Below are 52,845 nucleotides of genomic sequence, written 5' to 3'. Positions count from 1 at the left end.
CGCGCAAGTTCACCGCGAACTTGGGCCAGCTCGCGCTCCAAGTCTGCCGCTTGCTGGGAGAGTCGGGCCACGTCCGCGCGCTGGGTGGAAAGCTCGGCTTCCACCGTCCGGCGCGCAGCCTCCGCTTCATCACGCCGCGCACGCTCGGCCTTCAGGTCGTCATGCACCTCATTGGCCCGCTTCTCCAGCTCTGCCGCCCGTGCTTCACCAGCCGCAGCCCGTTCGGTTTGCGCAGCCACGTCGACTTGAAGGCTGGCGAGTTGGTCGGTCAGCTCGGCGGCTTGCCGGCGTGCTTCATCGCGCTCGTCCTCTCGCTTCTCGGCCAGGGCCAGCGCCTCCGCTGTCTCGGCTTCGAGTTCCTGACGCACCCGCTCCAGGGATTCACGCTCGGAGGCCAAGCGGCCATTGGCAAGCTCTAGGGCCACGCCCCACATGTCCGAAGCCCAGCCCTGCACCTTGTCGAGCACAACCTGGGGCGCGGCCTCGCGTACCGGCTCGGCCGACTCGGCAGCCTTGCGGCGGGCCTTCCAGGCGCGCAGCACCGGGCCGATGGTGGCGTAGCTGCCGCCCTTCGTGCTCGTCCACTTCGCCAGCAGTTCGCGCACCGTCTCGTTCGTCGGGCGCATCCCCTCTGCCGCCAGTTGTTCGGCGGCTTTACAGATCAGTTCTTCCGTGATGATCGCTTCGCTTGCCATGACAGGCTCCTTTCGGTTGATTGTGTTGTTTGTTGTTGTATGTTGTATTTTACAGCAAACAACAACAAACGCAACAGGCGAAGTGCCGGTCGGGATCGGCCGCCGTCGCCCTTGCCTTCGGCGTGCCGGCGTCGAGCTGGTGGTGGAAGCAGGTCGGTGGCCACCTCGGCGGCCGTCCTTCTGGAAAAGCCCCCGATAGACGAATCGGGCGCGTCGGCCCGAGCCTCGAATGGCTCCAGGCCGGGAAAAATGGGCAAGTTAGCCAGGATCAGGCCGATTTCATGCGTGCTGGCACTCGAATTCGACCGCCAAGCCCCGGAAACAGAGCCTTCGCGGGCAGTGATTCGTCTATCGTGTTCACTTTCGCCGGCAGGCATCCGGCTCGCATCGAGGCGGCCGCCGTAGGGCAGTGGCTGGCCAGCGGTTCGCATGAGCTGTTCAGCAAAAAAATCGACCGCACAGAACGCGCTACAAGCGATTTTTCCGGGTGTCCGAGGGGTCAGGGCTGGCCAATGGTCAGAAAACGCCGTAGCGGGCCTCCTGCGCGGCCATTTCAGCCCTTTTAAGCCGTCATGCCCATCGCGGAAGGCTTCGCCCCTCCCTTTTGAAGACTTTTTGACGGTTGTGTAGCAGGGACGGTCTTCCACGGCGCGCAGCGCGCCCGGTTGAGCGGCCGGCGCGGCCGTAGGACGCGGCGGGCGTGATTTATCCGGTGTCTTAGCGCCCGTAGGGTGCCCCGCTTGCGGGGCAGGTCAGGACGGCCGCTTGCGGACGGCCTGAGCCGCTTAGACCGTGGTTGCAGGGCGGTGGAGCACCCCCGCCCGGCGCAGCCGGGCTTTGTAAGCACTCGCGCCAAGGGCGCGCACGACTTGGGGTGAGGCCGAAGGCCGAGGGGCAAAGCCCCTGGGGGGATGGGAGGACGGCGAAGCCGGCCGGGAGGGTTCGAGAAGGGGGGGCACCCCCCCTTCGGCGGCGTTAAAACGTTAAATAAGAAGGCGTTAAAACGCGCGCGCGTGTTACGCTGTGGATAAGCTGTCGTAAGTCCTTGTCGCGTAAGACTTTTTCTAAGTGGCATGTACGCCGATAGACGAGAAAGCTGTACGCCGATAGACGAGAAAAACGTACCGCGATAGACGAGTGTTTGTACGTCGATAGACGAAACGGCCGGTTTTTCTGTGGATAAGTAGCCAAATGTACGCCGATAGACGAGTGTTTTTGGCAGTATCGGATGCTTTCAGCGTGGCAGCAAAAAAGGCGTTTTCGGATGCTTCCGGGCTAAAAATCCAATGCTGACGCGGGTTTTTCGGTAGTTTTGTCGCACAGGGGTGTGCGGTGATAGACGAGTAAACCGTACCGCGATAGACGAATTCGCGCAGTTTGGCAAGAAGGCGAAATGTACGCCGATAGACGAGTCCGGGCCGGCGCTGGCCAGGGGGCCACGATGGGCGGTTGAGGCTCTGCCGGTGGTCAAGCTGGGGCAGTGCGGCGAGCCTCTGCATGGGCGTCAGGTCAGCTTTTTTTGCAAGAAGTAGGACACCCAGGACAGCTTGCCGGCCTTGTTGGCCTCGCATACCAGTTTGGCGTTATCGCGGGTCATGATGACCAGTTTGTTGGGCTTCACGGACTCGTCGAGGAACATCCGGTAGTCGGGCAATGGGTCGCGCTCCACGATTTCCTTGATCTCCTGCTTGAAGCGGCGCAAGGTCTGCGAGCTGCCCGTTTTCTCCAGCAGCAACGGCAAGCTGATTTCCCACCATGCCTTATCGCCGCAGTGCTTGCGGGCCAGCTCGTACAAGCGGCGTTCCAGGGCTTGGCCAAGGCTGAAGTAGTCTGGGTGTAGCGTGAGGATGTCGAAGTCCATTGCGGCCCGGTAGAGCCATTCAGAAATTGTCAGTTCCAACTCCAGCGCGCCCTTGCCGTTCTTCGTCCAGGTCGTCACGCGGTAGTCTTCGATCAAGCCGAAGCCTTCGAGCTGTTCCTTCTCGTTCGTCTTGACGTTCGTTTCAATGGTGGTGCCCTTCAAGCGCCGGCACATGTCCACCACGCGCTCGTAGGCCGCGCCTCCGGTGCTGCGGCGCGTTCCCAGCAGAAACGGGTACACGTCCACGCGGACACGGCGCGAAACCTTGATGCCAGCATCGTGCCCTCGCACGATCTGGCTGATGCAGTAGATCAGGATGTCTTTGTCGAAGACTGTAGCCGCGCCCACAGCGGACGGGATGATGCGAATGCTCCGGCCTGCACGCGAATAGACGCGGATGCGCGTGTCGCGGTTCTTTGACAGGGAGAAGATGGGGTACTCCATTGAGGACACATCATCTTTAACGGGCCAATCATGGATCGCCTCAAGCACCACAAACAGGTCAGGTTGCACGGCGCTGGCCAGGATGTTCCCACTTGCCGGCTCATCGCCTCGCCCAAGTGGAAAAAGTGTTGCGCTTTCGCTGTCTGTGTTATGATGGGACATTCATTGCTCCTTATGTGTCTCTTGCTGCCAAGCGGGTTGATCCGTTAGGGGTTGATGATGGTCTTTGAAGTGCCCGGCCTGCTCGCCGGGCATTTTCTTTTGTGCGTTCCGATTCATGCCGTGGCATGGTGCTGGCCGACTGGCTGCACCGCCAAGCGCAGGCCCAGCGCCTTGAGCACGGCAGACAGGCTGCGCAGCTCCGGGTTGCCCTGGGGCGACAGCGTGCGGTAGAGCTGGTTGGCATTCAGCTCGGTTTCTTTGGCGATAGCGCGCACGCCACCGCGCGCTTGAGCCATCTGGCGCAGCGCCACCAGTAGATCGGCCGGTTCTCCATCCAGGAGAAGCTGGTTTAGGTACTCGGCCGCAAAAGCCGGGTCTTCCTTGAACAGTTCGGCCATTGCTTCGTCGTGGCTTCGATCCTTCATGCTGACCTCCGTTGCCAGTCTTTCCAAAACCCAATCGCGCGCTCGATGTCGGCGTCCTGGGTGCCTTTGTCACCGCCGCATAGCAGTAGAACTACCACCGCGCCCGCCATCGCGTAATAGACGCGGTAGCCGGGGCCTTGGTCGATTCGCAGCTCCCACACACCTTCGCGGCAGGGCTTGTGATCGCCAAAGTTCCCCGCCTCAATGCGGCCCACGCGCCTGACCACCTGGCCTTTTGCAATCGGGTCGCGCAGCTTCTTCAGCCACTCTTGAAACGGGTCGTGCTCGTCCTCGGTGATGTAGTGCCGAACGGTGAACATGTCCATATTATCGTTTATAAACGACAAAGGCGCAAGGGAGCACCCTGCGCCTCGTCTTGGTTGATCGCGTAGGTCATGGCGCGGCCACCAATAACTTGGCGGCCTTGCGCACGGCGTTCGTGGCCTTATCCAGCGCCTCGGCGCATCTGGCCGCGTCGTCGCACCCTTTCATTGCCTCGGCCAAGGCGGCCAGCTCCAAGGCCAAGGTTTCAGGAAGATCCAGCTCCACGCGAATGGAACTCACGCCCGGCGTCGTAGTTTTCTTGTATGCCCGCTCGATAGTGGCCACGGCTCCGCTGACACGTTGCTTGCTCATACCGTACTCGGTGGCCACGTCCACTTGGGCGCGTCCATCCACCAACACGGCGCGCGCCATTTCACGGGCTTGGTCGCCCATGCGGGTGTCGGCGGCAGCGCGGTCAAAGGCTTGCGGGGTAAGGCGTTTCAGTCTCATTGGGGCCGTCCGGTGCATCAGCGCGGTTTCGCGCGCGAAAGTTGAAAGAGAGGCGGCCAGCGGCCGCCCTCATGGAGAGGTCAGAAACGCCAGCCTTCCGGCATGTCGGGAGAGGCATTCCGGCCAGCGCCCTCGATGTCGGGATGCAGTTCTTCCCACAACTGCGCCGGCGTCTTGTCCTTCAGCTCGCCCTGGAGCTTCTTCAGGTACATGACAGCCCGCTCCGGGCCGATGCCTTCCAGCATCGGCAAGGTCATGGACAGGAACCCTTGCCACAGCACCCACTCGGTTTCGTGCATGTTGTGGCCCAGCGTGGTCATGTGGGTTTTCATGCTGAAGAACTGCGCCTGATTGGCTTCGCCCCACTCGAAGGTTTCTTCCCGCAGCGACAGCAGCTTTTCGTTGGCTCGCTCCTTCTCGGCGGCGGCCTTCTGCTCCGGGGTCAGCTCCATCGTCGGGAGGGCTTGCTGGCCGCGTCCCGAGGCGACGGCCGGGGCCGGTGCGGGGTCTTGGCCGCCGTCCTCGTCCTGGTCGCCGGCATCAGCTCCAGCAGCCGCACGCTCGGCATCCCGCTTGCGCTGTTCTTCCAGCCATGCAGGCGTCTTCTCCGGGGCCTTGTCGCCGGCCTTCTTGGCGTTGTCCAGCTCGATGCGGCGCTGGGCCAGATCGTCTTGCTGCTGCTTCCATGCCTTCATTCTGGCCAGCGTGTTGCGGGCTTCGTCGCGCGACAAGGGCAAGCCCTCGTTCATGCGGTGAGAGAGGCGCGAAAACTCGGTGTGCGTGTCCTCGATGTCGTAAATCTGGTTGAGGCAGTGAAGCACCTCGAAGTCGCCGCACAGATCGTTCTCCAGCAGCTCGCGCACCGGGTCTGCATAGCGGCGCACAGCCATGCGCTTGCTAACCCATGCCTCGCCACGGTTCCAGATCGTCATGGCTTCCTTGGTGCCGTACAGCTCCACGTCTTCGATCACGCCCATTGCTTCCTCGTAGGCGGTCAGGTCGTCGCGGTCGTTGTTCTCCGTGACTTGCAAACGGCGGATTTGCAGCTCGGTCAACCCCTTCTTGATGATGACGGGCACCTTGACCAGCCCAGCCAGCGGCGCGGCGCGGTAGCGGCGCTCCCCGACGATGATGCGGTAGCGGCCGTCCGCTTCTTCATGCACCACCAGCGGCTCGATGATGCCGTTCAGCTTGAAGCTCTCGGCCAGTTCCTCCAGGTTGCGGAACGTCTTGCGAACCTGCTTGACGCTGTAGATGCGCGCCAGTTCGATTTCGGCGTCGGCCGGCTGCACCGGCTTGACGGCGATCTGAGCCACGGCGGACAGCTTGCCCAGGTTGAGGCCGGGCTTTTTGTTGGTTGTGGTTGCGGTCATGTCCTTGTCCTTTTAGATCGCGGCTTTGTCGAAAATCTGGTTGCACACCGCTTTCATTTCGCGGGCGGCCAGGATTTGGCTTTCGCCGCTTTGCACGCGCCACACCGGCCGATCCTTGGCGTACTGCGTGGCTGCGCGGTCGTAAAGCACCCCTTCCATCACCACCTCGCCCAGCTCGTCGCGCAATTGCTCCAGGGCGTTGCGGTCGAAGGCGCGGCGGGTATTGACGCGGTTGGCCAGCAGGCCCAGCGTCACAAGGTCGGCGTTCCATTCCAGTTGCTGCACGCGCGCAATGTCTTCAAACAGGTCGCCCAGGCCGTCGATGGCGTCTTGATCCATCGTGCAGGGGCACACCACGAAGTCAGCGGCGATCAGCGCGGCATACAGCGGATTCCCCAGCGTCGGGGCCGTGTCGATGATGCACACGTCGAAGTCTTTGGCCAGCTTGGCAAGCGCAGCGCGCGGGGCGTGCAGGTCTTCCAGCGGGCGGCTGGCCACGTCCACCAGCTCGCGGTCAGCAGCCACCAGCGCAGCGGACTCCCCGCACGGAAGCGGTTGCAGTTCGATGGCCTCTCCGTCGAACAAGGCGCTACCCGTCAGCGATTGCAGCTCGTCGCCCTGGTCGCCCACGGTACGCTCGCGCAGTGCCCGGAGGGTCTTGCTGAAGTTCTTTTGCGGATCGAGGTCAACGCACAGGACGCGCAAGCCGCGCTCGATGGCGAAGAAAGCCAGGTTGCGGGCAACAGTGGTCTTGCCGACTCCGCCCTTCTGGTTGGCGATAGCGATGGTTTTCATGATCGTTCGTCCTTTCCCTGGTTGTCGATCAGGCCGCCACCGACACGTCGGCAGGCTGGAAGCACAGCTCAAAATTCACCATGACTTGCAGCCAGTTCATAGCGAACATGTTGATTTGGGCGCGGCGCGGATTCACCGCACTGCCGCCCGTGTAGATCACCTGATAACCGAAGGTGTCTTCCATCTCCAGCACCTCGGCCAGCTTGTTGGCCATATCCACACGCAGCTTGAGCCACGGCGCAGGCATTACCGTGCCCTTCTTCTGGTTGTCGTCGGCCAGCTCGATCAGGCGCATGTCACCCTCGGCGGCCGCAATGTGGCAATACACGGCCATGTCGTCAGGGATTCGCGGAGGGGCGCAGAAAACCGCACCAGCGCGGGCGGATTGCAGGCTGGGGATCAGGTCGGCCAGTCGGTCAAAGAGGCGGGCATAAACGGTAGTACGCATGGTCAAAGCTCCTAAGTCATGTTGATGATGGTCTTCGGTGGATCGTCCCTTTCGCGTGCGAAAGATCGGTTCAGCGCCCCACTGTCTGCTCACAGTTGTTTCCGGGGTTCATCGGCCGTCCATCCGCTGCCGATGAGTTGAATTCTACCATAAAACTATTGACGGTCAATAGTTAAAAGCATGTTTTTTTCCAAGCCGCATAAGTCGATCAGCTCGCCCACGGAAAACTTGGACGGCCCAGCAATGGCGGTCAGAATCCGGCACAGCATTGCCGGTGCATTGATCTGCTGGAGACGCGGCGCAGCCATGGCAACCAGCCGCGCCCGGCCCTCGGCGTACTCCAACTGGCAACCCTGCATCGCGCTGGCCAAGAAGAAGCCTTCGAGGCTCGAAGCCTCCAAGGCCAAGTCGTTGAAGGCATCCCCACCCTTGGCGCGCACGTAGCTGTCCGGGTCGTGGTCGCGCGGAAGGAAAAGGAAACTCACGTCGGCCGCGTCGGTGACATGAGGCAGGCACACGTCCAGGGCGCGCGCAGCCGCCCGTCTGCCGGCGTCGTCCCCGTCAAAGCAGAAGATCACGCGCTTGGCCAAGCCCAGCAGCCGCTCCACATGCTGGCCTGTTGTAGCCGTGCCCAGCGTGGCCACAGCGTTCTGCACACCATGTTGGGCCAGACTGACGACATCCAGGTATCCCTCCACCACATAGGCGGTGCCGGTCGCGGCAATGGCCTCGGCCGCCTGGGTCAGACCGAACAGCACGCGCCCCTTCTGGAAAACTTCGGTTTCCGGTGAGTTGAGATACTTCGGCCCGTCGCCTTCGAGCACGCGGCCACCGAAGCCGATCACGCTGCCGGCGTCATCGAGGATGGGGAACATGATTCGGTCGCGGAAGCGGTCATAGCGGCGGCCGCCGTCATTGACCGCAACCAGCCCGGCCTTCTCCAAGGCCCGGTCGTTGTAGTTCGGGAATGCCTCGCGCAGCGCCTGGAAGCCGGCCGGGGCATAGCCCAAGCCATAACGGGCCGCGATGTCGCCGCGCAGGCCGCGCGCCTTCAGGTATGCAACCGCACGATGAGAGGCGCGGAGCTGGCCACGGTAAAACGATGCGGCTTGTGTCAGGTGGTCGATCAAGATGTGGGACATAGTTCAAGCCTTCGGGATGTTGAGAGAGAGGCGGCCGGTGTCGTACATGTGCAGCATGGAGAGGAAGTAGCTCGGATCGGCAGGCCACTTGCATCCCTGCCAGTACGCCAGCAAGGCCCCGCGCACCGGCTCTTGGTAGCCATTGAGGCGCCGCCGTGCCTCGCGCCACTTGTCGGCTCGGCGCTTGCGGTCAGTGGCTTGCTGACGCTCCCATTGCAGCCGGCGAGCCGTCATTTCCTCGTCCACGTCGATCTGCTCGGCCGCCACTTGGTCAGCGAACAGAGGAAGGGCCTCGCGCTCGGCCTTCTGCTTGCGCGCGAAAGCGGCACGCTTGCGCTCGGTGTCGCGGAACTCGTATTTGCCGAAGCGATGGAAACGCATGGCAGGCCCTCAATGGTTCCAGTGCTTCCGGCCGTACTTTCGGCCGGCGATGGTGATGCGATCTTCGGCGTCGATGGGCACGCACTCGCGGCCGCCATCGGCCCGCAACACGGTGCATTGGCCAGCCTCGCCGGTCACGGTAGAGTCGAAGCCGCACACGTAGAACACCCAAGGGCTGTGCTCATCCTCGCGGAACTGAGCGAACCCGTGGAAGTCCCGCTTCAGAGCCACGCCGCTCCGAGGAACATCCGGGCCAAAGTCGAAAGCGCCTTGATCTGCCATGCTGAAACTCCTACTCAACCAATGCCTACATTCTACCCGTCAAACTATTGACCGTCAATAGTTTGTGAGAGAAAAAAGCCTGATTTTTCGCGGGTTCCCGGCTTGTGTTTCTTCGGGGTTCAGGCAAGCTACCTTGGAGCCTCGGGGCGGGGTTTGGGGGCCGGAACAGGCCCCCAAGGTGTTGCAGTTGCTCTTGCCCCGCAGGGGCACAAGCTCCCCTGCTCCCCGTCGATTACCCACATGGCCAGCGGAGCGCGGGGCCGGCTTTTGCATCCCACCATCTACCTCGTCGCCTCGGCGTCCAGGGGCACGCAGGACGGGCGCGGTCAAGGGAGAAACCGGAGGCCGCACGCGGAGCGCAGCCCCGAAGGGCGAGCACCGAACGGGTGAGGATTTCAGGGCGCAGCCCGGCCCTTGACCGGAGAAGCCCGGCCGGAGGGCACCATGACGACGAATAAAGGCGCGAGGTAGTGGTGGGGTGCGGCCCCGCGCGTAGCGGATTCAGCGCACCAGCGCCGGCACACCACGGATCAGATCCACAGCCTGAACTTTCGCGCGCGAAAGTTCCTCGATGCGGCCTTCAGGCCGGGCAAGCGGAGCGCGCAGCGCCGGCACGGCGCGGAGGCGTCAGGGATTGACGCCCGAAGGGGCGAGACGCCGCAGGCGGCTCGATGCGCAGCACGAAAGCCCGGCCCCGCAGGGGAGACGCCCAGGGGTCACGCTTGCGCCTCGATCTGCCCATGCACAGCAGCACGCAACGACTCCAGCGCAGCCAGGAACCGCTCGGCCGCAACGTCAGCCGCCCACGGCTCCCACGGCCGACAACCGTAGATTTCAGCCAGCGGATCGACATCAAGCACCGGATGCACGATGCCCAGGACATCACGCACTTCATGAGCTGGCCAGCCAATGCAATGCACAGCCTCGGAAGCGGCCGCCACCGAGTCGGCCCGCTTGTGGACGGCGTGCGCTGCCGGCGACCAAGCGCGCAGCTCGTACCGTTCCGAAACCGCAGCCATCAGGCGAGACGAAACAGCACGGAAGGAAAGGCCCAGCACGTCCTTCAGCGGAGAAATGCAATCGAACCCAAGGAAACCTTCCTCGGCGTCGTGTAGAAGCTCCAGGAGCGCGTCAGAGGCCGGCAAAGGGGTGTCGCTCCACTGCCGGCGCAAAGCGAGCACCAGGAGCGAATGCTGGGCCACAGAGAGGGGCAGGGGCCATGATGATTCCCCACCCCAGCGGTACGTCCTCGCCAAACGCAAGGCAAGGTCACTGTCGAGCCACACGCCGGGATCGGGATTGATGAGGTCGAGGCGACGGCCAGAAGGAAGCCGAACCCACGCGCGCGCCTTTGCCTGCGTCATCGGCCGCCTCGCAAGATCATGAAGCCGCCCGAATAGGCGATCTGGAAGCGGTTGAGCACGTCCATCCCCAGCAGCGGAGCGGAAAGGCGCTCCAGGACGGCGATAGCCGCACCCTCAACGGCGAAGGGGCCGACGATCACCGTGTTGGCCGCAGTGATGCCACCACGTTCACGGCCTGCGGCCGTGTCAAAGGATGTTGCGCGGCCAGCGCGGATGCCAGCATTGCGGGCGAGCTTGACCGGCAGCGTCGTGAAGCGCGCTCCGGTGTCCACCATGAAGACCACGGGAAAGCCGTTGACGGCCCCGGCGATATAGTAGTGGCCGTCCGCAGCGCGCGGGATGGAGTAGTCCCCATTGCCCAGGCGCTGCGCCGGCTTGACCATCACGGGAGAGGCGGCCGCAACGTCTAGCTGGTCGCCGGGGTAGCTCTGGCCGTCATAGATGATGTATTCGCGCTGCTGCGCGTGCGATGTTCCAATGGCAAGGCAGGCCATCAGTGCCACAAGGGCGCGAGTAGCGTTCATTGCCAACTCCAGCGATAGAAGCCAGTCAAGTGCGCGAAAATAGCGGCGTTCGCGGCGCTGGCCAGCCAGGTGAAAAACAGAAAGGAAGCCTTCCGCGACTTGTGGCGGAAGGCATGTTGACCAATCAAGGCACCGGGCCAGCCGCATAGCAGCGCGATCCAGTGCAAAGACTTTTCAGACCAGCGCCAACGGTCAGCGACGGCCGCTGATTTGTCGAGGCCGTAGGCCAGAAAGGCCAAGTTGCTCATGAGCGCATAGGCCCAAGCGTAGTGAGGCCGGATACGCCCGGCGATGCTGGCGACAATTACGCCCACAAGGAACACCGTGCCCAGCGCAAAAGCGGCCCAGCGATGGGCGATCCAAAAGCGATCCGCCAGTGACAGGCCCGGCGCGTTCATTTCGCCAAAGCAGGATCAGCGGAGAGGCCCAGGGCCACAATCAAGCCGGCAGCCTCCTGCAAGCCCGCAAGGGACGACTGGATGAGTCGCGCCGGCACCAGCTCGGCATCCTCGGCCGTGGCCAGCACGGAGCACTTCTGTTCCGTGCTGCCTTCCTTGCGCGTCAGGTTGACGACATTGCGCTGACGGTAGCGCCACGTCTCGCAGCGCGACAGGCATTTGCCGTCCGGGTCGCCGGCCGTGGCCGCGTTCACCGAGTCCTGCGCGCCGGTTGCATTCCCGACATTGGATGCAATCGTGCCGATCAGCATGGCCAGCGGGTTCAGCGACAGCATCACGGAGCCGCCCCGGCCGCTTTTGGTGGCCAAGGGTGCGGGGTTCTCGGCATAGTCGCCCACGCGAACCTCGGCGGTACGCCGGGTCGCGGGGCGCAGCGCCTGGAAGGCACCGTCCAGCTCGTACACCACGTCAGCCTGTTCGCGGGTGTCCACCAGCTCGAAGCCGCTGGAGGCCAGCGAAGCCCGCGCGGCGGCCGTCAGCTTTGGGCTGGCCAGGAATTCGATGAAGACTTTGCGCCCTCGATCAGCAGTCAGGTCGATGCGCCCGGTGATGGCCACCTTGACCTCGGCGGCCGTGGCGGCCGTGGCGGCCGCTACAGCAGCCGGAGCATCGTCGGGCACCGCTTCAGAACTGGCCAGCGCAGGTAGGGCGCAGCCGGCCGCAGCGGTCAGAAGCAGGTAAAGCGGAAGGTGACGCATGTTTTCCTCCTTGTTGTTCTTGATGTTCAATCGTCTTCTCGGAAATGGGTGGTGGAGAACAGCAGCGCCGATCCGCGTTGCTCGATCTGCACCATCCCCAGGATGTTCATGCCCAGCAATGCAGGGCCGTTCATGGTGGGCATGACGGCAACCTGGACGTTATGGGCACGGAAGGAACCGAAAACCACTTCTGCTACCGTGGCGACGCATCCGAAGACCTCGCCGGCCGCCGTGCTGAACTGGCGAGGTTCGCATGATGTGATGCCCAAGGGCTTGGCCAGCGAGCCAGGAACGGATGTCACGCCCGCGCCGGTATCCACAATGAAGGTGACAGGCTGGCCGTTGATGCTGCCCGGCGTCTCATAGTGCCCGCGCTGATTCTTTGGCACGCTCATGGTGGCCACGCGCGGCGGCTCGCCCGCTCGTTGTGCGGCCGTGGCGGCAGGCTTTTTGCCGAAGTAGTCGAAGGCAACAAAGCACAGGAACCCGATCCCGATCCAGACATAGGCGATGCCGGCGAGGCGCGGCCTTGCCATGTAGAAGGCCGCACCGGCTACCATCAGGAGGCACAAGACCGGATGGCTCAACACGAAACCTTTGAGCCATTGGGTCGTCATCAAGAGGGCGTCGTGTGGAGTCGCCCCATGCGCTATTTGCCAGATCGCGCCCGCGACAATCAGAAAGGCGTAGGGCAGCGCATTGGCGATGACGAACTGCAAAAAGGTGATACGGGGTTGGTCTGCGCGAACCTCGCGCGAACCGCGAAACACCTTCGGGTCATAGTAATGATCCTGCATGGTTTTCGCGGCCCGCTCTCGGTACCAATCCCGGTCATCTGCGCTCATGGCCAGCTTTCACTTGCTGAAGGCCACGGCCGGCGCTGGCATCACCAGCTCAACCTCTACGCGCCGGTTTGCGCTGCGCCCAGCCTCGGTGTCATTCGAGGCGACAAAGCAGGTCACGCAGTAGGAGACTTTCAGCTTTCGGGGGTCAACGCCACCACGGGCAAACGCGGCGCGCACAGTCGCAGCTCTTGCGATGGCCAAGGCGCGATTGCCGGCCACGGTGCCGGTCGAATCAGTGCGGCCACGGATCAAGACGCGCTCGGCCGTCATGGCCAGTGGCAGCAGCTCGGACAAATTACGCTTGGCCTCATCGTTCAGATTTGCCACGGAGCTAGAAAACGGGAGCGAGCGCAAGGAACTGGAGGCAGTAGCCGCGACTGGCGCGGCCGTGGCCGGGCCGACTGCAACTACCGTCACGGGGCGCACGTCGTCGGTGAGCTGGGCGGAGCCGGCCGGGATGGCATCCGCTTCGGCCCGGATGGCGAGTGTGGCGACAGTATGGGCGTCTAGCTTGGCCAAGACCGAAGGCTGCGGCCGTGCAGCCGCCTTGCCGGTCGCCTCTGGTGCAGCATCGGTGCTGCCCAGCATCGGAGTCTTGGGCGTTGGTGCCGCACACGGATTGCATGGCACAAAGTAGTCGGTGCCGGTTTGTGGATCGCGCACTTGGGCCAGCCCGGTGAGCACGGGCGCGCCCATCAGGAGCACACGGGGTTGCTCGGGAGGCATCGGCGCGCATCCGGTTACGCCAGCGGCAAGCATGGACGCCCCTAGCGCCCAAGTCACAGGCGCTGGCCAGAACGGCGTGCCAGGATGGAGTGCGCGCCGGCCCTTGCGCGTCAGAGACAGTCGGATGGATGTGCCGGCAGGCTTGCGCGACAGATAGCCGCGGTCGATAAGGTGGCGGGTTTCACCCAGGTACTCGCGCATCACGGCCAGATCGACAGCACCGCACAATGGGCGGCCCGCCGCGCGTTCCGAAAGCACCCGAATGCCCCGCACTTCGCCACGGTCGAGCGCACGCAGCAGCGCAAGCGCGGTTCCGTTCAAGTCGGGATGTTTGCTCATGGTTCAGTCCTTCACCAAGTCCTTGAACGTGGCCCCAGGCGTGAACTTCGGCTTGTGGGTCGAGGGAATCTTGATCGGCGCGCCGGTCTTCGGGTTGCGCCCGGTGCGCGCCGCAACGGCTGCTTTCTCGAAAGTGCCAAAGCCGGTGAGCTTCACCGCGCCGCCCTTGGCCACCTCGTTTTGTACGATGGTGATGAGGCTATCGAGAAAGCGCGTGGTGGCCGCCTTGGATGCTTCGGTGTCTTCAGCAATGGCGTCGATCAGGTCTTGTCGGTTCATGGAAATCTCCGTGTGTCAGTTGAGAATATGACCCAGCACCTTGCCGCAACGGGCGCAGCGCCGTTCATGTACTTGGGTTCCGTCCCAGCTCGAATAGATGGGCGTGGACAGCGGCGAATGGATGCCAAACAGGCAAAGCAGGGCGTTCCACACCTTCACGGTGCGGCCCACATCACGCGGGTGAGCTGAAGCAGCGACTCCCCGGTAAGTCCGTCCAGATACTCGGTGGCCACCAGCCGGCGTGTATCTGGAAATTCCTGCACGCGGTCATCGAGGGCAGCCCACTGGGTGACGCCGTACTCGCGGACAACGCAAAGGATCTCGTCCAGCCTGGTGCAATCAGGCAAAACGGGCGTGCAGCCGATAACGCGCTCGCGCAGCTCGATGGAGAAGAAGTTGCGCAGCTCATCCAGCGTATGCGTCTCGCGCCAGTTGGACGAAATCACCACATCAACATCGGGATGCGTTCGCAGCCATGTTTCCAGCAGGGGCAGGTAAATCAGCGTGCCAGACTGGCCAGGGTGTAGAACCCCGTCGATGTCCAGCATCAGGACGGGGCCACGGGGAGCACGCTGAAGCGCCCATCGTGTTGCGCGTTGAGTCGCCGGCAGACTTTCGCGCGCGAAAGTCGGGGCGACGGTCGGGCGAATGCCGACGAAGCGGAGTAGGGCGCTCATCATCGGCCGTGCTCCGGCAGCGCCGGCAGCGCCGGCATAGGAGCCTCGCCAGCCACCCACTTCCATGAAGGGAGCTTGCTTTCCGCAATCAATTCATCGACGGCGGCCGCATAGTCTTCACTGGCCCCAGGCGGAACCACGTACATGGCGGTCGGCTCCGGCTCGGTATCCGAAGCCACCGCGCAGGCCAGCGGCCGCGTGGAAGGCAGGTTGTACCGCATCCCTTTCATGAAGCGCCGGTTCTGCTGCGTCAGAGCATCGAGCGCCATCTTCTCGAAGGTGCTTTCAAACGGAATCCAGTTCTCGGTCACGCACATCAGCGCGACTTCCTCCAGCGAGGCCACGCCGGTAGCGCCGATGCTGAAAGTGCCGATCATCATCAGGTGGGTGCCCTCCAAGGCATCCCACAGGCCCAGCTCCACCTCGAATCTCTTGAGCAGCCTCTTGTAGATGTCGTCGTTCATCATGAAGTGGCAATCGGGCAGGTGCTTGAGGACGATCTTGTGCCCGTAGCGCGACTGAGCCAGTTCCTTCACCTCCCCCACCACCAGCATCAAGCGCCGGGTGCCCTTCTCGGGCGTGGCGATTCGCATCATCTGCGCGAGTCGCCGCTGGGTGATTTCGTTCTTCTTCTCGGCGTTGAACGATTCGGGCATGTAGAGCATTCCGGCCAAGCTCGCGCCTTTTGCAGTCTTGTCCTCGGCTGCTTGCAGCAGATACTTGCGGATCACGTACCAACTGCGCTTGCCGGCCATCGTCGGTGCCCATCGGTTGAAGCCCGCTTCTTCCCACAGGTAATGCAGGGTGCCGCGCAGGGTCAGTTTGTTGCCATCGGTCTTGACGCTATCCGTCTCCTTTCCGCTCGGTGCCGGCGCGGATCGGCTGGCCCCCTTGGACAGCGCGAAGTCGAACTTCAGCGCCGTGGTGCCTTCGTCGGGGTTCTCCTGGATCGCGGAGCCAATGACTTGGCCAAGCCCGGACAGCTCGGGCGGCGGCTCGTAGGAATCGCAGGCCGGGGCGTGGCCGCTACCAGAATTGGGCATCCGTTTGATGAGGTACTTGTCATCGACCTTGGCCACGTACATTTCAATGCCAGGGGTACGGCACAGGCACAGCGGCCGCTCCCGCGAGCTGTAGATATTGGCCAGCAGCTCGGACAAGGCTGGGTCGTCTGAATGAATGGATTGCCCGCCAATCTGGTAGATCGCCATGTTTTTCTCCCTTGCTTACCGGCCCATGTCCCGGCCCACGTCCCGCGCGTTCTCCCGCGCAGGCTCTTTGCCCTGCTCGTACACCTGACTCTTTTCGTTGCCGTGCTGGATCGTCACTTTCTCGCCTACCCGGACATCCCGATCCAGCCCTTCCTTCTCGTAGCGCACAGCCACCATGTCGGACATCTTCACCAGGGCGTGATGCGATGAGGTGGCCACCACTTCGCCCTTCACGTCCTGCTTGAGTTCTTGCGCATCCCGCACCACCAAGCCCCGATGACTGGCGGCCATGTCGATCACGCGCCGCGATTCATCCACGGTGACACTTCCCTCCGGGACGCGGCCCCGATGAAGCTGCCCGGACAGCTCGGCACGCGCATTGAAGTAGCTGGTTTCCCGCTGGTCTTGACTGGTCTGAGGTGTCCAGCTCTGCTTGATGTCGTGAAGCTGCTTGTAGGCCCCGTCCAGCTCCGGGTGGCGCTCCAGCGCCTCCCGCTTGGTGAGCTGGTCGAATGCCTGGGCGCGCTGATAGGCCGGGGTCTGCTCGAAACGGGCCAAGTCGTTTCGAGCCGCTTCGAGCTTGGCCGCCAGCTCGTCACGGTCGGCCAGCACCGGCCGCGCGGTGCGCTCCTGTTCCGGCCGCAAGGCATCAGCGTAGGCCCGCTTCAGGGCCTCGTCGTTGCCCCCGATGTACTTGCCATACTCCCGCACACCCTCCTTCTCGGTGTACGTGGTCTGCCCCGGCGTCGAGGCCGATTCCCGGCCATTGGGAAGGCGCTCGGTGCGGATCACATAGGGCAGGTCTTCAGCCTTGGCATCCCGGAAGGCCCTGGCGGCGTCATTGACGTTGCTGTAGTCCTTCGCATCGTTCTTGGCCACGGTGCCCACGGTGTAGGTCACGTTGTCGCGCACACCTTCCCGCTGCTTGGCCAGCGTATTGATGTCGTCCAGGGCGGACACGTAATCGCGCCGCTCGGCGTGCGTCCAGGCGCGCCCGCGCTCCTGCTCCAACACATCAACCGCTGCTGCTCGCCGTTTCCACTCTCCGCGCTCTTGGCTGTTCTCGTAGATTTGCCGTTGGTTGGCGTCATAGACGCGCACCGAGTCGGTGAGCTTGTCCCGCTCCAAGGCGCGCACGGACTCCACCATGCCGTTGTAGGCGTTGTCGTGCTGTTCCTTGTTGACGAACCGCCCGGTGCCGCGCTCGGCCACCTGTTCCTCGAAGCGCAGCCGTGCGCGGGTCACTGAGGTTTCCGGGTTGACGGCCAACACTCTGGCCTCCACCTCGTAACCCTGTTCCTTCAGGCGAGTGGTCAAGTCCCGGATGTTCTCCGGGCTGCGCATCGTGCCGTCCACCACCAGATTGCGGCGGTTCTCCACGGCGGCCAGCGTGAGGCGGGTAGCCCATTCGCCGGCCTCTTTCTGCGTTCGGTCGGCGGCGTGCTGGGGGTCTTCGCGCGAAAGCTGCTTGTAGCGCGGGTTTTCCTCGCGCATCCGGTCGGCGTCGATCACCACAGCGCCACCGTTGGCGCGCAGCTCGCGGATCGCTTCGGCCGCCAGCGCCGATTTACCCGATCCCGGTTGGCCACCCAACAGGATCGCCTTCGGATTCTCCTGCGCCGTCGTTCTTGCCAGTGCATCGCGCTCTACGTCTTTGTAGGCGCTCTCCATTGCGTACTTGGAAACCTCCCCAGCCATTTGTCTGCCCTCCTGCCTTATTGGTAAAGGTCGCGGGCCTGCTGGCCGTACTGAGTGATGACGCGCTCGATGGCCTCGTCAGCATTCGGATCGAGGTCTTCGCGGATCGTGCGCAGCTCGTCCTTCGCTTTCTGAGCGGCCGCAATCACGGCCTCGTCAGGGGTAGCTTTTTCGCGCTCGGCGGCAATGGCTTCGGAGTGGTGGGCGATGATGGCCCCCAGGACATCCAGCGCCACCTCGTAGCGGACGCCGGCACGGCTGAAAAGTTGATTGGTCATGGTCTGGATTCCTCACTGATTACCGGATTGGTTCTTGGCTTGGTTTGCATGGAGCGGCCACAGGGCCGCGTGCAGCAGGCGGTAGGTGATGCGGTCGCGCTTCAGCAGGCGCGCATACACGTCGTTGGCCGTCAGCCCAAGGCTGCGGGTGGCGTACAACCCCCAAGCCAGATAGACGGCCAGCAGCACGGCAGCAGCCGGGACAAAAGCCAGAAACCACACCCCAGCTATGACAAGCCCCACCACAAGCAAGCGGCCCCCTACGGTCGCCCACTTGGAGCCGAACATTTCGAGCTGGGCCTTACGGTTCAGGTCGTGCTCGGCATGAGCGCGCTTCCAGACATCGGCCCACAGCTCTCCGGGGGAACGGCTGAAGACGGCATCCAGGTAGGCACGAAACTCGCGCATCAACAGGTAGGACGCGGCAAAGCACATCCCCACAAAAACCAGCAGCTCAAGCGTTTCTCGATTCATGTTCTTCTCCGTTGGTCTTTCGCGCGCGAAAGTCAGCGCGGCGTCGGCACGCGCTCGCGCTCCATCTGCATGTCCTTGCCGCCACGATCCCGCGCCGGCTCCTTGCCCTGCTCATAGACTTGGCTGCGCGCCTTGTCGTACTGGATCGTCACGCGGTCGCCCACGGCAAGGTCACGATCCAGATTGGCGCGTTCGTAGCGCACGGCGATCATGTCGCCCACTTGGAGCATCGCGTGGTGCGACGAAACCGCCACCACTTCGCCCTTGAATTGCCCGCCAAGCCGTTCGGCATCCCGCACCATCAGGCCGCGATAGGCTGCGGCGTGGTCGATGACTCGCTTGGACTCGTCCAGCGTCACGCCATCGCCCACCAGCCGGCCGCTGTGCAGCTCTTTGGAAATTTCTGCCCGCAGGTAAGCGGCGTCCTGCCCGGCCCGGTGGGCGTCGTGCAGCATCTTGTAGGCACCATCCAGCTCGGGATGCTTGGCCAGAGCTTCGCGCGTGGCCAGCTTGTCGAAGGCCACCGCCCGCTCCACTGTCGTGATTTCGTAGAAAACCTCGCGCGCCGGCTCCAGGTTGCCGCGCGCGGATTCCTTGGCGGCCTCGTTCCACGTCTGCTTATCGACCTTGGAGTAATCGAGCTGGTAGCCCGCATCCTTGGCGAGTTGCCCGATGAATTCGCGCGTCGTGCGGCCGTTCCCTTCGCGGAAGGGGTGCATTTCGTTCACGCCGGCATAGACCTCGGCCATCTTCCCGCTGAACTGCTCCTTGTCCATCCCGCGCAGATAGTTGGCTTCCTTGATCGCGGATTGGATTTCCTGCGCCTTCTGCGGGATGTCTTCCTTGAAGGTGAACAGGGTTCGGTCGCCCGCAGGCCCCTTTGCAATATCCACCTTGCGCACTTCGCCGGCCCACTCGTAGACATCCCGAAAAACCTGCTTGTGGATCGCCTGAAGGTGGGCCAAGTCGTATTCGCCCCGTACCGGGTTTTCGCGCAGCTCCTGGATGCGAACGGCCGTTGCGCCGCGCTCGAAGCGTTGAAGCGCCGCGAGGTCGCGGATGTCGGCCTTGTTCTTGAGAACGTGCGTGCCGGGGTAGGTGTAGTCCTCTTGCTCGCTCATTGGCTGGCCCCGCGTGTGCGCTCCAGGTACTTGGCTACCGCCTCGTCAGGGGTCAGGGTGCCGGCGATGACGGCCTCCTGAATGGCGAGGTCGGCGGCGTCCACCGGCATCCCCTCCAGGGACAGGGAAGCATTGGCTTGAACAAACTGCGCACGGCGCACGTCGGCCGGATGGGGCGCAGCCACGGGGCCGGTATCGAGTTCATAAGGGTTCTTGTCTTCCATGTTCGCCTCCAGTCAGCCCAAGCCGGGCACAGCAATGCCAAACACCCGCACGGCAACAAACACCACTGCCGCCAGCCCCGCCACGATCAGCACGCCGCGCAGCACGCGCGCGAGCAACAAGCCAACGACAATGCCGATTAACAGCGGGGTAGGGGTTTCAGCGAAGATGCGTTGCAGTGCGGCCCAGGCCCCGCCCACGTAGGGAGAAACCATTTGCCATATCTGCGTCAGCAGCGCATCCATCGGTAAGTTGTCCATGCGGGTGTCCAGTGCCAGTATTCAGATGCCGTTTGTTTGCTTTCACGGTGAAAGCAAGTTTATCAAAAAAATCCTACTGGCACTAGGCGTTTAGCGCGATAACGTCAATAGGAAGGGGAGAGCGATCACGCCACCAAGCTCTCGCGCACCGGCCGCAGCGCGGCGGATGTCTGGCTGATGATCTGGTGGATTTCGCCCAGGTAGCTATCCACCCGGTTCTTCATGCTGGCCCAGGTATGTTTGGTCTGAACCAACGCATCGAGCGTTTCAGCGTCGAACCGCCCCGCCTGGATGCAGTTGTGGATGGTCAGCAGGCGAATCTCCATGTTGCGCAGCGCATACTCGCAACGATTGATTTGCTGGCCGTCGATGGGGGTATGGCAGTAGCGGACGTTCTCCACGTCGCGCACGAAGCCCTCGAAGTCCTTTTGATGGTCGCTGAGAAGGCCGACAAAGGTTTCCATCAGGCGCAGTTCGCGGTCAGGGGTAGTCATTGGTGGAATCTCCATGTTGTTGGTTAAGGGTTGAGAGAAAAGCATTCGGAACGATGGCCGCATGTGTCGCATTTGCGGCCCCGGCTTTTGCGCGCCTTGGCCCTGCGCTCGGTGAGGTCGATGTACCGGGCCACCAACTGCTCGCAATAGGCGTCGTCGCGCAGCTCCACGCGCATGGCTCGGCGCTCACGGGTTTTTCGGTTGTTGATGGCCACGAAGCCAAAGGGCGCTGTTTCGAGTCCGTTCAGGCGAAGCAGCCACGCTTGCAAAGAGAGCTGTGCAATGTCCGTCTCATAGACGCGGTGGGCATCGCGGTTCTTGTTTTCGAGGGGAACATGCAGCCCATCAGGAAGCCGATACACCTGATCGGGCCGGCCCACGACGGGGAACGGTGCATTGATGAACAGGTTGCGCTCCACTTGAGCCACCTTGCCGGCCGCAAGCTCGGGAGGGAGCCAGTTCTGAGTGAACCCGCGCCAGACCATGAATGTCCAGCCGGCCAGCACCAGGGCCAGGGCGAATAGGATGTAGCTGGCCAAGTTGCTCATCGCGGCATCCCCAGCAAGCGAAGCAGGGCGTTCAGCCCAGCGCGCACAGCCGTGGCCGCGCACCGGCTCCTGCACAGCAGAGGCACCAAGCCAGGTGAGACGGCGTAGTAGGCTCGGACGAACAAGCGCCCTACCATTGCCGGCATCAGCACCCGGTCACGCCAAGCGCGGAGGAAATTTGTCTCGGCGGCGTCAGGCCCGTAGATCGTGGTGGCAATGAAACAGCGCCGGTCAATCGCCGCGCGCGTCTGCCCTTCGACCTGAAACCGTAGGTGCTCGAAGGTGCCGGCAGCGGCCTTCGCCCGAACCTCCAGCGGCCGGGCATCCCCGCGCTCACGGTCGAAAACCACCTTTTGCTCGCAGTAAACCGTGCCTACGATGTCGGTGATGGTGTGGTACTTTTTCGCCCGCCTCATCACCCCTCCTGCTTTCGCGCGCGAAAGCCGGGCTTGGCCAGCATCCAGCGATAAATGCCCAGCAGGCTTGTGGCAGTGAAAGCCACCTGCATGAAGATAAGGCCCGGCGCGTCGGTCATGACGCCGAAGCCGATCCAGCAGACATTCGAGGCTAGGAAAGACACGAACCCCCAGCCCGACAAACGGTTGTTGAGGGCCAGCAGCAAGGCCCCCAGCACCCCAAACGCGCAGCCGATCCATTGCAGGTAGAAGGCATCCATGCTCACCTCACAGAAGGGCCTTTCGCCCGGTTTCCACGGCCCGCATCCGCATGGCCAAGGTTGGGTAAGCATTGGCGAACGAGAACCAGCGAACCCAGGATTTCGAGGGGTACAACACGGCCAGCTCGCGCAGCGCCGTCAACATCGCTTCGCGCCCTACGGACTGCGCAGCGCCGGCATCCGCCCGGTACTCGCAATACCGGCGAATCCCCAGGAACAGGAGGAAGGCGGCAAAGAAAAAGTTGTTGTTGTCCAGGAGGTGGCTGCTCACAGCAAAGCAGCAGGCATAGGTGAACGTGGCGAAGATATGGCGCTCATGAACATGTGCGTTTTCATGGGCGATCACGCCCCGCATACCCTCGTCGCTCATGCTGGCCAGCAGGCCGGTTGTCACGTAGATGCGCGAATGACTCGGCAGCAGCCCCACGGTGTTGGCTTCCTTGTCGGCATGGTCATACAGGAAGACGGGGCGACTATCAGGGACGGTTGCCACTATCCTTGCCAAACGCTCTTGAAGCACAGCATCCCGCGACGGTCGCGGAGCAAGGAAGCGCGCCGATAATGGCGCGCTGGCATAAAAGCCGAACAGGAATATCAGGCTACCGAGAGCCTGAGTCATTGGCTTGGCGGCCGGATTCGTGGATAACCTGCCAGTTACCCACAAAATGCCGCCAGCAACCTCCATGATGAAGACGATCAGAATGATCCGTCTGAACCAGTGAGACGGGATCATTGCAAATTGCAGTCGTCACAGATTAAGGCTGTGGGGATCGAGCGATACGGCGTTTGATCGGTGCCAGCGCGCCAGTCATTTCTCATGCTGAGAGGCTGTTGCGAAGCACATCCGCCCAAGGTGGCCGTGGTAATGAGAATCAGGAGTAGTTTTTTCATCGGTTGCCCTTTCAGGGGAAAGTTGGTTGTTGATTTCTTCCAGCAGCTCCCGGCACACTGAATGCACCCGCTGACGCGAGACGCCGACGTGGCGCGCGACGGTTGCCTGCCGGTAGCCTTTGAGGAACACTTCTTCAGCGATGCGGTAAGATTCGGACGAAAGACCAAGCCGCCGCGCTGCTTTCACGAAGACAGCACGCGACACATGGCCACACGCTGCGGAAACAGTCTTGAATATCTGGCTCATCCCCTTGCACCGTAAGGGTTTTGAGCGTATTTTGTCAATAGACAAGATGCGCAAATTCTATCCAAATTGGAAGGAGAGTTGTAATGAAAAAGATGCTTTACGCTGCTTTCATCGTGGCAGCACTTGCCGACATGACGAACGCCAGCGCCCAAGCGGCCGCCGCGAAGCGTGGCGGTGTCTGCATCGGCCCCTTCCGTGGTGGCGACTCGGTGTTGCAGTGCGAACACATCGGCAAGGTGACGATCAAGCAGATTTACGAAAAGGGCTTCCGTGTCGTGCATATGCAAGATGACAAAAACACGGCCACCTACGTGATGCTGGTTATTGAGGAACAATAATGATGCGACTGAAAAAAATGCTGTTCTCTCGAAGGCGCTGGATGCTCTGGCTTCCATTGCCGGCCGCTGCCGCACTTTCGGCATCCGGTGGTAATTTCCTTGCCGACTACATTCCAATGCTCGGCGGCGGATTGATTTTCTGGATTCCATTCTGGCTTGCATGGTGGTTAAGCGATGGATTCAAGGGAATGTCGAAATGGCCCGGCACTGGCGCGCCAAATAGCGCAGCAGGCGTTAATCCATTTACCGGCAAGTCTTGTGTTGTTCATCATTTACCCTGGGGCGATAACTACACGGGCGGCAATTCTTGAAAGGGGGCAAAGCCCCCTTTCCCTTTACTTGCTGCCGTTGTTGATCTGAACCGAGGCGGCCGTTTCCCGCTTCATGTTGTCGTTCAGCTTTTCGCCGTCTGCCGTACCGTCGCCGCCAGTCAGCTTGTCCCAAGCCTTCTGAACGGTGTCCTTGCCGTCGCGGATCATGTTGTCCTCGTTGACGGCTGCGGGATTGGCCCGCCCAGCGCCTACAGCCTTGTCCGGGCTGGCCCAGGCATTCACGTTCTCGTCCAAGGCCCCAGCACGCGCCGGGATGCTGCCCTTGTTCTTCGGGTCGAGCTGGCCCTGTACGTCCCCTCTGGATTCCGCAATGATCGGAGGCGCAGAGGTATCGACCTTGAGCGGAGCGGTTCCGCCGTAGCCGGTCTGTGCCACCTTCTTCTTGTGGACGCCCTGGATGTCCTGCGGGATGCCGGCGCGATCCTTGGCGGATTGCTTCTCCAGCTCGCCCTTCGTGGTCGGCAGTTTTTCGCCTGCGAAAGTCTGCTGCGGCATGGTGGTAGCTTGTTGAACCATGCCCTTCTCGCTCACGTAGTCCTGCACCATGTCCATGATCCGGTCTTCGGATTGGTTGGCGAAACGCATGGCGGTCATGCCATTGCGCGCGGCCACCTTCTCGAACAGATACGGATCGGCCATCAGATCCTTGTGAGTCGTGAAGCTGTTGCTGTCGCTACGGTTGGCGCGGTCGCCAGTACCGAACTCACGGCGGTCAGAGACATCACGCACGCGGGAAACTTCATCCACGTTTGTGAGGGCTGCATCGCGGCCGTGGCGGTCGTTTTGGGCCGATTGGTTGCCCGTCCCGGCCTGCTCGGTTCGTGAGCCGCGTTCAGCAAACGTGCGCTCGGTGCGCGCGGCTTCCTGGTTGCCATGAACCGTATCCACGCCCCGATCCCGGCCGTGCTCGGCCGTGTAGGTCTTCGCGCCGTTGTACCCCAGGCCCGCGTTGATGAGGCCGCCCGAAGGCTGGGCACCACCCTTGCCGCCCCGGTAGTTCTTCAGAGCTTGGTCGATCTGTTGCTGGTTCGCGCCGCCCTGCTTCATGGCGTCGGCAATGCGCTTTTCCTCGCGCGGATCAGGCGCACCGCCTGCACCGCCAGCACCAGGCGCACCGCCGCCGTTGGGGTTCCCACGGCCAACACCCAAATTCATGTGGAGCTGGTCATTGGCACCGGCCGCCGTGCGGAAGTGCGAACCCTCACGGAAGTTGCGATCCAAGTTCTGGCCGGTTGAGTGCTGGCCACCATACCCACCCTCGCTCCCGCGAGCCGCCACCACACCCGTATTCTGATATTGACCACGGGTTGTATCGTGCCCCTTCACGTCCGTGAGGCTGGAGCTGTCGCCGTGCCGGCGCGCCAGTTGATCCCCGGTCGATGTGATGTCGGTACGATGCGCTTCCTGGTTGCGGCCGGCTTCCAGTCGGTGATCCATGTTCATCTGCGTCAGCATCCGGTTTTGGAGCTGCTGCAAGGCAACCGCGCCGTTCGCGGCCATCGTGGCCGTCGAGCCATTGCCCCGACCGATGGTTGCCCCGCCACCTTGCAGGCCGATGTTGCTGTCGTACTTGTTCATCGAGGTCGTGTTGACCGATGCGGTATCAAGTCCAGCTTGGCCCATGCTGACATTGCCGCTGGCATTGCTTGCGCCCACCGCCGCCCCGGCAGAGGCAAAGCCGGTCATCATCCGGTCGGCAACACCCATGAAACCGCCCTGCCCCAGCTTGATGATGGCCCCGGCGATGAATGGCACCAGGACAACCATGTAGCCGATGGCCGCCTGCTCGTTGGTCAGCGTGGCGTCGAAAGCATCGGTGAGCTGGAACGGCACACCGGCCGCCAGCTCCAGCGCGCGCGCCTTGTAGCGCAAGTGCATGAGCGACAGGTGGTTGATGACGGCAAACAAGATTGGCCACAGGCCGATCCAGGCCAGCGACATCATGTAGCCCGCAATGATCTTCTTTGCCCCCTCGGTCGAGCTGACAACCATCAGCACCACAACAACCGGGAACAGACCGTAGATGATTGCCTCGATCCAGTTGCGCATGTGGGGCAGCGTCTCTTGCGCCAGCAGGCTCAAGGTGCTGTTGGAGCCGTCCGCTTGCCGCGCCGCTTGGGCAGCGCCGGCCAGGGCATTAACCTCGGCCACCCGCGCAGGATCGTTCAGCAGCGCCGGCAGCTCGGTGCCGGCCTCCTTCCAGATGTTGTTGAACATCGCCTGCTTCATCGCGTCTGAGGCGTTGCTGGAGTTGTTCAGAATCCAGTCGTAGGACGTGCCCACCGTCGAAACGAACATGCTGGTAGCGATAGCATCACTGCTTGCCCGCGTGAAAGCCTGCTTGCCGTAGAAGGCTTGGCCAGCCGTTACCGCGTCGTTGACCTTCTCCTTCAGGATGGCCGCAACATTGGTGCAGGTATCGGTGGTAGGCGCATTCGTCAGGGTGTTGTAGGTGACGAAGCGGGCTGGACTCGTGTTGTTGAAAATCACGTTCCAGGTATCGGTGCCGCCCACAATCTGCTGCGGGGTGATTTCACCGTCTTTCACGTCGTACAGCGTGCATTCCTTGATGAACTGCATCAGGTCGGAGCGCAAGCTGGGGTCGCGGATCGTCGCGTTATTGACTTGTTTCAGGATGCGGTGCCCGAAGCCCACATCCCCTTTTTGCAGGCCCAGGTCTTCAGGGACACCGAAGACCGTTTCATAGGTGTTGGTCAGCGCGCCGAACACCAGATTGGTCGTCTGCGCAGTGACGGCCAGGGCAAAGGGCACGTTATCAACCACGCGCGGCGGCTCCAGCCCTGTCTTGTCGGTCAAGGCAACGCGCGCGATCGGCAGATTGAGCACGGTCACAAAGGCCAGGGCGTGGATAAACCACTTCGCCATTTCGAGCTGCTTGTTCATGTAGCCGAACATGCCGATTGCGATGGCGAACAGGAAAACCAGCTTCAGCAAGCCAGCGAAGCCAGCGCCGGCCATCATCGAGGCCACGGCGTTGAAGACGTAGTAGAGCGTTTCTACGTTCCAGTAGGTTTGAATTTCGATGTCCACGGCATCCCCCCTTAGCGCAGGCTCTTGCCGAAGGCGAGCGAGTTACGCAGCGTCTGCGACAGGTTGGCATTCAGCGCACGCTCCATGTACTGCACCTCCTGGGCGATGTTGTAGGTGCTGATGGTCTGCGAGTAGGCAGTGGCCAGCACCTGCTTTGCCGCGCGCGAAATTTCCTCCAGCTCGGGCTTCATCTTGCCCAGCTCGGCGGCCTGGGTGGCATCGGCTGCGGCAGAGAACTTCGCCATCGCGCCGCGCAGGTCGGTGACGGCACGCTGGATGTAAACCTCGGCGTATTTGGCGGCGATCAGCTCCTGGTAGCGGCCAATCAGCGCGTCGGCCATCGAGGTGTTGTTGAGGGTTGTCGTCACGGCCAGCATCTTGTAGATGGGCAGATCGGTTGCGTTCAGGAAGCCGATGGTGGCCGCCATGTCGTCGTGAGCTGAACGGTTGGCGATCTTGTCGGAGATTTTTTCCATCTTCTCCCGCACCATCGTCTTGAAGCTCTTGGTGGTCACTTCATCCTCGGTCGGACTCAAGCAGCCGTCCGCGCTGGTGGTGTCGCAACGCCAGATCGGCACCGTGATGGTGTCGGAGGTGGTACGCGCACCCACCAGGGCCTCCACCGTGATTTCCTTGCGCAGCAGCGGGATAGGCAGTTGCGGGGTGTCGCCGGTCGGGAAAATCATGCTGCCGATCATCGACATCAGGATCATGCGTTGCTCGTCGGTGACGCCATCGAGCTTCTTGAGCGCCTTCCAAACCACGTTGCCGGTCGGGAGCTGGTCTTTCGCCTCGGGTCGCGCGCTGGCCGCCGAGTTCACCGTCTGGTTGGCCCGGCTTTCGCTGTTCATCACGTTCGTCCAAGCGTCGGTGATGTTCTCGAAAATGTTGGTGTCCACACCGAAGTTCTTAGCCGCGTTTTGCTTGCCGCGCGTCCAGGTGTCGGGCACGGCCGCATTGACGATCCCCTTGGCCGCCTCGCAGGAATCCATGTTGAGACGATTGGCAGCTTGCGCCGTGGCTTGCAGGGCCTGCATCACGTTGTCGCAGGTCGGGCACAGGTTCTGAATGGCCAGCTTGAAGCCGTAGCCCAGGGCATTCGAGCCAATGTTGCGCAGCATGGCCACGAACTGCTCTTTGTTGATGAACGAGAAGCCGCCCGCGAACAGGTCAATGCCGCCGCACCCAGCGTTCCAGCTCGGCGGCGTCACCGTCGCCAGTTGGTAGGTGCGCTTGGGCATCCGCATGAACAGACTGCCTCCGGTGTAGAGGTTCATCGTCTGGCCTTGCAGCACGGCCGGGTTGCTGACGTTGCCTTGAGCATTCACGGAGTCGAAAAGCTCCTGCATGTTCATGGCGTAGGTAGAGGTGGTGAAAGCAAATGCCGTCACCAGCGCCGTTACTTTTTTCAGTAGCATGGGCAGCTCCTTAGAAGTTATCGCCGGGCTTGGTGCCGGTGAGGACAAAGATTCGATTGACGATTTCGGTTAGGGCCATCATTCCGAAGCCCACGGGCGCACGGTCGCCGGTCTGCTTTGAGCCAATGAACAGTGCCGGCACGCGCTCAATCCCCCAAGCCGCAGCTTGCGCGCGGCCGTCGCGGGGGTTCGGGAACTCGGGCAGGCCCATGCCATCGACTGATACCGGCAGCACCTCGATGCCGTACTTGTCGGAAAGCATCTTCAGCGTCGGGGCCATTGCATGGCAGTACGGGCAGTCGCTACGGAAGAAGAAGATCAGCCCGTGCTCCTTGGCCAACATCTTCAGTTGCTGTTCCTCGTTCTGAATGCGGCCTTCGTCGTAAATCTTGATCGCGGAGTTATTGACCGGCCGCTTTTGCGCGTAGTCGAGGCTCGGGTTTTGCCAGACCACGCGCCGCCAGTTGTCAGCGAAGACAGCCCCCTTGTCCTGCGTCATCTGCCAAAGCTCCAGGTAGTCCTTCATGTTCTGGTCGGTGGGGTTCATCACCGCCACGTCTTCCCGGCGCTTCAGTTCTTGTCGCAGTTGCTCGGCGGTCTTGATGTCCTTCAGCTCGATGCGCTTTGGCTGGTCAGCCTTGCGGCTAGTCTGCTGCCGTGCCGGTGCCGGCGTCGGCTGCACAGGTTGCGGCTTGGCGTCTTCCATGTCGCAGTACCAGTTGGGCTTGTTCGCATCGCACTGCCAAACAGACGGGTAATCCAGTGACTGCGCATTGGCGTACCCGGACAGCAGGGCCAGCAGGAGAAGGCTTCGCTTCATCATTGGCTTACTCCACGGAAATTGGCGGGGTGCCGTCGAGGCAGTAGTTGAGCTGGGTCTTCAGGATCGCGTCGGTGCGGCCTTGTGGGGTATCCACGTCCTTCTTGGTGAACACCATTTCAAGGCGCTTGCAGTCGGCGCGGCTGAAAGACTTGATGACCTTCGCAGTCACCAGCAGCGGCCCGGTCGAGCGGAATTGGCGCGTGAAGTGCTCGGCCACCTCCCCTTCCATGACGCCGCTGGAGCTGCCGTTGCGGATCGCAGCGGCCAGCACGTCGTGTTGCCGGGTATAGACGGTTGGCCCAGCGAGGCTTTCGCGCGCGAAAGTCGAGCAGGCCAGCAGAATGAGGGCGATAGAGAGAGTTTTCATTGGTCGTAGTAGCTCTGAACTTTTTTGTTGACGGTCTGCTGCACCCGGTTGCTCATGGTCGATGCCGGCACATCCTTGGGCACGATGTCCGCGATGAACTCGGACAGATCAATCCGGGAGAAATCGAGGGCCTGGAGCTGCGCCTGGTTGAAGCCGCCGCAGCTATTCATCGGCATCCCGAGTTGGGCGCGGCCTTGGCGGTTGATGATCTTGGCCAGCTTGGAGTTAAAGCAGCAGTGGCGTTCCTTCTTCTCCACGCAGACCTTGAGCACCTTCTTGCTGCAATACGTCTCAATATGGACGCACAGGTTTTGGCCGCGCTTCATGGCCATGACCTGCTCGGCCGAATCGCAGCTCAACCATTCCTGCACCAGCATGATTGCCACGGACAGGGCGAAGCTGTACGGGTCAAAACCGACGAACTGGAAGCCGTTGGCAAAGGTGAACTCAAAAGTGAAGCCATAGAACCCGAATTGCGGATTGAAGACACCATCACCCAAGCCGGAGGCCCAGCTATTCATTGCGCCAAGTCCCTTATCTACAAGGGAGCTGTCGAGCTGGCCATACAGCGAGTCGTACATGTACTTGGAACCCAGCACGATGGATTCGCGGCCCGCTTCGCCTGCCGCCTTCATGCCGGCGCCCAGGAGCGCGTAATTGCTGAAGGCAGCGCCACCACCGGCTGACTTGCAGCAGCTCTTGAGCGTGGTGCCACCCAAGACCTTGATGCTGCATTCCTCCATGTAGCCCTTGAAGATTTCGACCTTGTTCGGGTCGATGCCGTACACGCCGGCCTCGCGGGCGGCCTCCATCATCACGGCCGCTTGGCCAAAGTCCTTGTCGGGTGGCGCGCTGGTATCAAAGCACCCAGCCCCGCCGTTCTGGCAGAAGGCGCTTTGATCGCACACCGTTTTCTCGGTGTAGGTTTCAGGCTTGTCCGGGCAGTTGTATTTCTGCTCGTACATCACGCAGGTGCCGGAATCGTCGCGCTCCACGCATGACGATCCGATCTGAGAGCACCCCTTGTCTCGCAGCGGCTGGCAGTCGTTGACCATGTTCTGGCTGCGGCATTGATAGGTGTCCTGGTATTCCCAGCATTCACGAAAGACGGACAGGCCCGACACGTTGCGGGTCTGGTTGGGCGCGGTGCAAACCGTTCCCGTCTTCTGGCAGTCAGGCGCTGCGAAGGCGCTGAAGCTGGCGACAAAGGCCAATGCGGCAAGAATCTTCTTCATCATCATTGAGCCCTCTGTTCCAGGGGAGCGCACTGGCTGTTGTCCCATTGGTCATAGCAGTTGCGCGGGCACAGTTGGCGCGTCGTGAGCTGGATCGCCCCTTCCCCGCCGCCCGCAACAATCGTCCGCATGAAGATCGTGTTGGAGCCGTTCTTGAGGTAGGGCTTCACGTCGATGTTCAAGCCGAAGTTCCAGCTCGTCGAAAGCTCCGGGCCGCTGAAGCAGGTGGCGCAGTACTGAACCATGCCGGTGCGGTAGTCGCTGGTTGTGCAATTCCAGCCGCCGCCCACGGCCGTGCAGGATTGGTAGGAGACGGCATTACCGCCACCGCCGCCGCCCCACCAACCGCCGCCGCCCGTATCGGAGCACTGCCAGCCACTGCCCCAATCGTCCCAAGTCTGCGTGCATGAGCGCGTGCTGGAGGACTCGAAGACCGGAGGCGGCGAATAGATTTCGAGGCGGTCGCCACCACGCGGGCCGACATAGACGAGGTTGCCGTTCACCTTGACCATCAGCCAGTCGTCAAACGCGGCACGGGTCAGGGCGAAACGGGTAATCAGCCCCACGTCACGGATGTCGAAAGTGAGGTTGCGGTCGTACACCGCACCCCAGCCGCCCCAATAGTTGTCCGCGATGGTGCCGAACTGGAGGATGTAGTTGCCGGCCCCGTCCGGGGTGAAGCTGGTGGCCATGTCGCCGGCCCAGCTATTCGGGACAATGCCGCCCTGGTCGCAGCCGTCGCGTTCTGGATCGCACGCCACCTTGAGCACGCGCTTGCAGGACAGGTTTTCCAGCGTCTGCGTTTCCGTGCAAGTCTCGGTGATGTAGGTCGCCGGGTTTTTCACGCGCTCCACGCGGCATTGCTGCGTCGAAGCGCCAGGGATGCTGCCGGGGTTGTTGATGACGCCTTTGGAGCCGGTCAGGATCGGGTCGGTCTGCTTGTCGATGGTGAACTTCGGCCGCTGCGTCGGGTTCTTGCTCATGAAGTTCACCGCGTCGCATTCCTGCTGCTGGAAGGCATTGGGGGCCTTGTACGTCTCGCACTGAATCTGCTTGTTCGTGCCCGCCCCGCCGATGAGGTTGCGCCCCTCCTGGAAGTTGGCCGTCTCCGGTGCCGTGGTGCTGTAGTACGGCAGCACGTTGGAGCCAGTTGCCCCATTGATCTTGCCCCCCGCCACACCTTTGCCCGTGTTGGCGAAGTCCTTGCCGGCATTGAAGGCGTCGGCCGGCGTCGTGATGGTTTGTGCGCTGGCTACGCCCACAGCGGCCAGCATCGCGGCGATGGAAAGGACGCGCTTCATTGGTTCCCCCTGATCTGGCGAAGGTAGCGAGACGCCACGGCTTCAAACTGCGGCGCGCGGCGCACAATCTCGTCCAGGGCGTAGTCCAGCGAAACGTCACCGGCCACTGCCACAAAGTTGTCAGGGAGGGCGCAGCCCTCGTTGTCCACTTGGTCGATGGTTGCGGCCTTGGCCAGCACCATCGTGGGAACAGCCTTGACCTTGTACTTGGTGAAGGCGTTGGGGTTCACCAGGACGTTGCCGCCCTGCTCTCCCAGCTCCTTGATGGCCAGCGCCGTATCCTTCAGCGAGTTGTTCTTGAAACCGCGCAGCACCACAGAAGCCCCCACCCGGTTGGCTTGGCTGACGATCCGCTTGAGTGATTCGGCCGGCATCGTGAAGCTGGCGAAAATCATCAGGTCATCCATCTTGCGGGCCTGGGCCTTTTGCTCGTATTGCTTGGCCAGCGCCTCGATGTCGATCCCGGCGCGCTCCGGCGTCGGCACGTTGGGGAACACGTTGGCGGCGTTCTTGGTCGCGGGGTTGTTTGGATCGAACATCTGCTTGCGCTCACGATCTACGCGGCGCATTTCCCGGTCGATGTCGGCCGAGTTGGGCATAGCGCCCTTCTTGGCCTTCGAGGCGGGGTTGTTCGGGTCAAACATCTGCTTGCGCTCAAGCTCGATGCGTTGGCGTTCTTGGTCGAGCTGGGATGCGGTCGGCGTGCTCTGCGCCACGCTTTCGCGGGCGAAAGCGGCCAGCAGCATCAGCCCGATGACAGTTTTCTTGTTCATCAGAATCCCACTCCCAGGCAGCAGTTTTTCTTGCGGAAAATCATGTAGGCGAAGTCTTCGCCGGCATACGGGTAGCTCTTGCCAGCGCCCCAAATCGCGGTCGTGCGGCCATAGGGTTGGCAGCAGCGCCCGTTGATCTTTTCCGTCTGCGGGATCGGGTAGAGCATCTGGTACTTGTATTGGGTCTTGTCCATCACCGGCTCGGGATAGATGCCGCACAAGCCGTCAGCGCCAGAGGTGCCCCACATCAGGAATTCGCGGTGCAGCTTGGCCGTCATGCGCTGCACCAGCAGCGAACTGGCTTGTACGTGTGAGACGTGGGCCTGCACATGGCCGTTGAAGGGGTAGATCGAACCCTGGCAGCCGGCGCACCAGAAAAGCGCGTTACTGCCAAAGCCAGCCGATGACAACACGCAGTCGCCGGCACACGCGGCTTGGGCAATGGGGTTGCCGAACAGGAAAGTTTCCGGGTTCAGCAGCATGGTCAGCTCGTCGTCGTTCCAAGTCGGATCGACTTCGGTGATGTAGGCCACGTCAAAGGAACCCGTCTCCAGGCACGGGTTATCCAGGATCACCTCCAGCCAATAAAGGATCGGATCGGCGTACCAATGAACCTGATAGTTGGACTGCTTGGTGTTGTCCTGCTGCAAACGGATCTCGCCTTCCGGGGCACGGATACCGGGATCGAGCTTGATGCCTCCCAGCGAGACAAAGCAGTACGGGGTGCGGGTCACATCCACGCGCCGCGCCGGCTCCCAAAAGCCGGTCTTGATGCCGATGCGCAGCGGGTTGGTGCAGGTGCAGAGGAAGCCGTCCGGGTTGCCGGTGTCCTCCTGGCCCATCGTCATGATCGGCGTGCCGCCCAACGTCAGCGGGAACAGGCAGCTCCAGCAAATATCGGTGATGGGGTTGGCAAACTTGCCCTGGCACACGCCGGCCATACTTTCGCGCGCGAAAGTCGCCGCGAGCACCATGAAAGCCATTACAAGCCAGCGTTTCATTGCAGCTCCTTCGCGGGAATCTCATCGAGCACAAGCATCTTTCCCTGCTGACGAATCACAGCCGGCACGGCCGTGATGCCGAACCGTTTGGAAAGGGTGCCCTTCTGGTCGTAGAAAACTTGGGTCTTCCAGGCTTTGGTGAGGTCGAGCCAAGACCCAGCAACGAGAATCGGCTTCACCTTGAGCTGGCCGCCCTTGGCCACCAAGCGCCCCACTGCTTCGCGCTGTTCGGGGTCGCGGCCGTCGAAGAAAACCAGCGTCTTCGTCAGGCTGGTCATGTCCAGCGGGTTGATCTTCGTTCCAGCCGGCACCACGATGCGGCCGTCGTCGGTCGTCACCGGCTTGGTGTAGGTCACGGTGGGGTCGATGAAACGCTGCGCGCGGGCGCGCACGGTGGTGATACCGTCCACCGGCTTCATGTTCTTGATGCTGCCCATCGAGCGGCGGATGGCTTCTTCCTGCAACCGCTTCAGCTCGCCGCTACGCTCCTTTTCGCGCAGCTTCTTCATAATCATGTCGAGGGCGCTTTCCTCCCCAATCGGGTAGGTCGGCCCGATGCTGCCCAAGCTCGCCGCGTTCGCGGCAGGCAGGATCGAGGCGATCAGCAGGGCTGCGATCAGCTTAGAAAATCTCATAAGCCCTCCCGATGACTTCGGCCTGCTTCACGTTGCCGGTCAGCGCATACCGCGAGTCCAGGCTGTTCGGGTTGGGCGTCGAAACGAAATACTCCCCTGCCCCGATAACGCCCTCTTGCGCGGGCTGGAGAGGCACGCCAGCCTTCGAGAAGGGCTTGGCGGTGCCGATGTATTGGTCATTCACCCAAAACGCGCTGCCGGCCCGTTTAACCGTGTCGCCAGCCACACCGGCCACGCGCTTGATGAAGGTGGTGCCAGCGGGATAGGTCGCACCGCCATGCCAGCGGTAGGCGATCAGCTCGCCCTTCTTCACTTCCCCGCCCTTGTGGATCACGTAGAGGGTGCCGGGCAGGCTGTTGGTGAGGTTGAAGGTGTAATCCAGCCAAGGGGTAGTGGCGGCGGCCAGCGCACCCACGGCGAACACACCCGCGCAAACTGTCCAGTAGATGCGCTTCGCCTTCATCACTTCATCCTCGCCCGGACTTGATCCGTGTAGTCGATGGTCACGCCACCCAGCAGCGCCGCCTTGTTGACGATCACGCAGTTGCACTCTTGCCCCAGCGCATCCACGGTCGCGGACAGCTTCTTGGCAAAGTCGATGGTCAGCTTCTGCGCCACGGCGCGCTGCTCGTCGGTCACGTCGCCACCCTTCCCGATCACGTCGAGGGTGCGCTTCTGGTCTTCCTCCACCAGCACCTGCAAATCAACGGTGGCCACACGCGCAGGCATGTTGCGGTTGATGACGTAGGCCACTGGCGCGAGCGCCACCAGCGTGAGCAAGGTGGACAGCACGGCCGGGATCACATAACGCATCCGGTCGGCGGCCGGCGCGGCGGCCTCGGCCGGCGCTGGCGTCTCGGGGGTTGGGTTGGTGTTCGGTTCAGTAGTCATCTTTCCTCCGGCGCGGGGACAGTTGTTCTTGAGGGGTGCGGCGGGCCAGCATGATTTCCAGGGCTTCCATCGTGGAATGGCCCTGCTCCAGCAGCGCGTTGCATTCGTTGAAGTCCTGCGCGTTGGTCGAAGCCATCAGCAGGGAGAAGGGATCGGGGATGTGGCGCACCACGGAATCGCCGTTGGGCGAGGAAATGAGCATTTCGCTGAAGCGGCCGCGCTCGGTGCGCAGCGACAGCAGCATCCGCTTCACGGCCGGCGAGAAATTCACCATGCCGTCCTCGATCAGCTTTTCCAGGTTCTTGCGGTCTTGGCGCAGCAGAATCTTCCAGTCGGCGTTGTTGTAGGCCGCCTGGGCCGCATCATTTTTATAGGCGTCTTCGATACCTTGCGTGCCCACACAAAAAATGCCGTTGTACTTCCGGGCGCGGCGGTAGCCTTCCTCGATGAACTCTGCGGTTTCCTTGTCAGCCCCCAGGAGCTGCCATGCCTCATCGACCAGACACAGCTTCTTGCGGTCGCGGGTCAGATACATGTCGTGGGCAATGCGCGAGGTCAGCACGAACAGCACCACGCGGCGCAGCTCGGGAGCGTTCTTCAGTTCCTCCAGCTCCAGCCCCACCATGTCGGCGTCCAAGCTGATGTTGGCGCGGCCGTTGAAGAAGTCCCCATAGACGCCATCCTTGGTGAACGGCGCGAGCTGCTTGGCCAGCTCGTAGGCCACGCGCTCGGTGCTGCCCGACTCGTTCTTGATGTTGCTCAACAGGTAGTCGCGGATGCGGGTCGGGTTGGTGTCCTGCCCGTAGTCTTGCCAGACGGCGGTAATCGCCTCCCCGATCAGCGCGTACTGGAATTCCGTCAGCGGCGCATTGGGGGACGCCATGCGGCCGATCATCGGCTTGAGCATCCGCATTTCCGCCTTGAAATCCAGCTCGTCGTCAGTGCCCACCCAAGTGAATGGATTGATGCACAGCTTCGTGCTCGGCGTGAACTCCAGGAAGGTGCCTTTCTGGAGCCGGATCAGGTTCTGATAGCTGCGGCCCACGTCGATCACCCACACCCGCGCGCCAATACCTCGATAGGCCGAAACGACTTCGTTCATGGTCACGGACTTGCCCGAACCGGACACGCCCGCCACGAACACGTTGTAGTTGCCCTGCTGGTTGCTGTAGAAGTCGAGGAAGGTAGGGGTGCCACGACGGCCAAAGAACATCATCACCGGGTCGCCTGCGCCCTTCCATTCGCCAATCACCGGGGCCATGTCCACCGCGTTCACCGTGGTCTTGGACGTGATGAGGCGTAGCTTCTGCAAGTCGTCGCGCACCGTCTCGGTGAGCGTCATGGGCAGGCTGGAATACAGGGCCGTCAGTTGCAGCAGTTGCAGCGGGCAGATCGTGAAGCGTTCGCTGCGCCACACGTTCAGGGCCACTTGGCTTGCCCGGTTGATGACGCGCTTGGGTGCGAACAGCAGCAGCGTGTGGTACAGCTCGCACATGCTGCCGCCGTTGTTGAGCTGGTGCAGCACGATGTCCCAATCGTTCGCCTGGGCCTGAAGCTCGGGCTGGAACTCGGCCATCTTGGACTTGGCGTTTTGCTTGGTGCGTGCGGCCTTGATCTGAGCCTTGCCGTCCACCACGTTGGGGTCAAGCGTGAAGACGCCACCGCACACCAGGAATGGGCACGGGTATTGAAGGCCGTCATCGAAAAACGAACCGATGATGTTGGCCATCTCCCACAGCTCTTTCTTCTGCGGGTACTGAAGCACGCCGAAGCCACGCACGGCGATGCGCTTGTCTTCGTCGCCCTGCTTCTCGGGCGGCAGGCCAAACAGCAGCTCGTTGGCTTTCACGCGCACATGCTGGCCAAAGGCCGTGACTTGGTTTTTGATGGATTTCCCGTCGTCGTAGCGCAGATCGGGGAACGGCTCCTTGCTGAACATGCTTTCGGGGTTGAGGATCGGCCACAGGAAGCTAATCAGCCCGTCAGCATCGAGGGGGAAGGACGGCAGGCTTGCCGTGCGCAGCGAAGCGCGCACTGTCTCGCGCAGCTCGTACATTTCCTCCACCAGCTTGGCGTCACGGAAGGAACCGGCTTTGGTGATGGAGAACAGCAGGCGGATGTTCTTCACCACGTAGTTGTCATTGGGCCAAAGCGGCTTGCCCTTTGCCTTGTAGATGTACTCCACGCGGCGCTTGGCCAGCTCCTGAAAGAACGGCGTGGTCTTGCCGTTGTCCACCGCGATATGGCGTTGATCCATGTACGCTTGGAACTGGTCATCCAGCACCGGGCTACCGAACAGGCACCACTGAATTCCGTAGTGCGGCGGCACCGGGGTAAAGAGCGTATTGAGGCGGCTCGCCATGTCGTCGTCCGCGCCGGTTTGCGCGATGACTTCAAAGCAGAAGGCCACCGAGTTGTCGTTGTAGAAAAGGCCCGTGTCGGGGTCGTATTGGTCGTACTTGAGGATGCTGTGCAGCCCATAGAGGCTCGTCACCTCGTTGGCGGCCGCCACGGGGGCCGGCTGGCTCCCGACATCCGAGGTGTTGCCCAGCACGGTTTCGTCCCAAAACCGGGCGGCAGCACCCTTTAGCTTGTCCATCATGCTGTCTTGCATTGAATGTTCTCCATGTTGGCCGCCCGGCCAGCGATGCTTATTCGCTGTCCGGGATGACGTTGCCGGGGCGCATGATTCCGTTCAGCAGCTCGGTGGCTTGCTCGTTGCTCATGCGGTCTTGACGGACGCCGATAGACTCCATCCCGTTGTCAGCGGGAGGCGTTGGCTGCTGCCCCAGCACGCCAGGGCTTTGCCGTTGCTGGCCAGCGCCGGCCGTTTGCGGCTGCGCAGCCTGGGCCGTCACATTCGACGGGGCGCGTACCGGCCGGTAGTTGTCCTGGATGCGGCGGCGGTTGTGCTCGATCAGCCAGCGGCCGGAATCGACCGGCAGGTACACGTAGGACTGGTCGTGCAGATCGCCATCGGTGTCTTCCCACGGGGCGAACCAGACGCGAAGCAGGCGCGGTGCGCTGCGGATCGGCGTGCCCGAGTAGATGGGCTTGGTCATCACGTTGCTGCCGGCTTTCGCCTGCGAAAGTTCCACCGGAGCCTCGCCGCGCGCATTCACGCGCTGGCCCGGCAGGTTCTTCGCCTGGGCATTGGCGTAGATGCCGCTCATCGACTCGCACAAGATGCCGTCCGGGGCCTTGCACGCGAATTCGGATTTCGCATCAAAGCCAGACATGCTGCTGCAACCGGATAGGGCCACCACGGCCCCGATGCCAAAGGTCAAGGCCAGTGCCTTCATTTGCTTCCCTCCCATGCGTGCGCGGCACTGCCGCTGAAACCGACACCCTTGCAGCAAGCGCCGCAGTCGCGGCCAGCGAGCGAACCGCAGCCCGTCAGGGCCAAGGCGAGCGCGCCGGCACCAAACATCAAGGCGGTGCGCTTCATTGGGTTGCCTCCTGCGCAGCGGCCGGCGCGCCAGGCTTACCGGCGTTCAGCCACTGGTCGATCTTCTCGGCCGGTGCGGAACCAGGCAGGACGCGGCCATCGGCGGCAATCAGGGTAGGAGTGCCCACCACGCCCAGCTTGGAACCCAGCACCAAGTTGTCGTTGACGGGGTTGTTGCAGGCCACCAGCTTGGGCTTCTTGCCGGCCAGCATCAGCTCGCTCCAGGCTTTCGCCTTGTTCGGCGCGCACCACACGCTGACGGCCTTGGTCTTGGCTTCCGGGTGCAGCGATTCGAGCGGGTACAGGAACGTGTAAATGGTCACGTTGTCCAGGCGGGCCAGCTCGCCCTCCAACTGCTTGCAGTAGGGGCAATCCGGGTCGCTGAACACGGCCAGGATTCGGCTGCCGTCGCCCTTGACCGTCTTGATCGCTTGGCCAAGTTGCTGTGCCGGGAACTCGGTTTTCTTGCTATCGAGCTTGCGCTGGGCAGTCAGATCGACTTGCTGCTGCATGTCGAACAGGTGCCCGAAAATGAAGTAGCGGCCCGACTCGTCGGTGTAGGCGATGTTCTCGCCCATCACTACCTCATACAGCCCGGAAACTTGCGACTTGCGAATTTCCTTGAAGGTCGTCTTCGGGTACATGGTCTTGAACTTCTCGACCACGGACGCGGGCGCTTCATCTTGGGCAAATGCGGGAACAGCCAGCGCAGCAGCCAGCGCGAGGGTCAACACTCGTTTAATCATCTTCGTATCTCCTGGAGTTGGTGCCGGTGCGCTTCAGGAGGCCCCGGTAATCGTCCTTGGCGAGCGCCTTGCCGGAATAAACAGCGCCCTTGGTGATGAGGATTTCGACGGTACGGCCGCCATCGGTTTCGATGACGGGGTACAGCTTGTCCGCAGCCTTGAGGTAGTACTGAGCGAGCTGCTGGCCCGCGCTGCCTACCCCACCACCGATAGCGGCTTGCCCGATCTTGTCCGGGTCGATGGTTTGCGTGATGCCGCCGCCGCCTGTGCTGGTGATGGTTGCGGAGGACTGGAAGGCTTTGCCGATACCACTGAGCGCGCCGGCAAACAGGGCATTGGCGAGCAACTGGCCCTGCTTGGTGACGAGACGGCCCCGAACCCCAGCCTTGCCGTCTTCCCCAATCACTTGGCCCTTGATCGCCATTTCAACGGCCTCGCCGTTGATAACGCAGGCCAGGGTTTCGGTGCGGCCCATCATCCGCTCTGAGGACAGATCGCCCCAGGTGGCGGCCACGATGCGGCAATCCTTGATGTCCAGCTTGTGCTTGTTGGCCAGATTGGCGACATCGAGCACATGGAAAGCCACCGGCAGCGGGTTCGATTGGGCTTGCCCGCCTGTCGGCGCATCCACGCCGTTGAGCATGGCCACGCGCACAAAGGAGCCAGCCGGCAGAAACTCGATGGTCTGCTTCTTGCCGTCTGCCCCGCCCGAGGTGGTGCCGTACTTCTTGGCCTTCTCGTCGGTTGGGAAGCCCAGCACCTCGGTGATGCCACCAGCGCCGCCAACGGCTGCGCCCGCTGCGCCCTTGCCCTCGGCATTGTTGAAGGTGATGATTTCCACTTCCCGCCGCGCCGGCACATCCACCTGATTGAGCGGCTGGTTTAGGGTGGTGGCCCCGCCCTTGCCGTTCGGTGACTGGAGAACACGCTGGCCCGGCCCGGTGCCGTTGCCAATGGGCAAAGGCTTGTCCAGAACCGAAGCATCTGGCTTCGCAGCCGTTGCGCTGCCAGCCGAACCGGCTGCGGCCTTGTTGGCCTTCAGTTCCTCCAGCGCCTGCGCGAGCTTCTTGTTCTGTTCCTCCTGGGCCTTGAGCTGGGTCTTAACTTCCCCGATCAAGGCTTCGTTGGACTTCTCCTTGGCCGCTTGCTGCGCACGCCACGCATCCTTGTCATCTACGGTGCCCGGTGCGGTGATGCTGACGGTCTTGGGCTTTTCGCGGTGCTGTGCTGGGCCACTGTCGAACAGGAACATGCCAGCCCCGGCCAGACCGAGAATGCCGGTCACTGCCCCGCCGATGAGCATCATCTGGCGTTTCTTTGTTTGTGCGTTCGGCTCACTCATTGTCTTTGCGCTCCCGAACGATGTAGATGTCCGTCCCGTCGCCCTGCATCAGCGTGTGGTGCTCTACGGCAATGGCGCGCACGCCACGGCGGTAAAGCTCCTGCTCGACCAGCAGCATTTCGGAGGGGGAAACGTTGGTCAGGCGGTATTTCTCGCCCACCACTTCGCCATCCATGTACTTGGCCACCAAGATCAAGCGCCCCTCTTTCCACAAAGGCACTTCCTTGTTCACCTGGATGGTTTCAACGCTGTCCTTCAGCTCGTCGTCGGCCATCACCAGCATCAAGTCCTTGATGCGGCGCTGGTAGGAGACGGTGCGGCCATCAGCGGCTGCGCGGCTCGAAGGCGTAGCCTTCTCGCTCGGCGGCCGGATGATGATTTCCTCGCCGGCCACCGGACGCGGAACGAGGATCAGCTTGTAGGTAACGCCCTTCTCGTCGGACACGAAAACCGTGACCGTGCCCTGGTTGGGCGACTCGCTGGCCAGCGTGAAGTAGTAAGCCCCCAGGGCCTCGTCCTTCTGGCCTGCCAGCACGCCCTTCACGCTGGGCACCACATTGGCAATGCGGCGCCCGTCGATTGCGAGACGGTTGGTTTCGTTGACCGAGATATTGACTTGAACGTGGCCCCGGTCAGCGTTCTCAACGACTTGCGTTGCGCCTGCTTCAGTTGCCAGCAGGCTTGTTAGCAGAAGGATCGCGCTTAACGATTTCTTCGATCTTGGAAACATAGAGACGCCCCGAGGTAGTGATGGTGAATTCAACGAGATAGTCCTTCTCGCGTTCGGAAGTGAGCTTGTCGGCAATAAAGGTCTTGAGTTTTCCGCTGACCTTCACGCGCTTGTCCTGCTCGCTGACTTCCTCTTTGCGAGGAACCCAAATAGTGGTGACTCGCTCCTGTTTGAGCCGCATTGCGGCCGCATCAAGCGCGGTCTTCAACCCGGCGTAGCCGTCCGGGTCGGCCATCTTGAGAATCACCTTGTTGTTGTAATCAACCGTCTCCGGCGTGACGGTCAACACCGTGCCCAGGACATAACCGGCCATATCCAGCAGGTAGTCCTTATTGGCGTAGTTCGATCCAATCTCGTAGGGCCGCTTAACTTCAGGCGGCACGATCTTGGTTGTGTCGCGCACGACGACGAAGCCCAGCAGCAGCACCCCGAAAAACAGAGTGCCCAGCAGGCCCGCGTTCATCGCGCGGTGGAAGCGGACTTGCGATTGCAACTTGTCCCGCTCATTGATTGCTTTATCTGGTGCCATAGCGCGTGTAGCCCCTATCCATTGAGTTCTCGAATGTGGCTACCCGGCAGCTCTTTCGGCTCGGGAAACCCGGTGAACCAGTACAGGAGGTGGGTGGCCATGCCCGGATGCTTCCCAGCCTTCAGCTTCCCGTAGAAAAAGGCCGCTCCAATACCGAGGAACAGCCCAATCACCGGGAAGCCTGAGCCAATGCCAACCAACACGCCCATGAGGCCGATCATGGCAACGTCCATTTCCCAAAAGAGGAATTTGGCTCCGTCGTCCAATCGGCGCGGGATGTAGTGAGAGAGATCCGTTTTTTCGGACATGGCCACCTCCTGCGCTTAGATGACGGCCGTGAAACTGGCGTTGACGATGCCGACGATCACGCCGATACCCATCGACAGCACCACCGCGCCGAAGAACCAGCTCCAGTCCTTCTTGACGGCGGCGACGACGGAACCCACGCCGATGGCGATCAGGGCGGCCAGCTTGCCCAGGTTGCCCTTCACCCAGCCGTCCCACTTGGTTACGGCGGCGTCGAACTCCGTGCCGTCACTGGCGTATGCGCCGGAAGCCAGCATCATCAGACCCAGGATCAGGCCGGCGAGCATCAGGGCCTTGAACCACTGGCCCGCTTCCTTGCGAACATCGACTGCTTGAATTGCTGCGTTCATCTTCAATAACTCCTACGTAGAAAGTTGGTTGGAACCCCTGCATTTCCCCGTGTGGGGCCTTGCGCCAGGGGGATGCGCAAAGACGGAAAGCCCATCACTTCGGTTTGCTGACAGGCTTGCATTCGTACTGAATCGCGGGCTTCTTCCGCTTCTTCTTCAGTGGCTTTTTCTTGGCCGGGACTTTCGCGTGCGAAAGTTCTTCGGGCGGCTGGATGGATTGAGGCGCAGGCATGACCGGCTCTTGGACAGCAGGCGGCGGTGGAGGCGGCACGTACAGATGCTTGATGGAGCGTTCCGGGCAGTCTTCCCCGTCGCAGAACACAAACTTGGTGTCGCGGGGCACGCCGAACTGCACCACGTCGGAGAGACGATCCAGGGGGTTGGGCTGGTTCAGTGACTGCGCATTGGCAGCAGTGACGCCAGCAGCAGCCAGCGCAAAGACGATAGAAATGCGAAACGGTTTGGCTGGCAACGCCATATCAATCCCCTTGGAAACTGGCCACTTGGGCCGGTGAAGTTGAAATTTGGTGGGCTTGCTGTCTGCGGTAGCCCTCGTAGAACCGCTGCACGTCGCGGACGTACTCAACCTGGGCGCTCACATTGGTCGATGCCGGGCCGGCGTAGTAGCAGCCCACGGACTTCCAGGTAGCGCCGAAACGCTGGATGCAGTCGGCCAGAACCCAGGCCCCCACCTTCTGCGAGGTGCAAGCGTCGAACAGGTGTTCACGGCGGATGCCGAAGCGCGCGAGGTTCGGCAGGTGGATCGTGTTGATCTGCATGAGGCCCAGCGCGCGGTTGCCGTCTTTCAGCTTCGGGCCGACTGCACCCGTCCAGCCGCGCGATTCCTTCCAGGCAATCGCCTTCAACAGCAAGGGGTCGATCCCGTAGCCGCGCCCAGCCTCATCCCAGCACGTTGCAGAAGCAGCGAGCGGCATCATCAGCGATGCCGCCGCGATCAGTGCGCGTGCAGAGAAGTACATAGAGGCGTTTCCCATTGCGATATTGTAGCAGTCAACTTGCTTTCACGATGAAAGCACGATAACAGAAAAAACCTAGAGCGACAAGGCATCTAGCCTAGGTTTGTCATCGTGGGAGGTGGCGTTGAGGCACCCATCCGACAGCCCCGCTTTACCCGCCGAATCCAGCTTGCCAAAGGCATGAAATGCCCACGACAAGGGGCCAAATGATACCATGCAGGAGAAAAATAACTTCCTGTCAGCGGAAGCAATAGGTTAGTTCGCACGTATAATGCCGTCCCCCGAACGGTGCGGATCATGGCTAGATCAGCCGGGCGCGGTATATCGAATGCGGCTTTTCTGTCAAAATTCGGTTATTGCCTCGCCGGCGAGGGTGTTGCACCCACCGCCGATCTGCATGGCCGCTATCCGCCAAGCACGGCAGCGCCTGCCTGCATGGCCAACGAACTTCGGGATCAATACGATCCCAAACCAATAGGTGACGTTTTGGGAATAAAAGTATTTCTTGCGGACGATCACCGGCTGCTGGTAGCCGGTTTCCGCGATGTATTGAAGGACTACGGGATCGACGTAGTAGAGGTGGCCTACAGCCTGGATGGGCTGATCGACCGCTTCTTAGAGGTCAAGCCGGATGTCCTGGTGATCGACGTGCGCTTTGACAGCAAAGGCTGTGGTGAGAACGGGCTGGACGTGTGCGAGGAACTACTGGCCCGCGACCCCTCGGCCAAAATCATTGTCTTTAGCCAGTTTGACGACCAATACATCATCGAGCGTTCCTACAAGCTCGGCGTGCTGGCCTTTGTGCGCAAGGATGAAAGTACGGAAGTGCTCAACGAGGCGATCAACACGGTAGCCCAGGGCAAGGAATACTTTTCCCCCGAGATTGCCCGCCTACTCGCATGGTCGGCCGTCAAGGATCGGAACCCGAACCGGCTCCTGGATGAGAACGAAATGCGGGCCTTCAGCCTTGCAGCCGATGGCGCATCCATGACCGAAATTGCCACCGCGATGGACTTGTCCACCAAGACCATTGGCCACTTGATGAAGGGCGTAAAAGCCAAGCTAGGCGTTGAAAGCCAAGCTGACATCACCAAGCTGGCGATCCGTCACGGCATTACGACAACTGCCCTGAAAACGAAAAGCTGAGTTTCGTTCCCGGCCGCTTCTGGTTGGCAGGATCGGCCGCCTGTATTTTCAGCGCACCACCAAGCACCCGCACCCGCTCGCGCATGTCGATCAGTCCAATGCCGGCGTGCTCTCCATTGCGAACCGTGGCTTTCATCCCCACCCCGTCATCGGTGATTTCCACCTTGTAGGTGTCTAGCGCCTTGTTGTGGTGGATGCTGACGCGCACCTGGGCAGCTTTGGAGTGCTTGATGGCATTGAAAATCGCTTCCCGGATGATCTTGTAGGCGCTGATAGCCGATGCCTCTGGCATCGCAGGCCGCTTTGGTAGATCGTGCTCCAGCGTGATGGCCGGCTTTTCGGAAATGTTCGTGTAGTGGGCCACCAGCGACTCCAAGGCCGCAGTGAAGCCGATGGAGTCGATCACCTCGATTCGCGTGTTCTTGATGATGTCGCGCATTTCGGCATAGGCATCATTCAGCATTCCCGAGGCATTACCCAGCAGCTCGGCGGCCCGCCCATTCCCAGCCACCAGTGGCTCAAGCTGCTTCAGTACGTTGCGCGTGAGCAGGAGCTGGGGATTCACCTCGTCGTGCAGACGGCGTGCAAGGGTGCGCCGTTCCTCGTCAATGCGCCGGTTCGATTCAGCCAGGACACGGCGGGTTTCTTCGTGAGAAACGTCCACGCGCTCCATCCCATAGCGGACGGTGATGTAGAGCACGTAGAGAAAAAACACAAGCATCAGGCCAGCGGCGATGTGCGAAATCATGTTGGCCCGGTTCATGAGCGGCAGCGCCAGGATCATCAGCGCCGCCCATACCCACAGGAAATACTTGGCCGCCTGGTTGCCGCGCAGAGCCAGCACCATACTGACCAAAAAGACGGTCAGCAGAAAAGCGCAGCTCGTATAGAAGATGACTTCCACTTGAATGGCCTTGCTCCAATCTCCAGGCGGCACGGTCTAAATCACCGCATCTTGTTCAGTGCGTCTTGGCCAGACTCACCCACTTGGATGCCCAGCTCAACCGCTTTGTTCGAGGTGGCTACCACCTTGGCCTTGCGCATGTCGTCAAAGGTATTCACCCCGGTGACGATGGCGCAAACCTCGCCGGTCTTGTTGCAGGTTTCCACATTGATATAACCGCAACCGAGAATCCCCTTGGGGGCCTTCATTACCAGTAGCGGCCGCGCCAGATCGAATTGCAGCAGCTCCAGGTGCTCTTGAATGGCTCCAGCGTCCATAGTCATTTCCTTTACAGAGAGGGTTGAGAAAATCAGTTCTTACGCTTGCTGTTCTGGATCATTTCGTTAATGGCGTCATTGGCGATGGTAGCCTTGAAGGTATCAACAAAATGCTCGATATATTCCGGGTGTTTCTTGTCCATTTTCGATATGTCGATATTGATGCAGATGAATCCGATCAAGCCGTACACATCGTGAAAAATCGGGATCGTGGTGGACTTCACCGCGCGTCCGTCTTTCAGGGTGAGGTCGTAGCTCACAAACGAAGCACCACGCCCCTGGCCCTGCCCTTCGCCATAGCTGTAGTTCTTGATGAGCTGGATACCGAAGTTGGTATTCGTGTCGCCCAGCCTGCGGCCGGAAATGGGGTTCTGCACAGCCACAATCGAGCGCAGCGGGTTGCGCGTGTCGTGCAAGACGATCTCTACCGGCGTGCCCGCGAACGTCTGGCCAATGCCGTTCACGATGTCCGCATAGGACTGGAAGATGCGATCCTTCTCCCGATCCACCTCCGACAGCGCCACATAGTCGGGCTGCTGGGTCAGCATGAGGTACTTGGCCTTGGTCGGCCCGTCCAGCAACAGGGTGACGTTGTTGGAGTTGCCCAGGTAGATCAAATCCGCCACGGCGCGCGGCGAGGGATGCTGAGAGAGGTAGTTGACCGCCTTCACGAACAATTCCCGATCCAGGTATAGCGCCCCGGTGTCATCGGCGCGGATCGGGTAGAAGTCGTCGTAGGCGGCCAGTGCTTTACCGGGCAGAACCCTAAGATCAGGGGAAGGCGGGGCACGAAAGCCCAGCACATAAATGCTGATGGCTGCGATCAGTACGCCCGGCACAAAAACCGAAGCCAGACGTTTCCAGTTGATCGTTGAAATAATAGACACGCGCGCCTCTCCCTGAATCCACCGATGAACCTCACATGATATTCGGGTTCTCGGCACCCCGGCAAACAGGGCGAGGCGTCTATGGCGCGGTCACTTTTTCCGTTTCTTCAGGTCGGTCTCGATGAGTCCCGAAATATAGGTGTTGGCAGGTATTTTCAGATCGTCGCACAAGTCCATCATGCGCTCGTGCAGCTCGGGGTCCATCCGCAGGGATACCGTTCGGCGATCGCCATAATTGCGAGTTCTACGGCGTTTAGTTCCCTGCCCATCGGCCGACATCTCGGCGTCCTTTGGGTCGGTCATGGCTTGTTCTTTAGCATAGTCAAAGGTTCATCACACAAGTCTAAGCCGACTTGCCTACTGGCGAAAGGCAGAACCAGCCGCCAACTTTCGCGCGCGAAAGTTGGTTAAGGCCAGCGCGCGTAAGTTGACATTTTATAGGGATTACCGTTGAACGTCACCGTTTCGCTGCGGCGACACCGGGCGTTCTCCCGCCTTGTCGGCCGTGATTGCCGTGGCCCGTTCGTGTTGCCGGAGCGTTTCCACCGCACTGGTCTTGTCTTGCTTCGCCGCCACCGCCTTGGCCGCCACCGCCTTGTCGTTGGTGTAGATGCGCAGCTCATGCGAGGCGCGCGTGGCCCCGACATAGAAGCTCCGATCCCCGAAGACCTTGGCCATGTTCTCCAGCGCCCGCTCCTGCTTCTTCTCGCTCTCGGTCTGAGGCGCTCGGATGTGGAAGATGGCCCGGTGCTGAGTCGCGCCCTGGGAGGCGTGAACCGTCTGCGCGTAGGCATGATCCCAATGCTTGTTGCGAGAGAGATCCACTTGGTGCAGTGACACATCCTTGCCTTGCTTCAGCTCCAGCGTCACCTTGTCCCCAGCCACAGCCGTGACGCGCGCCACCTCGCCGTTTTTGAACTCGCCTTCGTTTCGGGTGATACGGATCAGGTCGCCCTTGGCCAGCTCGCGGGTGTCGCGGTCGTACACCTCGATTTTGTTGTGCTTCTTCGGCTGCCATGCGATCACAGAGCCGTCTTCCTTCTGGAGCACCACAGTGCCATTGGGGGCATCCACGGCCGACACGCGCATGTATTCGCCCTTCTTGGCGTCGATCTGCTGGTAGTCCCGCCCGAAGCGCACCACGTCGCCGGCCTTGTAGTATTGCGCCTCCTTCTGCATGGCCCGCGTCCACCCCTTCGAGGTGTAGATTTCGCGCGTATCCTCGGAGCGCGACAGTTCGCCCTGCTCCTTCAGTCCCTCGCGCACGCCGGCATTGATGGCCCGCCTGTCTTCGTTATAGGCGGTAATGACGATGGTGCGCTCACGCTCTGCCTTGTCGAGCTTCAAGATGTCCTGCACTACGGCCGCCACCAGGCGGCCCTTGTCCTCCTCGGACTTCTCGGGAATTTCCCGGATCATTCCAGCCTTGTCCATGTACTCGAAGGCCCGCGCGTTGTTGGCCAGCTCCACTTGGGTGAGCCGCTGGCCGTCCCCCAGGTTGTCGCGGCCAGTGATGATGTCCACGGCTTGCTTCAGGTCGGCGGTCTTCTGGCGGTTGATTTCGGTCATGTACGCGGTTTCCATGCCGTCCCGCTGGGCCAGCTCGAAGGGCTTGCCGGCCTCTACACCCTGCAACTGGAGCGTGTCGCCCAGGTACACCACCTTGGCCCCGGCCTTTTCGGCCATGTGGTCGAGCTGGGCCTTCTGGCGCTGCGACAGGAAGGACGATTCATCCACGATCCAGACTTCCGCCTTGCGCTGGAAGTCGGGTGCGTACTGCTTGGCAAACTCGATGTCCTTCTGTAGCTGCCGCTCCTTGATCTGGAACATCGAGACGGTATCAGTAGCAATACCTGTCTCCCTGGCCAGCACCTTGCTGGCCGCCCCGGTCGGAGCCATGCCGCGCACCGTGTAGCCCTGCTCCTGCGCCATTTCGCGCACGCCTTTGAGCATAGTGGTCTTACCCGTCCCGGCAAGGCCCTGCACCGCCACGTAACGATCTTCAGTGGTCAGTACCTTGCTGATGGCCTCCTTCTGGCCTTCGCTGTATTTGAAGCCCTGCCGGCCCTCGGCCTGCGCGATCCGCGCTGCCACCGCTTCCGGCTCCATCATCTTCGGCGTCTGGCCCTTCTGTGCGCGCACTTGGTCGAGTGCCCACATTTCGCTGCCCAGCATCTTCTTGGTCGTGTAGTTGCCGTCAGGCAAGGCCACCAGATCACCATCCTTCTCCAGCTTGTCGAAGGCCCGCTTCACCTCCGATGCCGATACGCGCCCTGCCCCGTGCTCGATGGCCGCCGCCATGAGGTCGTTCTTGGATACCACGGCCTCGCGCTCGATCAGGTGTGCGGCCGCAAAGGACATCGCCTCGCGCCCGGTGAGCTTGTCAGCGCGCACCACACCACCTTGCGCCCGTTGCGCGTCGGCCTTGGCCTGGATGGCGTCGAAGTCGATCCCGATGTCTTTGGCTCGTTCCTTCCAGCTCCCGATCAAGGCTTCATGATCCACGTCCACCTTGCGCGCTCTGGTCTTCAGCGTGGCGTCTTCCTTCTGCTGCGCGCTGGCATCGTCGATGTCCACGCCCTTGGCTTTCAGCGCCGCCTCTATTTCTGCCCGGCGCTGGCTGAAGTGCTCGATCTGCTCGCGGGTGATACCGGCAATCTCGAAGTTGCCTTTCTCGTCGGTGCGGCGAATGTCGTAGCCCAGCGCCTGGAGCCGGTCGGCCAGCTCGGACGTGTAGATGGCCCCGATAACGCGCTGGGCGTTGTAGATTTCTTCATTCGTCAGGGAGCGCCACTGCCCATCCTCCCGCTTGGTGGCGTTCATGATGACGGCGTGCGTATGCGTCTGCGGGTCGAGGTCGCGGCTTGTGTTATGCCGGAACATGGCCACAGTCACGTTGCCGGTCTGTACCGCTTCGGTCTTCCCGTCCACGGTTTGCCGCGTCCTGGCCAGCTCGGTTTCGATGTGGCTGAGTGCCTTCTTGACGGCCGCCTCATGCGCCTCCCGCACGTCCCGCTTGCCGTACACCTCGGCCATGAGAGAAACACTCTTGGGCGCGGAAAACGTCATGTCGGTGCCCGGCCGGTGCTCGCGTTCCTTCTCGCCGGTTTCCTCGTTCTTGACCCACTTGCCCAGCTCTTGGCCATCCACCTTTCCGTTCAACACCTCGAAGAAGGCTTGACGATCAATCTTGCCGGAAAGCCCAAGGTGCTCGGCCCCCTTGCCGAACCACTCGGAATGCTCCAAGCCCTCGTCCTGGGTGTAGTAGTTGTCAGCGGAAAAGTAGTGCAGTGCCTGCCCGGCGCTGCCCACGTTGTTCATGCTAATCATCCCTGTCTTCCTCCCATTGCCGGCACGCTGAAAGCCTTGGTGATCGGTGCATAGCACACCCCCACAATCGCCGCGCAGCCCTGTGCCGTAGCCACCAGTTTGACGGCCTGATTGCCCCCAGCCAAGCGCACGCGCACCGCCACCCGCTCGGTGTAGTAGCGCATGTTCTGGCCCATCGCCTTGTCGAACTTTTCAAGCGGTGGCGGCAGCTCAACGCCGGCCACCGTCACGGCTGGGTTGTCCGTTTTGAAGCTGAAACGGTCGCGGTACAGGTGATAGCCCGGTGCGATGATGTACTCCAGCTCCACCACTCGCGCATCCACCCGGCGAGCCGACACCCGGAAGGCTTCATCAGGTTGCAGCAAGTCCGGCTCGGCCTGCACGGAAACGCAAAAAGCCGCCAAGCAGGCGGCCGCGACGGAATGTAGAAATGCCCGTCTCTGAGTTTTCATTCGGTATCCTCCTATAGCGCATCCGCCAGCGGGTTGGGCTTCTTGCCCTGGCCGGCTGATTTCGCATCTGCATCATCTTTCGCGCGCGAAACCTTCTCGGCTGGCTTGATGATTTCGCCGGTTGCCTTGTCGATCACATCGCCATTTTCGTTGCGCATAACCTCCACCGTAGCCGGCGCGTCCATATCGTCGTCATCCAACATGTCGCCTTGCTCCGGCGCGGCCGGCTGCTGAACTTCAGCGGCGGACGGAGCGGGTGCCGGCGCTGCGGCCGCCGTGGTCGGCTTGAAGCTGATCGCAAAGCCGTCGCGCTCGATGAAGCCGTTGGCCTGTTTCTCTGTCGGCACGTAACCATACTTGACGCGGGCAATGGGATAGTCGCCCGGAACCAGCAGATAGCCGGTCATATCGGGCAACGTCAAAATCTCCGATGTCAGCACAAGGTCGCGCATCTGTCGGCGCGCCATCACGCTCACGCCGTCACGCTGCGAGCTGAGGCCGTAGCTCAAGGTTTCATCCTTTTCATCCACCTCGGCCTGTCCCATCAATTCGGCCAACAGCTTCGCCGCAGCTCCATCCGTCACACGCAGCAGCAGCTTCGTTTGGCACCCGGAAATGATCGTCTTGGCCAGATCGTGCCCGTAGATTTCGTAGAGCTGGCTGAAGTCCTGCACGCCCAGCACCATGCACAAACCGTACTTCCGTGTGTTCGTCAGAGCCAGCTTCAGGATGTCGAGTTTTTGGAGTGTCGGCAGCTCGTCAATGCAAAACCAAAGCCGCTCGCGGTGGATCGGCTCCAAGTCAAGCACGGCCTTGATTGCCGTGTCGATCCACAACGACAGAACGGGCTTCAATGCCTCGCGCATCGCTTCCCGTGCTGTGATGAACATCCATGAATCGCCTTCTTCATGTACCCATTTTCGGATGGAGAACGATTCGCCCTCATCTGGCAAAAACCGGAAGGCTTCAAGCTGGTTCTGAACAGTCATCTTGAGTGACATCCCCGTGCGCTCGGTCGTGGGATCAACATAGGTTGCGCCCGCTGTCCCCTGCAACAATGCGTGCATGGCGTCCAGGTTGCTCTTGGCGATAGCGTTGTAGAGGTCGCGGTTCGTGCGGCGGCCCTCGCGCCCCAATACTGCAATCACGTCCTTTAGCACCATCCGGCCCGCAAGCGCCCAAAATGGATCGGACTCGGCCGGATCGGGGATCAGGCCGTTCGCCATGTTGTCGAAGTGGTAGTCCTTGGCGATTTCGTTCCAGATGTTCCAGTTCGGGCTTCTGGAGTCCAGCGGGTTCATCAGGATGTCTTTGCCTTCACGGTAGAACGCCTGGGTGAACTCGCCGGTCGGGTCATACACGATCATCCGCTTGCCACGCGCCCGCACCTGTTTCATGAGTGCGAAAAACTGCTGTGACTTACCCGTACCCTGCGCGCCGGCAAACAGCGTATGCAGCGTCTCTGACTTCACGCGCATGGGCACGCCCGCAATCTCATAAGGGCTTGCCTCGTCGCGGTGTCGGATCAGTCGCGCAAGCTCCTTTCCTTCCACCAGCTTGGCCCCGCGCAGTTGGTTGTCCTGCATCCGTTCACGGCCATAGCCCCACCAGTACAAAGAGATCAGAAACACCACACCGATGGAAGTCAGCAAGCCGAACATGCCGCCGTTGCGCAGCTTTCGCCAAGCATCTTCGGCCATGTCGTCGGTCAGCAAGGCAACCTCGGAAACTTCCATCTTGCGCAGCTCGCCGTTGACGTTCAGCTCCATCTTTCCGGCCGTCATGTAGAGCGCATCCCGCGTGTGCGCCAAGACGTTCCGCTCCAGCGCGTACTTTTCGTCTGCGGTAGTCGCATTCCAGAAGTACGCCGTCGTGACTGCCAGACCGGCCAAGATGGAAATCAGCACAACCGTCCAGATGGCCACCACGAACAGCCTGGCTTGGTGCATCCACAACTCGGCCCCACGGGAGAAGCTACCGGCGCTTCCCTTTTCCTCTCTCTTTGCCATTTCAGCCTCCTTTCACTCGCTTGAGCTTTGCCTTCGCCTTGTTCTGCGCTTCGTACAACTGCTGCACGTCACGCGCCTCAACAATCGCCGCCAGCATGTACTCCGCAGTGAAGACCGAAAGCCACAGTTCATCGGGAATCTCGACCTTTCCGCCACCCTGCCCGCCAGCGCGGATTTCATCGAGAAGGCGGCGCAGCCGCTGCTCGATGTCTTGCACGTTTTCTGCGATCACGCCCTGCACCAGCGTTTGGCGCAAAAACTCGGAAATGCTGATTCCGTGCTCGTTTGCCTTGGTTCGATAGAACCCCGCCGTGTCCTCATCGAGTCGGATGTTGAACCGCTCGGTTGGGCCTTTCCCTGTTCCTTTCGCTCTCGGCATTTTCCTTTACTCCATA

66 protein-coding genes (1 of these 66 only partly in view) are annotated in these 52,845 nt (G+C 61.6%); 3 read left to right on the top strand and 63 right to left on the bottom strand.

What is annotated here, in order from left to right; genetic code table 11:
• The 33 genes from ALIDE2_RS23860 to ALIDE2_RS24795 all read right to left on the bottom strand — a co-directional run.
• On the bottom strand, positions 1–695 hold the 5' portion of the coding sequence (locus ALIDE2_RS23860) for a DNA-binding protein (RefSeq protein WP_004637284.1). 343 nt of this gene lie to the left of the window's left edge; the window shows 695 of its 1,038 coding nt (coding positions 1–695); it begins with the start codon at positions 693–695; its stop codon lies off the left edge, out of view.
• Positions 662–1,342 (bottom strand): hypothetical protein, encoded by a 681-nt coding sequence (locus ALIDE2_RS25130; RefSeq protein ID WP_148262999.1) that lies wholly within the window; start codon positions 1,340–1,342, stop codon positions 662–664. Before ALIDE2_RS25130 ends, ALIDE2_RS23860 begins: the two co-directional genes overlap by 34 nt.
• Positions 1,343–2,199: 857 nt before the next feature.
• A complete protein-coding gene (locus ALIDE2_RS23855; RefSeq protein ID WP_013723326.1) occupies positions 2,200–3,162 on the bottom strand; it encodes a replication initiator protein A in 963 nt (320 codons plus the stop codon).
• A gap of 113 nt (positions 3,163–3,275) precedes the next feature.
• On the bottom strand, positions 3,276–3,587 hold the full coding sequence (locus ALIDE2_RS23850) for an addiction module antidote protein (protein WP_004637272.1): 312 nt from the start codon (positions 3,585–3,587) through the stop codon (positions 3,276–3,278).
• Positions 3,584–3,907, bottom strand: coding sequence for a type II toxin-antitoxin system RelE/ParE family toxin (locus ALIDE2_RS23845; RefSeq protein WP_004637274.1), 324 nt, complete (start codon positions 3,905–3,907; stop codon positions 3,584–3,586). The genes ALIDE2_RS23850 and ALIDE2_RS23845 overlap by 4 nt, the downstream gene beginning before the upstream one ends.
• A gap of 73 nt (positions 3,908–3,980) precedes the next feature.
• Positions 3,981–4,361 (bottom strand): TrfB-related DNA-binding protein, encoded by a 381-nt coding sequence (locus tag ALIDE2_RS23840; protein WP_004637276.1) that lies wholly within the window; start codon positions 4,359–4,361, stop codon positions 3,981–3,983.
• Positions 4,362–4,441: 80 nt separating this feature from the next.
• A complete protein-coding gene (locus ALIDE2_RS23835) occupies positions 4,442–5,734 on the bottom strand; it encodes a ParB/RepB/Spo0J family partition protein (RefSeq protein ID WP_013723325.1) in 1,293 nt (430 codons plus the stop codon).
• Between the two features lie 12 nt (positions 5,735–5,746).
• Entirely contained in the window at positions 5,747–6,529 is a 783-nt protein-coding gene (locus tag ALIDE2_RS23830; protein ID WP_009242144.1) for a ParA family protein, read from the bottom strand.
• A 28-nt stretch (positions 6,530–6,557) separates the two neighbouring features.
• A complete protein-coding gene (locus ALIDE2_RS23825) occupies positions 6,558–6,977 on the bottom strand; it encodes a hypothetical protein (RefSeq protein WP_009242145.1) in 420 nt (139 codons plus the stop codon).
• Positions 6,978–7,132: 155 nt separating this feature from the next.
• Positions 7,133–8,119 carry a DNA primase gene (locus ALIDE2_RS23820; RefSeq protein ID WP_013723324.1) on the bottom strand — a complete coding sequence of 329 codons (987 nt, stop codon included), beginning with the start codon at positions 8,117–8,119 and terminating at the stop codon, positions 7,133–7,135.
• 3 nt (positions 8,120–8,122) lie between these two features.
• Complete coding sequence (locus ALIDE2_RS23815; RefSeq protein ID WP_009242147.1) at positions 8,123–8,500, bottom strand: hypothetical protein; 378 nt, start codon at positions 8,498–8,500, stop codon at positions 8,123–8,125.
• Between the two features lie 9 nt (positions 8,501–8,509).
• The gene (locus ALIDE2_RS23810) at positions 8,510–8,782 is read right to left on the bottom strand and encodes a hypothetical protein (RefSeq protein WP_009242148.1); all 273 of its coding nucleotides are present in this window, start codon (positions 8,780–8,782) and stop codon (positions 8,510–8,512) included.
• Positions 8,783–9,498: 716 nt separating this feature from the next.
• Positions 9,499–10,146, bottom strand: coding sequence for a phosphohydrolase (locus tag ALIDE2_RS23805; protein WP_013723323.1), 648 nt, complete (start codon positions 10,144–10,146; stop codon positions 9,499–9,501).
• Positions 10,143–10,670, bottom strand: coding sequence for a retropepsin-like aspartic protease family protein (locus ALIDE2_RS23800; protein ID WP_013723322.1), 528 nt, complete (start codon positions 10,668–10,670; stop codon positions 10,143–10,145). Before ALIDE2_RS23800 ends, ALIDE2_RS23805 begins: the two co-directional genes overlap by 4 nt.
• Positions 10,667–11,068, bottom strand: coding sequence for a DUF1294 domain-containing protein (locus ALIDE2_RS23795; RefSeq protein ID WP_013723321.1), 402 nt, complete (start codon positions 11,066–11,068; stop codon positions 10,667–10,669). Before ALIDE2_RS23795 ends, ALIDE2_RS23800 begins: the two co-directional genes overlap by 4 nt.
• Positions 11,065–11,856 (bottom strand): hypothetical protein, encoded by a 792-nt coding sequence (locus ALIDE2_RS23790; protein ID WP_238530181.1) that lies wholly within the window; start codon positions 11,854–11,856, stop codon positions 11,065–11,067. Before ALIDE2_RS23790 ends, ALIDE2_RS23795 begins: the two co-directional genes overlap by 4 nt.
• On the bottom strand, positions 11,853–12,671 hold the full coding sequence (locus ALIDE2_RS23785; RefSeq protein ID WP_232295879.1) for a retropepsin-like aspartic protease family protein: 819 nt from the start codon (positions 12,669–12,671) through the stop codon (positions 11,853–11,855). Before ALIDE2_RS23785 ends, ALIDE2_RS23790 begins: the two co-directional genes overlap by 4 nt.
• 9 nt (positions 12,672–12,680) lie before the next feature.
• Positions 12,681–13,736, bottom strand: a complete 1,056-nt coding sequence (locus ALIDE2_RS23780; protein ID WP_013723319.1) for an OmpA family protein — start codon at positions 13,734–13,736, stop codon at positions 12,681–12,683.
• 3 nt (positions 13,737–13,739) lie between these two features.
• Positions 13,740–14,015: an HU family DNA-binding protein gene (locus ALIDE2_RS23775; RefSeq protein WP_009242125.1), complete on the bottom strand. Its 276-nt coding sequence runs from the start codon at positions 14,013–14,015 to the stop codon at positions 13,740–13,742.
• 155 nt (positions 14,016–14,170) lie between these two features.
• On the bottom strand, positions 14,171–14,563 hold the full coding sequence (locus ALIDE2_RS23770; RefSeq protein WP_232295880.1) for an HAD domain-containing protein: 393 nt from the start codon (positions 14,561–14,563) through the stop codon (positions 14,171–14,173).
• Between the two features lie 128 nt (positions 14,564–14,691).
• Positions 14,692–15,903, bottom strand: a complete 1,212-nt coding sequence (locus tag ALIDE2_RS23765) for a DUF1173 domain-containing protein (protein ID WP_009242127.1) — start codon at positions 15,901–15,903, stop codon at positions 14,692–14,694.
• 15 nt (positions 15,904–15,918) lie between these two features.
• The gene (locus tag ALIDE2_RS23760; protein ID WP_013723318.1) at positions 15,919–17,601 is read right to left on the bottom strand and encodes a zeta toxin family protein; all 1,683 of its coding nucleotides are present in this window, start codon (positions 17,599–17,601) and stop codon (positions 15,919–15,921) included.
• A 17-nt stretch (positions 17,602–17,618) separates the two neighbouring features.
• Positions 17,619–17,879 (bottom strand): hypothetical protein, encoded by a 261-nt coding sequence (locus ALIDE2_RS23755; protein WP_009242129.1) that lies wholly within the window; start codon positions 17,877–17,879, stop codon positions 17,619–17,621.
• A gap of 12 nt (positions 17,880–17,891) precedes the next feature.
• Complete coding sequence (locus ALIDE2_RS23750) at positions 17,892–18,353, bottom strand: hypothetical protein (protein WP_009242130.1); 462 nt, start codon at positions 18,351–18,353, stop codon at positions 17,892–17,894.
• A 32-nt stretch (positions 18,354–18,385) separates the two neighbouring features.
• Positions 18,386–19,474 carry a Fic/DOC family protein gene (locus ALIDE2_RS23745; protein ID WP_009242131.1) on the bottom strand — a complete coding sequence of 363 codons (1,089 nt, stop codon included), beginning with the start codon at positions 19,472–19,474 and terminating at the stop codon, positions 18,386–18,388.
• Positions 19,471–19,698 carry an antitoxin VbhA family protein gene (locus tag ALIDE2_RS23740; RefSeq protein WP_013723317.1) on the bottom strand — a complete coding sequence of 76 codons (228 nt, stop codon included), beginning with the start codon at positions 19,696–19,698 and terminating at the stop codon, positions 19,471–19,473. The genes ALIDE2_RS23745 and ALIDE2_RS23740 overlap by 4 nt, the downstream gene beginning before the upstream one ends.
• A gap of 12 nt (positions 19,699–19,710) precedes the next feature.
• Positions 19,711–19,956 carry a hypothetical protein gene (locus ALIDE2_RS23735; RefSeq protein WP_009242133.1) on the bottom strand — a complete coding sequence of 82 codons (246 nt, stop codon included), beginning with the start codon at positions 19,954–19,956 and terminating at the stop codon, positions 19,711–19,713.
• Between the two features lie 125 nt (positions 19,957–20,081).
• Positions 20,082–20,450 carry a hypothetical protein gene (locus ALIDE2_RS23730; protein ID WP_009242134.1) on the bottom strand — a complete coding sequence of 123 codons (369 nt, stop codon included), beginning with the start codon at positions 20,448–20,450 and terminating at the stop codon, positions 20,082–20,084.
• 23 nt (positions 20,451–20,473) lie between these two features.
• Positions 20,474–20,998 (bottom strand): PD-(D/E)XK nuclease family protein, encoded by a 525-nt coding sequence (locus tag ALIDE2_RS23725; protein WP_009242135.1) that lies wholly within the window; start codon positions 20,996–20,998, stop codon positions 20,474–20,476.
• Complete coding sequence (locus ALIDE2_RS23720; RefSeq protein WP_013723316.1) at positions 20,995–21,414, bottom strand: CFI-box-CTERM domain-containing protein; 420 nt, start codon at positions 21,412–21,414, stop codon at positions 20,995–20,997. The genes ALIDE2_RS23725 and ALIDE2_RS23720 overlap by 4 nt, the downstream gene beginning before the upstream one ends.
• Positions 21,414–21,674: a hypothetical protein gene (locus ALIDE2_RS23715; RefSeq protein WP_009242137.1), complete on the bottom strand. Its 261-nt coding sequence runs from the start codon at positions 21,672–21,674 to the stop codon at positions 21,414–21,416. The genes ALIDE2_RS23720 and ALIDE2_RS23715 overlap by 1 nt, the downstream gene beginning before the upstream one ends.
• A 7-nt stretch (positions 21,675–21,681) precedes the next feature.
• Positions 21,682–22,407 carry a M48 family metallopeptidase gene (locus tag ALIDE2_RS23710; RefSeq protein WP_009242138.1) on the bottom strand — a complete coding sequence of 242 codons (726 nt, stop codon included), beginning with the start codon at positions 22,405–22,407 and terminating at the stop codon, positions 21,682–21,684.
• Positions 22,408–22,482: 75 nt separating this feature from the next.
• Entirely contained in the window at positions 22,483–22,812 is a 330-nt protein-coding gene (locus ALIDE2_RS24795) for a TrfB-related DNA-binding protein (protein WP_009277741.1), read from the bottom strand.
• Positions 22,813–22,895: 83 nt separating this feature from the next.
• Here ALIDE2_RS24795 and ALIDE2_RS23705 point away from each other — a divergent pair, with 83 nt between their 5' ends.
• Positions 22,896–23,150, top strand: a complete 255-nt coding sequence (locus ALIDE2_RS23705; RefSeq protein WP_013723315.1) for a hypothetical protein — start codon at positions 22,896–22,898, stop codon at positions 23,148–23,150.
• Positions 23,150–23,461 (top strand): hypothetical protein, encoded by a 312-nt coding sequence (locus ALIDE2_RS24790; RefSeq protein ID WP_232295882.1) that lies wholly within the window; start codon positions 23,150–23,152, stop codon positions 23,459–23,461. Before ALIDE2_RS23705 ends, ALIDE2_RS24790 begins: the two co-directional genes overlap by 1 nt.
• A gap of 24 nt (positions 23,462–23,485) precedes the next feature.
• On the opposite strand, the gene ALIDE2_RS23700 is transcribed toward ALIDE2_RS24790, so the two are convergent.
• From ALIDE2_RS23700 to ALIDE2_RS23600, 22 genes are all read right to left on the bottom strand, one after another.
• Entirely contained in the window at positions 23,486–26,533 is a 3,048-nt protein-coding gene (locus ALIDE2_RS23700; RefSeq protein ID WP_009277742.1) for a conjugal transfer protein TraG N-terminal domain-containing protein, read from the bottom strand.
• Positions 26,534–26,544: 11 nt separating this feature from the next.
• On the bottom strand, positions 26,545–27,951 hold the full coding sequence (locus ALIDE2_RS23695) for a conjugal transfer protein TraH (RefSeq protein WP_009242099.1): 1,407 nt from the start codon (positions 27,949–27,951) through the stop codon (positions 26,545–26,547).
• A 10-nt stretch (positions 27,952–27,961) separates the two neighbouring features.
• Positions 27,962–28,774, bottom strand: a complete 813-nt coding sequence (locus ALIDE2_RS23690) for a conjugal transfer protein TraF (protein ID WP_009242098.1) — start codon at positions 28,772–28,774, stop codon at positions 27,962–27,964.
• Between the two features lie 4 nt (positions 28,775–28,778).
• Positions 28,779–29,141, bottom strand: a complete 363-nt coding sequence (locus ALIDE2_RS23685; protein WP_009242097.1) for a hypothetical protein — start codon at positions 29,139–29,141, stop codon at positions 28,779–28,781.
• Positions 29,138–30,382: a conjugal transfer protein TraN gene (locus ALIDE2_RS23680; RefSeq protein ID WP_009242096.1), complete on the bottom strand. Its 1,245-nt coding sequence runs from the start codon at positions 30,380–30,382 to the stop codon at positions 29,138–29,140. The genes ALIDE2_RS23685 and ALIDE2_RS23680 overlap by 4 nt, the downstream gene beginning before the upstream one ends.
• Positions 30,379–31,677 carry a hypothetical protein gene (locus ALIDE2_RS23675; RefSeq protein ID WP_013723314.1) on the bottom strand — a complete coding sequence of 433 codons (1,299 nt, stop codon included), beginning with the start codon at positions 31,675–31,677 and terminating at the stop codon, positions 30,379–30,381. The genes ALIDE2_RS23680 and ALIDE2_RS23675 overlap by 4 nt, the downstream gene beginning before the upstream one ends.
• The gene (gene trbC / locus ALIDE2_RS23670; RefSeq protein WP_009242094.1) at positions 31,674–32,450 is read right to left on the bottom strand and encodes a type-F conjugative transfer system pilin assembly protein TrbC; all 777 of its coding nucleotides are present in this window, start codon (positions 32,448–32,450) and stop codon (positions 31,674–31,676) included. Before trbC ends, ALIDE2_RS23675 begins: the two co-directional genes overlap by 4 nt.
• Positions 32,450–33,451: a conjugal transfer pilus assembly protein TraU gene (gene traU, locus ALIDE2_RS23665; protein ID WP_009242093.1), complete on the bottom strand. Its 1,002-nt coding sequence runs from the start codon at positions 33,449–33,451 to the stop codon at positions 32,450–32,452. The genes trbC and traU overlap by 1 nt, the downstream gene beginning before the upstream one ends.
• A complete protein-coding gene (gene traW, locus ALIDE2_RS23660) occupies positions 33,448–34,086 on the bottom strand; it encodes a type-F conjugative transfer system protein TraW (RefSeq protein ID WP_009242092.1) in 639 nt (212 codons plus the stop codon). The genes traU and traW overlap by 4 nt, the downstream gene beginning before the upstream one ends.
• Positions 34,073–34,549 (bottom strand): S26 family signal peptidase, encoded by a 477-nt coding sequence (locus tag ALIDE2_RS23655; protein ID WP_009242091.1) that lies wholly within the window; start codon positions 34,547–34,549, stop codon positions 34,073–34,075. Before ALIDE2_RS23655 ends, traW begins: the two co-directional genes overlap by 14 nt.
• Positions 34,549–34,977, bottom strand: coding sequence for a hypothetical protein (locus ALIDE2_RS23650; protein WP_011798629.1), 429 nt, complete (start codon positions 34,975–34,977; stop codon positions 34,549–34,551). The genes ALIDE2_RS23655 and ALIDE2_RS23650 overlap by 1 nt, the downstream gene beginning before the upstream one ends.
• Positions 34,967–37,591 carry a type IV secretion system protein TraC gene (traC, locus tag ALIDE2_RS23645; RefSeq protein WP_013723313.1) on the bottom strand — a complete coding sequence of 875 codons (2,625 nt, stop codon included), beginning with the start codon at positions 37,589–37,591 and terminating at the stop codon, positions 34,967–34,969. The genes ALIDE2_RS23650 and traC overlap by 11 nt, the downstream gene beginning before the upstream one ends.
• A gap of 37 nt (positions 37,592–37,628) precedes the next feature.
• Positions 37,629–38,279: a type IV conjugative transfer system lipoprotein TraV gene (gene traV / locus ALIDE2_RS23640; protein ID WP_009242088.1), complete on the bottom strand. Its 651-nt coding sequence runs from the start codon at positions 38,277–38,279 to the stop codon at positions 37,629–37,631.
• Positions 38,276–38,425 carry a hypothetical protein gene (locus ALIDE2_RS25330; RefSeq protein ID WP_009242087.1) on the bottom strand — a complete coding sequence of 50 codons (150 nt, stop codon included), beginning with the start codon at positions 38,423–38,425 and terminating at the stop codon, positions 38,276–38,278. The genes traV and ALIDE2_RS25330 overlap by 4 nt, the downstream gene beginning before the upstream one ends.
• A complete protein-coding gene (locus ALIDE2_RS23635) occupies positions 38,422–39,171 on the bottom strand; it encodes a DsbC family protein (RefSeq protein WP_009242086.1) in 750 nt (249 codons plus the stop codon). Before ALIDE2_RS23635 ends, ALIDE2_RS25330 begins: the two co-directional genes overlap by 4 nt.
• Entirely contained in the window at positions 39,164–40,477 is a 1,314-nt protein-coding gene (locus tag ALIDE2_RS23630) for a TraB/TrbI/VirB10 family type IV secretion system protein (protein WP_232295877.1), read from the bottom strand. The genes ALIDE2_RS23635 and ALIDE2_RS23630 overlap by 8 nt, the downstream gene beginning before the upstream one ends.
• 28 nt (positions 40,478–40,505) lie before the next feature.
• Positions 40,506–41,243 carry a type-F conjugative transfer system secretin TraK gene (locus ALIDE2_RS23625; protein WP_009277744.1) on the bottom strand — a complete coding sequence of 246 codons (738 nt, stop codon included), beginning with the start codon at positions 41,241–41,243 and terminating at the stop codon, positions 40,506–40,508.
• The gene (locus tag ALIDE2_RS23620) at positions 41,179–41,736 is read right to left on the bottom strand and encodes a type IV conjugative transfer system protein TraE (RefSeq protein ID WP_238530185.1); all 558 of its coding nucleotides are present in this window, start codon (positions 41,734–41,736) and stop codon (positions 41,179–41,181) included. Before ALIDE2_RS23620 ends, ALIDE2_RS23625 begins: the two co-directional genes overlap by 65 nt.
• A gap of 50 nt (positions 41,737–41,786) precedes the next feature.
• A complete protein-coding gene (gene traL, locus ALIDE2_RS23615; RefSeq protein ID WP_009242082.1) occupies positions 41,787–42,080 on the bottom strand; it encodes a type IV conjugative transfer system protein TraL in 294 nt (97 codons plus the stop codon).
• 15 nt (positions 42,081–42,095) lie between these two features.
• Positions 42,096–42,428 carry a TrbC/VirB2 family protein gene (locus ALIDE2_RS23610; RefSeq protein WP_009242081.1) on the bottom strand — a complete coding sequence of 111 codons (333 nt, stop codon included), beginning with the start codon at positions 42,426–42,428 and terminating at the stop codon, positions 42,096–42,098.
• 94 nt (positions 42,429–42,522) lie between these two features.
• Positions 42,523–42,906: a hypothetical protein gene (locus ALIDE2_RS23605; RefSeq protein ID WP_009242080.1), complete on the bottom strand. Its 384-nt coding sequence runs from the start codon at positions 42,904–42,906 to the stop codon at positions 42,523–42,525.
• A 1-nt stretch (position 42,907) separates the two neighbouring features.
• Positions 42,908–43,408, bottom strand: coding sequence for a lytic transglycosylase domain-containing protein (locus tag ALIDE2_RS23600; protein ID WP_013723312.1), 501 nt, complete (start codon positions 43,406–43,408; stop codon positions 42,908–42,910).
• A gap of 294 nt (positions 43,409–43,702) precedes the next feature.
• Here ALIDE2_RS23600 and ALIDE2_RS23595 point away from each other — a divergent pair, with 294 nt between their 5' ends.
• Positions 43,703–44,551, top strand: coding sequence for a response regulator transcription factor (locus ALIDE2_RS23595; RefSeq protein ID WP_231403503.1), 849 nt, complete (start codon positions 43,703–43,705; stop codon positions 44,549–44,551).
• Here ALIDE2_RS23595 and ALIDE2_RS23590 read toward each other — a convergent pair.
• From ALIDE2_RS23590 to ALIDE2_RS23555, 8 genes are all read right to left on the bottom strand, one after another.
• Positions 44,520–45,455 (bottom strand): sensor histidine kinase, encoded by a 936-nt coding sequence (locus ALIDE2_RS23590; RefSeq protein ID WP_238530184.1) that lies wholly within the window; start codon positions 45,453–45,455, stop codon positions 44,520–44,522. The genes ALIDE2_RS23595 and ALIDE2_RS23590 overlap by 32 nt on opposite strands.
• A 41-nt stretch (positions 45,456–45,496) precedes the next feature.
• Entirely contained in the window at positions 45,497–45,772 is a 276-nt protein-coding gene (locus ALIDE2_RS23585) for a YunC family protein (protein ID WP_009242076.1), read from the bottom strand.
• 32 nt (positions 45,773–45,804) lie between these two features.
• Positions 45,805–46,659: a PAS domain-containing protein gene (locus ALIDE2_RS23580; RefSeq protein ID WP_009242075.1), complete on the bottom strand. Its 855-nt coding sequence runs from the start codon at positions 46,657–46,659 to the stop codon at positions 45,805–45,807.
• 90 nt (positions 46,660–46,749) lie between these two features.
• Entirely contained in the window at positions 46,750–46,962 is a 213-nt protein-coding gene (locus ALIDE2_RS23575; protein WP_009242074.1) for a hypothetical protein, read from the bottom strand.
• Between the two features lie 141 nt (positions 46,963–47,103).
• The gene (gene mobF, locus ALIDE2_RS23570; RefSeq protein ID WP_013723310.1) at positions 47,104–49,989 is read right to left on the bottom strand and encodes a MobF family relaxase; all 2,886 of its coding nucleotides are present in this window, start codon (positions 49,987–49,989) and stop codon (positions 47,104–47,106) included.
• Positions 49,986–50,441: a protein-disulfide reductase DsbD N-terminal domain-containing protein gene (locus ALIDE2_RS23565; protein WP_009242072.1), complete on the bottom strand. Its 456-nt coding sequence runs from the start codon at positions 50,439–50,441 to the stop codon at positions 49,986–49,988. Before ALIDE2_RS23565 ends, mobF begins: the two co-directional genes overlap by 4 nt.
• Before the next feature lie 11 nt (positions 50,442–50,452).
• Entirely contained in the window at positions 50,453–52,450 is a 1,998-nt protein-coding gene (locus ALIDE2_RS23560) for a type IV secretion system DNA-binding domain-containing protein (RefSeq protein WP_009242071.1), read from the bottom strand.
• Position 52,451: 1 nt separating this feature from the next.
• The gene (locus tag ALIDE2_RS23555) at positions 52,452–52,829 is read right to left on the bottom strand and encodes a plasmid mobilization protein (RefSeq protein WP_009242070.1); all 378 of its coding nucleotides are present in this window, start codon (positions 52,827–52,829) and stop codon (positions 52,452–52,454) included.
• Between the last annotated feature and the right edge of the window lie 16 nt (positions 52,830–52,845).

Origin of the sequence: Alicycliphilus denitrificans K601, assembly GCF_000204645.1 — a bacterium.
Classification (GTDB): Bacteria; Pseudomonadota; Gammaproteobacteria; order Burkholderiales; family Burkholderiaceae_C; genus Alicycliphilus; species Alicycliphilus denitrificans.
This window is presented reverse-complemented; position numbering and strand designations above follow the sequence as displayed.

Bases quoted from the DNA above. Each gene is read 5' to 3' on its own strand.
- ALIDE2_RS23630 (WP_232295877.1), bottom strand. From the start codon at position 40,477: ATGATGCTCATCGGCGGGGCAGTGACCGGCATTCTCGGTCTGGCCGGG.
- ALIDE2_RS23720 (WP_013723316.1), bottom strand. From the start codon at position 21,414: ATGAGGCGGGCGAAAAAGTACCACACCATCACCGACATCGTAGGCACG.
- ALIDE2_RS23750 (WP_009242130.1), bottom strand. From the start codon at position 18,353: ATGAATCGAGAAACGCTTGAGCTGCTGGTTTTTGTGGGGATGTGCTTT.
- ALIDE2_RS23560 (WP_009242071.1), bottom strand. From the start codon at position 52,450: ATGGCAAAGAGAGAGGAAAAGGGAAGCGCCGGTAGCTTCTCCCGTGGG.
- ALIDE2_RS24790 (WP_232295882.1), top strand. From the start codon at position 23,150: ATGATGCGACTGAAAAAAATGCTGTTCTCTCGAAGGCGCTGGATGCTC.
- traU (WP_009242093.1), bottom strand. From the start codon at position 33,451: ATGAAACGCTGGCTTGTAATGGCTTTCATGGTGCTCGCGGCGACTTTC.
- ALIDE2_RS23780 (WP_013723319.1), bottom strand. From the start codon at position 13,736: ATGAGCAAACATCCCGACTTGAACGGAACCGCGCTTGCGCTGCTGCGT.
- traW (WP_009242092.1), bottom strand. From the start codon at position 34,086: ATGAGATTTTCTAAGCTGATCGCAGCCCTGCTGATCGCCTCGATCCTG.
- ALIDE2_RS23740 (WP_013723317.1), bottom strand. From the start codon at position 19,698: ATGGAAGACAAGAACCCTTATGAACTCGATACCGGCCCCGTGGCTGCG.
- ALIDE2_RS23850 (WP_004637272.1), bottom strand. From the start codon at position 3,587: ATGAAGGATCGAAGCCACGACGAAGCAATGGCCGAACTGTTCAAGGAA.
- ALIDE2_RS23835 (WP_013723325.1), bottom strand. From the start codon at position 5,734: ATGACCGCAACCACAACCAACAAAAAGCCCGGCCTCAACCTGGGCAAG.
- ALIDE2_RS23725 (WP_009242135.1), bottom strand. From the start codon at position 20,998: ATGAGCAACTTGGCCAGCTACATCCTATTCGCCCTGGCCCTGGTGCTG.
- traV (WP_009242088.1), bottom strand. From the start codon at position 38,279: ATGAAGGCACTGGCCTTGACCTTTGGCATCGGGGCCGTGGTGGCCCTA.
- ALIDE2_RS23745 (WP_009242131.1), bottom strand. From the start codon at position 19,474: ATGAGCGAGCAAGAGGACTACACCTACCCCGGCACGCACGTTCTCAAG.
- ALIDE2_RS23810 (WP_009242148.1), bottom strand. From the start codon at position 8,782: ATGGCAGATCAAGGCGCTTTCGACTTTGGCCCGGATGTTCCTCGGAGC.
- ALIDE2_RS23845 (WP_004637274.1), bottom strand. From the start codon at position 3,907: ATGTTCACCGTTCGGCACTACATCACCGAGGACGAGCACGACCCGTTT.
- ALIDE2_RS23795 (WP_013723321.1), bottom strand. From the start codon at position 11,068: ATGAACGCGCCGGGCCTGTCACTGGCGGATCGCTTTTGGATCGCCCAT.
- ALIDE2_RS23710 (WP_009242138.1), bottom strand. From the start codon at position 22,407: ATGATCCCGTCTCACTGGTTCAGACGGATCATTCTGATCGTCTTCATC.
- ALIDE2_RS23655 (WP_009242091.1), bottom strand. From the start codon at position 34,549: ATGAAGGCGAAGCGCATCTACTGGACAGTTTGCGCGGGTGTGTTCGCC.
- ALIDE2_RS24795 (WP_009277741.1), bottom strand. From the start codon at position 22,812: ATGAGCCAGATATTCAAGACTGTTTCCGCAGCGTGTGGCCATGTGTCG.
- ALIDE2_RS23755 (WP_009242129.1), bottom strand. From the start codon at position 17,879: ATGACCAATCAACTTTTCAGCCGTGCCGGCGTCCGCTACGAGGTGGCG.
- ALIDE2_RS23625 (WP_009277744.1), bottom strand. From the start codon at position 41,243: ATGTTTCCAAGATCGAAGAAATCGTTAAGCGCGATCCTTCTGCTAACA.
- ALIDE2_RS23635 (WP_009242086.1), bottom strand. From the start codon at position 39,171: ATGATTAAACGAGTGTTGACCCTCGCGCTGGCTGCTGCGCTGGCTGTT.
- ALIDE2_RS23830 (WP_009242144.1), bottom strand. From the start codon at position 6,529: ATGAAAACCATCGCTATCGCCAACCAGAAGGGCGGAGTCGGCAAGACC.
- ALIDE2_RS23805 (WP_013723323.1), bottom strand. From the start codon at position 10,146: ATGACGCAGGCAAAGGCGCGCGCGTGGGTTCGGCTTCCTTCTGGCCGT.
- ALIDE2_RS23770 (WP_232295880.1), bottom strand. From the start codon at position 14,563: ATGCTGGACATCGACGGGGTTCTACACCCTGGCCAGTCTGGCACGCTG.
- ALIDE2_RS23605 (WP_009242080.1), bottom strand. From the start codon at position 42,906: ATGGCGTTGCCAGCCAAACCGTTTCGCATTTCTATCGTCTTTGCGCTG.
- mobF (WP_013723310.1), bottom strand. From the start codon at position 49,989: ATGATTAGCATGAACAACGTGGGCAGCGCCGGGCAGGCACTGCACTAC.
- ALIDE2_RS23735 (WP_009242133.1), bottom strand. From the start codon at position 19,956: ATGGACAACTTACCGATGGATGCGCTGCTGACGCAGATATGGCAAATG.
- ALIDE2_RS23765 (WP_009242127.1), bottom strand. From the start codon at position 15,903: ATGGCGATCTACCAGATTGGCGGGCAATCCATTCATTCAGACGACCCA.
- ALIDE2_RS23825 (WP_009242145.1), bottom strand. From the start codon at position 6,977: ATGCGTACTACCGTTTATGCCCGCCTCTTTGACCGACTGGCCGACCTG.
- ALIDE2_RS23820 (WP_013723324.1), bottom strand. From the start codon at position 8,119: ATGTCCCACATCTTGATCGACCACCTGACACAAGCCGCATCGTTTTAC.
- ALIDE2_RS25330 (WP_009242087.1), bottom strand. From the start codon at position 38,425: ATGAAGCGCACCGCCTTGATGTTTGGTGCCGGCGCGCTCGCCTTGGCC.
- ALIDE2_RS23855 (WP_013723326.1), bottom strand. From the start codon at position 3,162: ATGTCCCATCATAACACAGACAGCGAAAGCGCAACACTTTTTCCACTT.
- ALIDE2_RS23675 (WP_013723314.1), bottom strand. From the start codon at position 31,677: ATGAAGCGCGTCCTTTCCATCGCCGCGATGCTGGCCGCTGTGGGCGTA.
- ALIDE2_RS23760 (WP_013723318.1), bottom strand. From the start codon at position 17,601: ATGGCTGGGGAGGTTTCCAAGTACGCAATGGAGAGCGCCTACAAAGAC.
- trbC (WP_009242094.1), bottom strand. From the start codon at position 32,450: ATGAACAAGAAAACTGTCATCGGGCTGATGCTGCTGGCCGCTTTCGCC.
- ALIDE2_RS23565 (WP_009242072.1), bottom strand. From the start codon at position 50,441: ATGAAAACTCAGAGACGGGCATTTCTACATTCCGTCGCGGCCGCCTGC.
- ALIDE2_RS23705 (WP_013723315.1), top strand. From the start codon at position 22,896: ATGAAAAAGATGCTTTACGCTGCTTTCATCGTGGCAGCACTTGCCGAC.
- ALIDE2_RS23840 (WP_004637276.1), bottom strand. From the start codon at position 4,361: ATGAGACTGAAACGCCTTACCCCGCAAGCCTTTGACCGCGCTGCCGCC.
- ALIDE2_RS23685 (WP_009242097.1), bottom strand. From the start codon at position 29,141: ATGAAAACTCTCTCTATCGCCCTCATTCTGCTGGCCTGCTCGACTTTC.
- ALIDE2_RS23600 (WP_013723312.1), bottom strand. From the start codon at position 43,408: ATGTACTTCTCTGCACGCGCACTGATCGCGGCGGCATCGCTGATGATG.
- ALIDE2_RS23555 (WP_009242070.1), bottom strand. From the start codon at position 52,829: ATGCCGAGAGCGAAAGGAACAGGGAAAGGCCCAACCGAGCGGTTCAAC.
- ALIDE2_RS23815 (WP_009242147.1), bottom strand. From the start codon at position 8,500: ATGCGTTTCCATCGCTTCGGCAAATACGAGTTCCGCGACACCGAGCGC.
- ALIDE2_RS23775 (WP_009242125.1), bottom strand. From the start codon at position 14,015: ATGAACCGACAAGACCTGATCGACGCCATTGCTGAAGACACCGAAGCA.
- ALIDE2_RS23785 (WP_232295879.1), bottom strand. From the start codon at position 12,671: ATGAGCGCAGATGACCGGGATTGGTACCGAGAGCGGGCCGCGAAAACC.
- ALIDE2_RS23575 (WP_009242074.1), bottom strand. From the start codon at position 46,962: ATGACCGACCCAAAGGACGCCGAGATGTCGGCCGATGGGCAGGGAACT.
- ALIDE2_RS23585 (WP_009242076.1), bottom strand. From the start codon at position 45,772: ATGGACGCTGGAGCCATTCAAGAGCACCTGGAGCTGCTGCAATTCGAT.
- ALIDE2_RS23595 (WP_231403503.1), top strand. From the start codon at position 43,703: ATGGCTAGATCAGCCGGGCGCGGTATATCGAATGCGGCTTTTCTGTCA.
- ALIDE2_RS23800 (WP_013723322.1), bottom strand. From the start codon at position 10,670: ATGAACGCTACTCGCGCCCTTGTGGCACTGATGGCCTGCCTTGCCATT.
- ALIDE2_RS23680 (WP_009242096.1), bottom strand. From the start codon at position 30,382: ATGATGATGAAGAAGATTCTTGCCGCATTGGCCTTTGTCGCCAGCTTC.
- ALIDE2_RS23695 (WP_009242099.1), bottom strand. From the start codon at position 27,951: ATGCTACTGAAAAAAGTAACGGCGCTGGTGACGGCATTTGCTTTCACC.
- ALIDE2_RS23650 (WP_011798629.1), bottom strand. From the start codon at position 34,977: ATGACTACTGAACCGAACACCAACCCAACCCCCGAGACGCCAGCGCCG.
- ALIDE2_RS23690 (WP_009242098.1), bottom strand. From the start codon at position 28,774: ATGATGAAGCGAAGCCTTCTCCTGCTGGCCCTGCTGTCCGGGTACGCC.
- ALIDE2_RS23715 (WP_009242137.1), bottom strand. From the start codon at position 21,674: ATGGATGCCTTCTACCTGCAATGGATCGGCTGCGCGTTTGGGGTGCTG.
- ALIDE2_RS23730 (WP_009242134.1), bottom strand. From the start codon at position 20,450: ATGACTACCCCTGACCGCGAACTGCGCCTGATGGAAACCTTTGTCGGC.
- ALIDE2_RS23610 (WP_009242081.1), bottom strand. From the start codon at position 42,428: ATGAACGCAGCAATTCAAGCAGTCGATGTTCGCAAGGAAGCGGGCCAG.
- traL (WP_009242082.1), bottom strand. From the start codon at position 42,080: ATGTCCGAAAAAACGGATCTCTCTCACTACATCCCGCGCCGATTGGAC.
- traC (WP_013723313.1), bottom strand. From the start codon at position 37,591: ATGCAAGACAGCATGATGGACAAGCTAAAGGGTGCTGCCGCCCGGTTT.